We start from the raw sequence: 40,938 nt of genomic DNA on the forward strand, positions 1-40,938 counted from the left end.
CCGGCACACCCGACCGTAGTGAGCACAGCCCGCCCGTCAGGCCGGCGCTCGTCGCACCTCAACCACCGGGCGGGCACTCGTCGCCCAGCCGCCGCTGGTTGAGGTGCGAGGCCGCCCMCGGCCGAGCCTCGAAACCAGCGGCACCGGCACACCCSACCCTGCCGACCACAGCCCGCCCGTCAGGCCCGGAGGTCTCGAGGCTCCTCGCTGGCGCTCGTCGCAACCTCAACCATGGGCAGTCGCACGCAGGGAACGCAGGGCTTGCCGCCAGGCGGGGGCAGGACCTACGCAAGGCAACTGCGGCGCGGCAGCGCGGCGCCCGCGGCGAAGCCGCGTCGAGGGCAAGTGCGGGCCGAGCTTGCGAGGCCTGCGCGCAGCCCTCGACAGGCGACGCGCTCGCGCGAAACTAGTCGAGCTCGCCGGTGAGGATCAGCGTCAGCTTGTCGGCGGACATGTCGCTGTCGATGTCGGCGGGCTTGATCCGGGCGATGCCGAGGTCGAGGGCGAGGAGCTGGGCGGCGGCCTTCTTGCCCTTGGGGAAGTAGACGGTGGTGGCGGGCACGGTGCCGTACCAGTTGTCGGCGGCGGCCAGCTGCCAGCCGGCCTCCTTGACCCGCTCCCCGACGCGGCCGGCGAGGCCGGTGATGCGGGTGTTGTTGAAGACGACGACGGAGTGCTCGCCGCGGACGACGGGCTTGGGCTTGGGCTTCTCCTTGACCGGCGTCTCCGACTCCTCGGCGGTGGGGTCGTCGGAGGCGTCATCGGTGTCGTCGGACGCGGTCCCGGTCGGGGTCGCGGCGGCCTTGGTGGCGGAGATGTCGCGCTCGACCGGTTCGTCGCCGCGGGTCGCCACGAAGGCGACGGCGGCGAGCAGCACGGCGACGACACTCAGCAGGACGACGGGCGAGGGCAGGACGGCGCCTCGGTCGGTGCGGGTGCGAGCAGGCCAGGTGGGGAAGGTCATGGCCGCCTCTCTCCTCGGGTCAGATCTCGAAGCCGAGGCGCCGCGCGGAGCGCTGGCGCTGGCGCTGGGAGCGCAGTCGGCGCAGGCGCCGGACCAGCAGCGGGTCGTGGGCGAGGGCCTCGGGACGGTCGATCAGGGCGTTCAGGACCTGGTAGTAGCGCGTGGCGCTCATGTCGAACTGCTCGCGCACCGCGTTCTCCTTGGCGCCGGCGTACTTCCACCACTGGCGCTCGAACTCGAGGATCGCGCGGTCCCGGTCGCTGAGGTCGGCCGGAACGACCGGGGTGGCGTCCTGGTGGCTTCGCTCGGCGCTCATGAGGTCTCCTCGACGCTCGGGTGTGGGTTCGGCAGGTCTACGGGGCTCACTCTAGCCCCCGAATCACAACGATGTCATTCGACCGCGCCGACGGCCCCGGGACCGGGGCGGGGCCGGTCTAGGCTGCGGCCATGAGCGCCACGACCCCGATCGGCTGGGGCGTGCTCGCGCCCGGCGGGATCTCCGGGCAGTTCGCGACCGACCTGGCCCTGGTGCCGGACGCCCGGCTGGTCCACGTCGGCTCGCGCACGCCGGAGCGGGCGGCGGCCTTCGCCCAGCGCCACGGCGCCGAGCGGTACGGAGACTACGACGCCGTGCTCGCCGACCCGGAGGTGGACGTCGTCTACATCGGCTCGCCGCACGTCGCGCACGCCGCGCAGGTCGAGCTGGCGCTGGCTGCCGGCAAGCACGTGCTGTGCGAGAAGCCGCTCACGCTGACCCGCGCCGGCGCGGAGCGGCTGTTCGCGCTGGCCCGGGAGCAGGACCGCTTCCTGATGGAGGCGATGTGGAGCGCGTGCCACCCCGTGTGGCGCGACCTGGCCCGCCGGCTGCCGGCCGGCGAGCTCGGCACCCCGCGCCACCTGTCGGCGGAGTTCCACTTCACCGCACCGGCCGACCCGACGCACCGGCTGCTCGACCCGGCGCTCGGTGGCGGGGCGATGCACGACATCGGGATCTACCCGCTCACCTTCGCCCACCTGATGCTCGGCGAGGCGGTCGAGCTGCAGGCGGTCGGCACCGTCGCCGGCGGGCACGTGGACCTCGACGTCGCGATCGCCGGGCGCTACCCCGGTGACACGCTCGCCACCCTGACCGCCGGGCTCAGCTCGCACGCCGCCAACGGCGCCCGGATCACCACCGACGCCGGCTGGGTCGAGATCACCGGCGACTTCCACGCACCGTCCGGGTTCACCTTCAACGCCATCGAGCGCCGCCACCAGCCGGTACGACGGGTGGTGCACGAGCCGCCGGAGCCGGTCATCGGCGCCGGCTACGGCAACGAGGCCGCCCACGTGCAGCAGTGCCTGCGCGAGGGGCTCACCGCGTCGCCGTGGGTGCCGCCCGCGCAGACGTTGACCATCCTCGGGCAGGTGGAGGACGTCCGCGCCCAGGTCGGTGCGGCGCCCCACCCCGCCTGACCTCCGGCTCCTGACACCGGCGCTGAGCCGTCGCGCGCCTAGGCTCCGGCCCCGCCGGCCTGCAGGTAGCGCACGACGGCCAGCACCCGGCGGTGCGACTGGTCGTCGTCGGGCGAGAGCCCGAGCTTGGCGAAGATCCGCTGGGTGTGCTTCTCCACCGCGGCCAGCGAGACGACCAGCGCCTCGGCGACCGAGGCGTTGGAGCGGCCCTCGGCCATCAGCGCCAGCACCTCCTGCTCGCGCGGGGTGAGCTCGGCCAGCGGGTCCCGGCGCCGGGTCATCAGCTGGCGCACGACCATCGGGTCGAGCACGGTGCCGCCCCCGGCGACGGTCACCAGCGCCTCGAGGAAGTCCGCGACGTCGCTGACCCGGTCCTTGAGCAGGTAGCCGACGCCGCCCTCCCCCGCTGCCAGCAGCTCGTCGGCGTAGGACGCGACGACGTACTGCGACAGGACGAGCACCCGTGCACCGGGCCAGGTCCGGCGGACCTCGACTGCGGCGCGCAGGCCCTCGTCGGTGTGGCTGGGCGGCATCCGGACGTCGACGATGGCGAGGTCGGGCCGGTGCTCGAGGACGGCGGCGACCAACGCCGGCCCGTCCCCGACGGCGGCGACGACCTCGTGCCCGGCCTCCGCGAGGAGCAGCTGGAGGCCCTCCCTCAGGAGCACCGAGTCGTCGGCGACCACGATCCGCATCAGGCCATCCTCACGGCACCGGGATCTCGGCGTGCACCCGGGTCGGGCCGCCCTCCGGCGAGGAGACCACGAGGTCGCCGTCGACGCCGTCGAGGCGCTCCTGCAGCCCGCGCAGGCCGTGGCCGGGCACCTGGACGGCACCGCCGCGACCGTCGTCGACGACGGTGACCTGCAGCCGGCCGTCGGCGACGGCGAGGACGACCTCGGCGCGCGTGGCCCCGCTGTGCTTGACGACGTTCGTCAGCGCCTCGGCGACGACGAAGTAGGACGCGGTCTCGACGGCGAGCGGGAGGCCGCGGGGCACGTCGGCGAGGACCTTCACCGGCACCGGCTGCCCGTCGGCCATCTCGGCGACGGCGGCGGCCAGGCCGCGGTCGACCAGGAGCGGCGGGGCGATCCCGCGGGACAGGGCGCGGAGCTCCTCCACGGCGGCGCGGGTCTGGGCGACGGCCTCGTCGAGGGTGCGGGCGGCGGTCTCGGGGTCCTGGCCGAGCTGGACGCGGGCGCGGCCCAGGTCCATGCCGAGGCGGATCAGGCGCTGCTGCGGCCCGTCGTGGATGTCGCGCTCGAGCCGGCGCAGGGACTCGGCCTCGGCGCGGTGGGCGGACTCGCGGCTCTGCTCGACCCGGGCGACGCGGCCCTGGAGCTCGGCGCGGCTGGTGAGCAGCACGGAGGCGAGGCTGCCGTGGAGCAGCGCCGCGAAGCGGGTGGCGAGCGGCAGGGTCAGCAGGGCGAGCACGCCGATGGCGGTGTTCACGGCGATGTCGGCGCCCCGGCCGTCGCCGAGGCCCATCAGCTCGGCCAGCCCGCGCGGGTCGCCGCCGTCGGGCAGGAAGCGCTCCCAGAACCAGTAGGTCGCGCCGTTGAGCACCGCGGCCCACCAGGCCAGCACGATCGAGAACGCGATCGTGCCGGTGAGCAGCCCGACCACCGACCAGACGACGTCGAGCCACGACTGCGGGTCGCGCAGCGCGGTGAGCGAGCGGGCCCAGAAGCCGTCACCGGGCCGGGGCTGCAGGTACGTCGGCGACGGCACCGGCTCACCCCGCAGCACCTGCAGCCGGATCCGCTCGAGCACGGCGAAGCCGCGGGCGACCAGGGCCGCGGCGACCAGGATGAGGATGCCGCCGACCACCACGACCAGGCCGACACCGGTGGCGACCAGGGTGACCACGACGACCATCGCCACCAGGGCGACCGGGAACGCGACGAGCGCGTAGGCCGACTCGTGCAGGGTGCGGGCGACCAGGCCGCGGCGGCGCCGGCCCGGCGCTGCGGCCGGGGGGTGCGGGTCGGGCCCGGTGGTCGGTGTCATCAGCTCGCTCGTGGGGTGCTCGCCCGGCCGGCCTGCGGGCTGGTCGGTCGGCTGGTCGGTCGGCTCGTGGGTCGGCTCGTGCATCGCCTGGGTCTCGGTCATGCCACCAGCGTCGTCCGCGGGCGGCCTCCCCGGAATCCTGCCAGCCGGACACCTGGTGTCGGGCCAGCCCGACACCCGCACCCCGTGCGGACCACCCCGATAGGGTTGCCGCGTGGCCCACGACCTGGTGATCGTTGCCAACCGGCTCCCCGTCGACCGCGTCAGGACTCCGGACGGGAGGGCCTCCTGGCGGCGCTCTCCCGGCGGCCTGGTGTCGGCCATCTCGCCGGTCATGCGCGCCCACGACGGCGTGTGGGTCGGCTGGCCCGGTGGCACGGAGCAACGGCTCAAGCCGTTCAAGGACGACGGGCTGTCGCTCGTACCGCTCGCGATGTCGGCCGAGGAGATCGAGGAGCACTACGAGGGGTTCTCCAACGCCACGCTGTGGCCGCTCTACCACGACGTCGTCGCGAAGCCGGAGTTCCACCGCGAGTGGTGGGACACCTACGTCAAGGTGAACCGGCGCTTCGCCGAGAAGGCCGCGGACCTGGCCGCGAAGGGCGCGACCGTGTGGGTCCACGACTACCAGCTGCAGCTGGTGCCGCAGATGCTGCGTGAGCTGCGCCCGGACCTGCGGATCGGGTTCTACCTGCACATCCCGTTCCCGCCCGCGGAGCTCTTCCAGCAGCTGCCGTGGCGCCGCCAGATCCTCGAGGGCCTGCTCGGCGCGGACCTGGTCGGCTTCCAGCTCCCGGGCGCGGCGCAGAACTTCGTGCGGCTGGTCCGCCAGCGGGTCGGCCACAAGACGCACCGCGACCTCGTCTACCTGCCCGACGGCCGAACGGTCCGGGCCGCGGCCTTCCCGATCTCCATCGACGCCGCCGGCTTCGACGACCTCGCCCGCTCCGACAGCGTCACCGAGCGCGCGAAGGCGATCCGCGAGGCGCTCGGCAGCCCGAAGAAGATCTTCCTCGGCATCGACCGGCTCGACTACACCAAGGGCATCTACGCCCGGTTGCGCGCGTTCGGCGAGCTGATCAGCGACGGCAAGCTCGAGGTCGACGACGCCGTCTTCGTCCAGGTCGCCGTGCCGTCGCGGGAGCGGGTCGAGCACTACCGGCAGCTGCGCGACGACATCGAGCGCCTGGTCGGCCGGCTCAACGGCGACCTCGGGCGGATCGGCCGTCCGGCGATCAGCTACCTCCACACGTCCTACCCCCGCGAGGAGATGGCCGCGCTCTACCGCGCCGCCGACGTGATGGTCGTGACGCCGTACCGCGACGGCATGAACCTCGTCGCCAAGGAGTACGTCGCCTGCCGGGTCGAGGACGACGGCGCGCTGGTGCTCTCCGAGTTCGCCGGGGCCGCCGACGAGCTGCGCCAGGCGTGGCTGGTCAACCCCTACGACATGAACGGGATGAAGGCGGCCCTGCTCGAGGCCTACGAGGCGGAGCCGAAGGAGCTCACCCGCCGGATGAGGGCGATGCGCCGCCAGATCCGCCAGCACGACGTGAAGGCGTGGGCCGACAGCTTCATGACCGAGCTGGAGGACAAGGGCCGGGCGCACACCAAGGTGCTGCGACCGGCCGACCGCAGCTGACCGGGAGCTGACCGGGCGCTGACCGGGAGCTGACCGGGCGCTGACCGGGAGCCGACCGGGGGGCTGACCGGCCCGCCGGACCGTCCACGGAGACGGGCCGCACGACCGCCCGCCGCGCGGTAGCGTTCGCCCATGGATCTGGTGCCCCTGCGCTCGCTGCCCGGCGCTGGCCTGCTCCCCGGACCCGACCAGGTCGTTGCAGCAGCGAGCAACGTCGCCCACAAGGTGCTCTACGGCGGCGTCGCCGACCTCCGGCCGATGCCCCGCACGCTCATCGACGACGGGACGCTGCGGGAGGTCTACCACTACCGCCCGGCCGGCCACGTCCAGGAGAAGGGCGACCCGGTCCTGCTGGTCACCCCGCTCGCGGCGCCGTCGGCCTGCTACGACCTGCGCCGCGGCTGCTCCCTGGTCGAGCACTTCGTGACCGAGGGGCGCCCCACCTACCTCGTGGAGTACGGCGAGGTGTCCTTCCGCGACCGCAACCTCGGCATGGAGCACTGGGTCGACGAGGTGCTGCCGACCGCGATCCGCTCGGTGTCCGAGCACGCCGGCGGTCGTCCCGTCCACGTCATCGGCTGGAGCCTCGGCGGGATCTTCTCGCTGCTGGCGCTGGCCGACCAGCGCTCGGGTGACCTGCCGGTCGCCTCGCTGACCGTGGTCGGCTCCCCCATCGACGTCACCCAGGTGCCGATGCTCGCGCCCTTCCGGCCGCTGCTGAACCTCACGGCCGGCCGCGGGCCGATCACCAAGGGCTACCAGGTGCTCGGCGGCGCACCGAAGCCGCTGGTGAAGTGGGCCTTCCAGCTGACGGCCTTCCAGAAGCTGGTGACCAAGCCGATCGCGCTCGCGACCCACGTCGACGACCGGGAGTTCCTCGCGCAGGTCGAGGCGGTCGACAACTTCACCGCCAACATGATCGCCTACCCCGGCCGGACCTTCGGCCAGCTCTACCACCGCTTCGCGAAGGGCAACCAGCTCGCGAGCGGCACCTTCGACCTCGACGACCGCACCATCGACCTGGCCGACATCCGGGTGCCCGTGCTGGTGTTCGGCGGTGCCACCGACGGGATCGCGCCGGTGCCGGCGGTCCGCGCCGTCGTACCCCTGCTCGAGAACGCGCGCGAGGTGCGCTTCGAGGTCGTGCCCGGTGGCCACCTCGGCATGCTGACCGGCCGCGCGGCGCGCACCACCACGTGGCTGGCGATGGACGAGTGGATCAACCGCTGGTCGACGGACGCCGAGGACGACACCGAGCCAGGTGAGCCGTCCGTGCCGATCGGCACCAACCGCAAGCGCCGCACGAGCTCGTCGGCATCGCGGTCCCTGGCCAGGTGAGCGCCGGGCACCATCCGGCCCCGGGCGGCCGCGGCCTCCGCGTCGGGTACGGCGCCGGCTCGGTCGCGACCGGCGCCTTCGGCACCGTCCCGGGCCTGATGCTGCTGCCCTTCCTCACCGACACCCTCGCCGTGCCGGCCCTGGCCGCCGGCGCCATCGTCTTCCTGCCGAAGGCGTGGGACGTGGTGCTGAACCCGGTCGCTGGGCGGATCAGCGACCGCACGGTCGACCCCCGCGGCCCGCGGCGGCCGTGGCTGCTGCGCGCCGGCGTGCTGCTCGCCGCCTGCTTCGCCCTGCTCTTCGCCGCGCCCGACCTGGGCTCGCGCACCGCCGACGCGGCGTGGGTGCTGGTCGCGTTCCTGGCGTGCGCGACGGCGTACGCCTTCTTCCAGGTGCCCTACGTCGCGATGCCCGCGGAGATCACCGACTCCTACGAGGAGCGGACCCGGCTGATGACGTGGCGCGTCGCGATCCTCGCGTTCACCATCCTGCTCGCCGGCGCCAGCGCCCCCGCGATCCGCGACGCGGTCGGCGGCCGCGACGGCTACCGCGTGATGGGCGTGGCGATGGCCCTGCTGATCCTCACCGGCGCGCTGCTCGCCTACCGCGGCACGCGGGCCGCGCCCGTGGGCGCGGTGGAGGCCGGCGCCGGGACCCTGCGCGACCAGCTGCGCCTGGTCGCGGGCGCCCGCGACTTCCGGCTGCTGCTGACCACCTTCGTGCTGCAGGCACTCGCCACCGGCTGCATGCTCGCCGGGGTCGACTACGTCGCCGGCGACGTCCTCGAGCGCGACGGCGCCGCCACCATCCTCTTCGTCTGCTTCGTCGGCCCCGCCCTCCTGCTCACCCCGGCATGGGCTGCGGTCGGGCAGCGGATCGGGAAGAAGACCGGCTACCTGGTCGCCTCGCTCGTGCTGGCGGCCGGGGCAGCGGCGGTGCTGCCGGCCACGGACGGCCCGACCGCCCTCGTCTTCGTCGCGGTCGGCCTCGTGGGCGTCGGGTACGCCGGCATCCAGGTGTTCCCGCTGGCGATGCTGCCCGACGTGGCGGCCGTCGACGCGCGCGACACGGGGTCGTCGCGGATCGGCGTCTACACCGGCGTCTGGACCGCCGGCGAGACCCTCGGCCTGGCCCTCGGGCCCGGCCTGTTCGCGGTGGTCCTCGCGATCGGCGGCTACCGTTCCAGCGACGCCGGTGGCGCGCTGCAGCCCGACTCCGCGGTCACCGCGATCGCCCTCGGCTTCTCGATCCTGCCCGCGGCCCTCGTGCTGGTGAGCCTGTGGTGGCTGCGGGGCTACACGCTCGACGAGACGGAGGTGGACCGCGTTGGCGCCTGACGACCTGCGCGCCCGGCTGGCCGCGCTGCAGGCCGACGACCTGCCCGTGCACGGCGGCCGCACCCTGGCCTACGTGTACGACGCCGGGCTGGCCGAGGTGGACGCGCTGGCCCGCGAGGCGGTCGCCGCCTTCGCCGGCAGCAACGGCCTCGACCCGACCGCGTTCCCCAGCCTGCTGGCGATGGAGAACGACCTGGTGGCGTTCGCCCGCCCGCTGGTCGACGGCCCGGACACGATGGTCGGAACGCTGACCTCCGGCGGCACCGAGTCGTGCCTGCTCGCCGTGCAGGGCGCCCGGGACGCCCGGCCCGACGTCACCAGCCCGACGATGGTCGTGCCCGAGACGGTGCACGCCGCCTTCCACAAGGCCGCGCACTACTTCGGGGTGCGGGCGGTCGTCGTGCCGGTCGGCCCGGACCACCGCGCGGACGCCCGGGCCATGGCCGAGGCGATCGACGACAGCACCGTGCTCGTGGTGGCCAGCGCGCCGTCGTACGCGCACGGGGTGGTGGACCCCGTCGCCGAGATCGCTGCCGCCGCCCGCGGCGTCCGCTGCCACGTCGACGCCTGCATCGGCGGCTGGGTGCTGCCGTGGGCGGCGCGGCTGGGCCGCCCGGTGCCGCGGTGGACCTTCGCCGTCGAGGGCGTCACGTCGATCTCGACCGACCTGCACAAGTACGCCTACGCACCCAAGGGCGCGTCGCTGCTGCTGCACCGCACGCCCGAGCTGCGCCGGCCGCAGTACTTCGCGCACGCCGGGTGGCCGGGCTACACGATGCTCAACGCCACGCTGCAGTCGACGCGCTCGGGCGGCCCGGTCGCCGGCGCGTGGGTGACGGTGCGGGCGATCGGCGACGACGGCTACCTCGACCTGACCCGCCGCGCGCTCGAGGCGACCGACCGGATCTGCGCGGGCATCGAGGCCACCGAGGGGCTCAGCCTGGTCGCTACCCCCGACTCGACCCTGGTCGCCGCCGTCGCGGACGGGCCGCTCGACGTGTTCACGGTCTGCGACGAGATGGCGCAGCGCGGGTGGTTCGTGCAGCCGCAGCTGTCCTACGACGGCCAGCCGGCCTCGCTCCACCTCGCGGTCAGCGCTTCGACCGACCCGGCGGGCTTCCTCGACGCCCTCGCAGGGTCGGTGGCCGCGGCGCTCGTCGCCGGGCCGGTGCCGGTCGACGAGGGCGTGGTCGCGCTGCTGCAGACGCTCGACCCGGCGACCCTGGGCGACGCCGAGTTCGACCTGCTGCTGGCGGCCGGCGGGCTCGCCGGCGAGGGCGGCGAGCTCGGCCTGCCGGAGCGGATGGCACCCGTCAACGCGCTCCTCGACGTCGCGCCCCCGCGACTGCGCGAGGCGGTGCTCGTCGCATTCCTCGATCGGCTGGCCCGACCGGCGGAGCTGCCCACAGGGCTGCCCACGGAGCTGCCCACAGGGCCGGCGGGCGGCGTACCCGGTGTCCCGACCGGCCATGCCCCGTTCGCGGGCGGCGGGTAGTCCCAAAGGACTAGCGGACCTCGGCCGGGCACCCGATCCCGGGACCGGTCCCGGTTCCGTAGATTTCTCATCACCGACGCGGACCCCAAGTCCACTGGAGGGAGCCCCACCGGGTCCGGCACCCCATTGCCGGGAGTGCCCCCGGAGGACCAGGACGGCTCGGGTTCCGCGTCGGAGCTACCCCGCGACACCGGGTGGCGTCCCTGGGAGGGAGAGGGACGGCACCACACGGTGGAGCGGACCGCCGGCGCGAAGGGAGAGCGCGACCGGCGGCGAGAACAGCACCCCGGCCGGGACCCGAGGATGGTGGGTCTGGGGGGACCACGCGCCCGCGGGCGCACTAGGGTTCCGGCCGTGGGTGCTCTCTCCGGACTCGTCGAGAAGGGCCTGATGGCCGCCGACTGGGCCGCGGCGCTGGCGCCGGTCGAGGACCGCGTCGAGGCGCTGGGTCGCTTCCTGCGCGAGGAGGTCGCCGCCGGCCGGGCCTGGCAGCCCACCGGTGACCGGATCTTCCGCGCCTTCCAGCGCCCCCTCGCCGACGTGCGCGTGCTCGTCGTCGGCCAGGACCCCTACCCGAACCCGGCCCACCCGATCGGCCTCTGCTTCGCCGTCGAGCGCAGCGTGCGGCCGTTGCCGCCGAGCCTGCGCAACATCTACCAGGAGCTCGCCGACGACGTCGGCGTCGTCCCGCCCGCCCACGGCGACCTCGGAGCGTGGACCGACCAGGGCGTCATGCTGCTCAACCGGGTGCTGACCGTGCGCCCCGGCGAGCCCGGCTCGCACCGCGGCCAGGGCTGGGAGCACGTCACCGCGTGCGCGATCCAGGCCCTCGTCCGTCGCGCCGAGGCCGGTGCCCCGGTCGCGGCGATCCTGTGGGGCAAGGACGCGCAGACCCTCAAGCCGCACCTGGGCCCCATCCCCTGGGTCGAGTCCGTGCACCCCTCCCCGCTCTCGGCCCACCGCGGGTTCTTCGGCTCCCGCCCGTTCAGCCGGGTCAACCAACTGCTCGTCGACCTCGGCGCCGAGCCGGTGGACTGGACCCTGCCGGACTGAGGGCGGGCTGAGGGCCGGGCTGACCCTGGGGTCTGGCTGGGGTCGCCGGGGCTGCAGGAATCCCCGGCTGAGCGGGGATTCCCGCGCTTGATGACGGTTGCAACGGCCAGCAAGCGCGAGAAGACGTCATCAAGCTCCGTCGTACGACGCCAGCCGGGTCGGGTGGCCCGGCTCACCCTTGCCAGCGACGTGCGTCCGGAATAAAGTTGAAGTCTCAACTAGTTGGGACGGACATGAGCACTGACACCACCACCCCCGGCACCCCGGCCGACCGGATGCCCGCCCTCTACATCGGGCACGGCGCGCCGCCGCTGCTCGACGACCCGGTGTGGTCGGGCCAGCTGCGCACCTGGGCCCGGGACCTGCCGCGCCCGAAGGCGATCCTCATCGTCAGCGCGCACTGGGAGTCCGCTCCCCTGTCGCTCAGCGCGAGCCACGCGCCGCTCGTCTACGACTTCGGCGGCTTCGCGCCGAAGTACTACCAGATGACCTACGAGACGCCCGACGCCTCCGACCTGGCCCGCCGGATCGCCGCGACCATGCCGCGCACCGAGCCGGTCCACCAGCACCGCTCGCGCGGGCTCGACCACGGCGCGTGGGTGCCGCTGAGGATCATGTACCCCCAGGGCGACATCCCGGTGCTGCAGATGTCGATGCCGACCCACGACCCGGGCCGGCTGATGGAGATCGGCCGCCGCCTGCGCCCGTTGCGCGACGAGGGCGTGCTGATCGTCGGCTCCGGCTTCCTCACCCACGGCCTGCCCTTCCTCCGGGAGTTCCGCATCGAGGCCGCCGCCCCCGGCTGGTCGAAGGACTTCGACGCCTGGGCCGGCGAGGCGCTCGCCCGCGGCGACGTCGACGAGCTGGCGTCGTACCGCGACAAGGCGCCGGGCATGCCCTACGCGCACCCCACCGTCGAGCACTACAGCCCGCTCTTCGTCACCCTCGGCGCCGCGACCGACCCCGCCACGCCGGGCGAGCAGGTTATCCGCGACGAGTTCTGGATGGGCCTGTCCAAGCGGTCGCTGCAGGTCGCCTGACCCGGCTCGACGACACCTGCAGGAATCCCCGCCCAGGCGGGGATTCCTGCGCTTGTCGACGTTTGCAACGGCCGACAACCGCGAGAAGACGTCAGCAACCTCCCCCGCCGTCGGTACGACGACGGCTCAGCCGCGCTGCAGGCGTGCCCGCAGCCGGGCGACCTCGGCCTCGAGCTCGAGCACCTTGGCGATCCCGGCGAGGTTGAGGCCCTCGGCGAGCAGGTCGCGGATGCGGTGCAGGGTCTCGATGTCGGCCGGGCTGTAGAGCCGGGTGCCGCCGGCGCTGCGCTCGGGGCACAGCAGCCCGCGCCGCTCGTAGACCCGGATGTTCTGCACCTGCAGCGAGGTCATGTCGGCAGCGACCGAGATGGCGTAGACGCCCCGCGTGCGCGCCCTGGCCGACCCGCGCGCCATTGCGACTTGATCCACGGGAACAGATTATCTATAACGTTCGTTACAGGTCAATGAAGCGGCCGGCACCGTGCCGGCGAACCTCGAGAGGAGACATGTCATGTTGCTGCGCACCACCGACCCGTTCCGCGACTTCGACCGGCTGACCAGCCAGCTCCTGGGTTCGGCCCTGGGCACCACGAACCGGCCGGCCGTGATGCCGATGGACGCCTGGCGGCAGGGTGACGAGTTCGTGCTCGAGTTCGACCTGCCCGGCGTGAGCCGGGAGAGCATCGACATCGACGTCGAGCGGAACGTGCTGACGATCAAGGCCGAGCGCGTCATGGGCAACGGCGACTGGCAGCGGCTCGCGTCCGAGCGCGTCCACGGCCAGTTCTCGCGCCAGCTCGTCCTCGGCGACAACCTCGACCTCGAGCGGATCGACGCCAGCTACGACAACGGCGTGCTCCGCATGGTCATCCCGGTCGCCGAGCGCGCGAAGTCGCGCAAGATCGAGATCAGCGGTGGCCAGGCCAACGAGCAGCGGACCGAGGCCATCGAGGCCTGACGGCCCCTCGTCCCCGGGGCGGCACCCCGGGGCCTCCTGGTGGGTGGGAGACAGGGACGGCCGGCGCGGTCACCGCGCCGGCCGTCCCGTGCCAGTTCCCTCCCCGGCCCTGCGTGCGCAGGGCGGCGGGCCGCGTCAGCGCACCCGCAGCTTCTTCATCAGCTTCAGCGACGACAGCATCTGCTTGACGTAGGCGTCGTAGTCCTGGCCCGGGCGGGCGCCCATGACCTGCTTCTTCAGCACCGCGACGTTCTTGGCGTCGGTGTACTTCAGCAGGCCCTGGTCTCCGTGGCGGGCGCCGACGCCGGAGTTCTTCACCCCACCCGACGGCGAGCCCTTGGAGGCGTACGCGGTCGCGAGCGCGTCGTTGATGTTGACGTTGCCCGACTCGATCCGCGCGGCCACCGCCTGGGCGCGCTTGAGGTCGCCGCTCCAGACCGAGGCGTTGAGGCCGTAGTCGGTGTCGTTGGCGAGGTGGATCGCCTCGTCGACCGTGCGGTAGCGGTGCAGCGCCACCACGGGGCCGAAGGTCTCCGTGACGCCGCAGACCATGTCCGTGGTGACGCCCTCGAGCACGGTCGGCTCGAAGAACGCCGGCCCGACGTCGGGGCGCGCCCGGCCGCCGGTGAGCACCGTGGCGCCCTTGGCGACGGCGTCCTCGACGTGCGAGGCGACCCGCTCCTTGTGGTCCGGGGAGACCAGCGAGCCGAGCTCCGGGCCGAAGTCGTACGCCGCCCCCATGGTCAGCGTCGAGGCGCGCTCGACGAACGCGGCCTTCAGCTCGTCGTACCGGCTGTCGGGGAGGTAGATCCGCTCGATGTGCATGCAGATCTGGCCGGTGTTGCCGAAGACGCCGAACGACGCCGACTCCACCCACTCCTCGACGTCGACGTCGTCGAGCACGATCATCGGGTTCTTGCCGCCGAGCTCGAGGCAGCAGCCGATGAGGTTGCGGCCGGCGCGCTCACCGATGACGCGACCGGTCGCGGTCGAGCCGGTGAACATGATGTAGTCCGCGTTGTCGATCAGCGTCGGGCCCACGTCGGGGCCCTCGCCGCAGACGACCTGGAACAGGCCCTTGGGCAGGCCCGCCTCCTCGAGCAGCGAGATGCCGTAGAGCGGCGAGAGCGCCGTCTTGTTGTCCGGCTTCACCACGACCGCGTTGCCGGCCATCAGCGCCGGGATCGCGTCCGACAGGCCCGTCGCGAACGGGAAGTTCCACGGGGCGATGATCCCGACGACGCCCTTGGGGACGCGGACCTCGGTCGAGGAGGACACGAACGGCACCGGGCCGCCGTGCCTCCTCGGCGCGAGCAGCTTCGCCGCCCGCTTGAGGTAGTAGCTGATGATCATCGGCGGGTCGCAGGTCTCCTCGATGGCCATCCGCCGGTTCTTGCCGCTCTCGGCCTGGATCAGGTCGGCAGTGGTGTGGGCGTTGTCGACCAGCAGCGTGTGCGCGCGGTCGAACACCTCGAGCCGCTTCTCCACCGGCCACCGCGCCCACAGGCGCTGCGCCTCGCGGGCCTCCTCGAAGGCGGCCTCGATGTCCTCGGGGGACGACTGCGGCAGCTCGACGAGGACGTCACCGGTGTAGACCTCGGTGAGCTTCCACGTGTTGCCGGTGGAGCCGCGGACCCGGCCCACGAGGCGCTGCAGCAGGTCCTCGGTGATGCTCGCCGGACGGCGTACGTCGGCCCCCGTGCCGAGGACGCGGCGCTCGTCGCCGGTCACCAGTCCGCCCCGCCCAGGATGAGCTCGGCGGCCTTCTCGCCGATCATGTAGCACGGCGCGTTGGTGTTGCCGCCGGTGATGCTCGGCATGATCGAGGCGTCCGCGACGCGCAGGCCCTCGATGCCGCGCACCTTGAGGTCCGGCCCGACGACCGCACGGTCGTCCACGCCCATCCGGCAGGTGCCGACGCCGTGGTAGACCGACGTCGAGCGCTCCTTGAGCGCGATCCGCAGCTCCTTGCCGTTCGGGATCGACGGACCGGGGTGGATCTCGGCCTTCACCGAGCCACCGAAGGCGGCCGACGCCATGATCTCGCGGATCATCTCGGTGCCCTGGGCGAGGACCTCGACGTCGTCGGGGTGCTGGAAGAAGCCGTAGTCGATGAGCGGCGCGGCCATCGGGTCGGCGGACGCGAGGCGGATCGTGCCGCGGCTCTTGGGGTAGATCAGCGTCGAGAAGACGGTCAGGCCCGGGCGCGGGTCGGGCATGTGCCGGATCGGCTCGTCCTGGTTGGGGCTCGGATAGGTCCACGGCAGCGCGTGCAGCTGGATGTCCGGGACGTCGGCGGCGAGGCTGGAGCGGACGAAGCCGACCGACTCGAAGACCGAGTTGTCGAGGAAGGACTTGCGACCGGCGAGGTTGCGGGCCGTCCCCTTCGCGAAGGTCCACGGGTTGCCCTTGCGGGTGATGGTCGGGATGTGGAACGACAGCGGGTGGAACAGGTGGTCGTGCAGGTTGTCACCGACCGGCAGGTCCGCGACCACGTCGATGCCGAGCGAGGACAGGTGGTCCGCGGGGCCGACACCGGAGAGCATCAGCAGCTGCGGGCTGTTGATGAAGCCGGCAGAGAGGACGACCTCCTTGCCTGCCTTGATGAAGCGGTGGGTGCCGCCCTTGCGGCCCTGGTCGACGACCTCGACGCCGGTGGCGCGACCGTCCCTGATGACGACCCTGGTCACGTGGACCTCGGTCTGGAACTCCAGGGTGCGCGGCGCGAGGTGGTGCACGTAGCCGCGGGTCGAGGAGTAGCGCAGGCCGTCGGCAGCGTTCTGCTGCATCCGGGCGATGCCCTCCTGCTCGGCGGCGTTGTAGTCGTCGAGGACCTTCACACCGAGGGTGTCGGCGGTCGCCTGGATGAACTGCAGGGTGGCTTCCTGCGGCGTCTTGTTGCGGGTGATCTTGATCGGGCCGCCGGCGCCGCGGAACTCGTTCTCGCCGTCCTCGAAGTCCTCGTAGCGCTTGAACGCGGCGTTGACGGAGTCGGCGTCCCAGCCGGTGTTGCCCTCGGCGGCCCACGAGTCGTAGTTGGCGCGGTTGCCGCGCACGTAGACCATGCCGTTGACCGACGACGAGCCGCCGCCGATCTTGCCGCGCGGAGCCGGCATCCGGCGGCCGTCGAGGCCGGGCTGCGGCACGGAGCGGTAGCCCCAGTCGAAGAGCCGCTCCAGCTTCGGCTCGGAGTGCATCGGGCCGATCATCCCGGGCACCTTCGCCATGTAGCCGTGCAGGCCCTTGTCGTCGGACGGACCGGCCTCGAGCAGGATCACGCTCGCCCCGGACTGCGCGAGGCGACCCGCCACGATCGCCCCCGAGCTGCCCGACCCGACGACGACGTAGTCGGCTTCACTGCTGTACGACGGGCGCTTGGCCATGGGGGCATCCATCCTTCGATCTGTGACGTGCGTCATTGGCGACGGCTCACTGTAACGCGTTCTAGTTCTTTCACGAAAGGGTTTCACATTTCGTGATCTCCGGCGCTGGCGGGAGGATGGACCCGTGCGGATCCTGTCCATCCAGTCCTCGGTCGCCTACGGCCACGTCGGCAACTCGGCCGCCGTGTTCCCCCTCCAGCGCCTCGGGCACGAGGTGTGGCCGGTGTTCACCGTCCACTTCTCCAACCACACCGGGTACGGCGCCTGGCGTGGCCCGCTGCTCGACCCGGCCGACGTCGCCGACGTGATCACGGGCATCGAGGAGCGCGGCGTGCTCCCCGGCTGCGACGCGGTGCTCTCCGGCTACCAGGGCTCCCCCGCGGTCGCCGGCGTGATCGTCGACGCCGTGCAGCGGGTCAAGGCCGCGAACCCGGCGGCGTCGTACACCTGCGACCCGGTGATGGGCAACGCGAAGTCCGGCTGCTTCGTGAACCCGGAGATCCCGCCGATCATCCGCGAGAAGGTCGTGCCGGTCGCCGACATCCTCACCCCGAACCAGTTCGAGCTCGGTTTCATCACCGGCCGCGACACCCTCGGCTCCCCCGCCCCGATCGAGGCGGTGCTCGAGGCCGCCGACGAGGTCCGTGCGATGGGCCCCGCCACGATCCTGGTGACCTCGGTCGAGCGTGCCGACGCCCCCGCGGACGTCATCGAGATGGTCGCCGTCACCGGCGAGGGCGCGTGGATCGTGCAGACCCCGCGGCTGCCGATGAAGGCCAACGGCTCCGGCGACATCACCGCTGCCCTGTTCACCGCCCACCTGCACAGCACCGGCTCCCCCGCCACCGCGCTGAGCCGCACCGTCGCATCCGTGTACGACGTGCTCGCCGCGACCCTGGAGTCCGGCGCGCGCGAGCTGCGGCTCATCGACGCCCAGGAGGCGATCGCCCACCCGCAGGAGCGGTTCGAGGCCCGCCGCCTGCGCTGACTAGGATTGGCGCGCGCTCCGAGGAGTGCACGCCGCGTTAGCTCAGTTGGCAGAGCGTCGCCCTTGTAATGCGAATGTCGTCGGTTCGATTCCGACACGCGGCTCCACGCCCGTCCGGCCTCCCGCTGTCAGGCAGCAGCCGCCGGGACGCCCGGCTTGCGCCGGGTGAGCAGCACGCCGACGACGCACAGCGCGCCGCCGAGGAAGGCCAGTGGGGGCGGGACCTCGTCGAGCAGGGCCCACGCCATGACCGCGGCGATGACCGGCACCAGGAAGGTGGTCAGCGACTGTTTGCCGGCGTCGGTGTGGCGCAGCGCGAAGGCCCAGGTGCTGAAGGCGACGGCGGTCGGGAAGACGCCCAGGTAGGCGATGAGCAGCAGGGTCTCGGTGCTGCCCGTGCTCAGGACGTCGCCGAGGTCGCCGAGCCACGGCAGGCAGACCAGCGCGCCGAACCAGCAGGCGTAGCAGGTGACCTCGAGGCCGGAGAGCCGGCGCAGCAGGACCTTCTGGCAGACCACGCCGACGGCGTACGTCGCGGCGGCGAGCAGGGCCAGCAGCACGCCCGCCAGGTCGGAGCCACCGTCGCCGCGCATGGCGCTGCCGATGATGACCACGCCGCCGAAGGCGACCGCCATCCCCAGCAGCAGCCAGCCGGTCAGCCGCTCGCCGAGGAAGAGGCCGGCGAGCAGGGCGATGAGGATCGGGCCGACCTGCACCACCATCGCGGCGGTGGCGGCGTCGATGCGTCGCTCGGCGTCGTTGAGGGCGAGGTTGTAGACGCCGAACCACGCGACGCCGCAGCAGGTCAGGAGCACCAGCTCGGTGCGGGTGAACCGGTGGCGCGGCGCCCGCACCAGGAGCGCCGACAGCACGACGGCGGCGATGAGCAACCGGCCCAGGGACAGCGCGCCGGGGGTGACCTCGTGGCCGAGGTGCCGGATCGCGACGAAGGCCGAGGCCCAGAAGACCAGGGTGACGCCGAGCGCGGCGACCGGCTGCCAGGCCGGCGGGCCGGTGACCTCGGTGCCGTCGCTGCCGTCGGGTGCGGTGTCGGTGGCAGGCGAGGTCACCTGACGAATCTAGGGGGCACCACCACGTCGCAGCACCCGGTTTTCGGCCACCCTTCGTCGACATGCGGTCATCCGCGACTCCAGCCGCGACGCACCGATGAGTGTCGGGCGGCTGACTAGTCTCAGGTGCGTGGACCTCCCCGTGATGCCGCCCGTGCAGCCGATGCTCGCCAAGTCCGTGTCGGGCGTGCCCGACCCGGCGAAGGTGGACCCGCAGGGGCTGAGCTTCGAGCCGAAGTGGGACGGCTTCCGCTGCATCCTGTTCCGCGACGGCGACGAGGTGGAGCTGGCGAGCCGCAACACCAAGCCGCTGACCCGCTACTTCCCCGAGCTCGTCGAGGCCGCCCGGGCCGAGCTGCCCGAGCGGTGCGTGCTGGACGGCGAGATCTTCGTGGCGCTCGACGGCGAGGACGGCAAGGGCCGCCTCCAGTTCGAGGTCCTGCAGGAGCGCATCCACCCGGCCGCGTCGCGGATCACGATGCTGTCGGAGACGACGCCGGCGGACTTCGTCGCCTTCGACCTGCTGGCGCTGGGCGACGAGTCGTACGTCGACCGACCGTTCGCCGAGCGGCGCGCGGCCCTCGAGCAGGCGCTGGCCCACCTCGGCGCGACGGGCGGGCGCTGCCACCTGACCCGCACCAGCACCGACCCGGCCGTCGCCGAGGAGTGGTTCCACCAGTTCGAGGGCGCCGGCCTCGACGGCGTCGTCGCGAAGCCGATGAGTGCGCCGTACGCGCAGAACGCCCGCACGATGCTGAAGATCAAGCACGAGCGCACCGCCGACGTGGTGCTCGCCGGCTACCGCGAGCACAAGACGAGCACGCCCGAGAACCCGTTGATCGGCAGCCTCCTGCTGGGGCTCTACCAGGACGGCGAGCTGCAGCACGTGGGGGTGAGCGCGAGCTTCACCGCGAAGCGGCGCGCCGAGCTGTGGCAGGAGCTGCAGCCGCTGGTCTGCCCGATCGAGGAGCACCCGTGGGGGCGGTGGCAGGAGTTCCTCGTCGCCAACCCGGGCCGCCAGCCCGGCACGCAGAGCCGCTGGAGCCAGGGCAAGGACCTCTCCTTCACCCCGCTGCGCCCCGAGCGGGTGATCGAGGTGAAGTACGACGCCATGGAGGGCCCGCGCTTCCGGCACACCGCGCACTTCAAGCGCTGGCGGGACGACCGTGACCCGGAGTCCTGCGGTTACGAGCAGCTCGAGCAGCCGGTGCGCTACGACCTGGCCGACGTGCTGGGCGGCTGATCCTCGACCCGCGCCCGGCGGCGCGGCAGGATGGTGGCATGACCACCGAGCCCGCTCCGCGCGAGGAGCCGTACGACGTCGTCCTGCTGGTCGAGCAGGCGCTGACTGCCGCGGACGCCGAACAGGTCCGGAGCCTCCACGTCGAGCTGGACGACGACCCGACCATCGAGGTCGTCTACCACGTGCTGCTGCCGATGGCCGACGCCGCCGCAGCCGTCGAGGCCTCCCTCGGGGTGATCGGCGGGGCCGACCTGATCGCTCCCCCGATCACGCCCTCGCCGGACGAGATCGACCACCTGCGCGAGGAGTACCGCGAGCAGGCCGACCGCGACCTCGCCACCACCGCCGACGTCCTCGCAGCGACCGGCGCGCACGTGGCGAGCCGCTGCATCGTGACCGACCCGCCCGTGGACGCGCTGATCCGCAAGGTCCGGGAGGTCGACGGGCGCGAGGCGATCATCCTCACCCGCCCGCACCTGGTGGCCGAGTTCTTCCACGTCGACTGGACCTCGCGGGCGCGCCGCAAGCTCGGCGTCCCGGTGCTGCACCTGCTCGAGCACGAGGCACCCGCGGCCCAGGCGGGCGGCGGGGAGGGCGTCACCGGCGCCTGAGGGCCTGTGACCCGCGCCGCCGGCCGGGCCACGTAACGGCAGCCGGCGCGCGGTCGTTGACCCGGCATGGTCACCGCACGCGAGCTCCGGAGCAAGGTCGTCGACACGATCGACGGGGCGCCGCTGGAGCCGCTGCGCATCGAGCTCGTCATCGAGCTGTGCCGCTGGACGCTCGCCGAGGTCCCGGCCCTGGGCCTCCCCCACCTCGGCCGCACCACCCGCACCGCGCTCCAGCTGCTGCTCGCCGAGGCCGTGCCCGAGCTGCCCGCCGGCGCGCGCGACGAGCTGGCCCGCTCCTGCGAGGTCGTCGCGGTGCGCGGCGCCGGCCACCCCGGCTGACACCCTCGGTCAGGTGCCCTCGATGCGGTTGCCGTCCTCGTCCCAGTGCTCGGCGACCTTCTTGCTGGGCTGCACCCGCGGCGGCTCGCCCGGCATCTTCGGGTAGTCGGGCGGGAAGTTGAGCTCGCCCTCGCCGTCGGCGGCCTGCTGCTCCCACAGGTCCAGCAGCGGCTGGAGCGAGAAGGCCTCCTCGTCGATGCCCGCCCACGGGTCGCCGTCGGCGACCCGGTCGGGAACCGTGAAGAGGTTGAACTCGCGCGGGTCGGTGACGCCGGCGATCTCGTCCCACGTCATCGGCGTGGACACCGGGGCGCCGGGCAGCGGGCGCAGGGAGTACGCCGAGGCGATGGTCCGGTCGCGGTTGTTCTGGTTGTAGTCGACGAAGATCCGCTCGCCCCGCTCCTCCTTCCACCAGGCCGTGGTGACCTGGTCGTCGCGGCGGGCGAGCTCGCGGCCGAACGCGATCGCGGCGTGCCGCACGTCGGTGAACTCCCAGCGCGGCTCGATGCGCACGTAGATGTGGACGCCGCGGTTGCCGGAGGTCTTCGGGTAGCCGCGCAGGCCCAGCTCCTCGAGCAGCTCGCGGGCGACCCCGGCGACGCGGACGGCGTCGCCGAAGGTCGTGCCCGGCTGCGGGTCGAGGTCGATGCGCAGCTCGTCGGGGTGGTCGACGTCGTCGCGTCGTACCGGCCACGGGTGGAAGGTCAGCGTCCCCATCTGCGCGCACCAGACCGGGACCGCGATCTCGGTCGGGCAGATCTCCTCGGCGGCGCGGCCGGAGGGGAAGGTGATCTCGACCGACTCGAGGTAGTCGGGAGCCCCCTTGGGGACGCGCTTCTGGTAGAAGGCCTCGGCGTCGTTGTCACGCGGGCCGGTGGCCAGCCGGAAGCCCTCCCGGACCCCCGACGGCCACCGCTCCAGCGCGGTGGGCCGGTCACGCAGCGCCCGCATCAGGCCGTCACCGACGGCGACGACGTACTCCGCCACCATCAGCTTGGTGACCTCGGGCGTGCGCCCGGTCGCCTCGTAGATCACCCGGTCCGGGCTGGACACCCGGACCTCGCGGTCGCCGGCCTGCACCATCGCCGCAGCGGTCTTCGCCATGCCGCGAGCCTACGGGCTGGTGACGGGGCCGGGATGAGACGTGACCGGCGCGTCAGCCGGTCACGGCACGCAGCTCGATGGGCACCTCCGGCACCGTGAGGCTGCCGACGACCTCACGACGGGCCAGGTCGACGACGTGGACCTGCTTCGTGGCGGGCTCGGTGACGTACGCGGTCCCGCCCACGACCTCGAGCAGCGGGCGGGCCTCCCGCCAGTCGAGAGGCTCCTGCCACGCGGCGGTCACCGGGAGCGACGAGCTGACCCGGGCAGTGCGGACGTCGACGACGTGCAGCCGGCCGTCGGTGCCGAGCACCAGGCCGTCGCCGTCGGGAGTGCGACCGAGCGAGCGGAAGCTGTAGCTGGCCGGGAGGTCGACCAGGCGCAGGCCCGCAGTGCGCGTGTCGACCACGGACACCCTCGTCGGGCGCTCGAGCTCGGCGTCGCGGTCGACCTTGTAGTCCCCCAGGACGTAGCGCGAGTCGTCGTGCCCGGCCTGGTTGCCGATCCGGCCGTAGGCGTCGGGAGCGTCGACCTTGGTGATCTCGCGGCCGTCGACGAGCAGCACGCCGTCCTCGCACCCGATGACAGCGACCTCGCCGGCGAACGCCTCGCCGTGCACGCCGGGGCAGTCGTCGGAGGCCGCCAGCCGGTTGCCGGCGGCGGTGACGACCTCCACGCCGTTGCGGGAGTCGGCATCACCGACGGTGCGGATGAGGTTGCCGTGCCCGTCCTGGACGGCGACGCCGTGGTGAGCGTCGACGGACTCCCACGTGTCGAGCCGCGGACCGGCCCCGCCGTCGCCCTCGAGGTCCGCCAGGTCGGCGGGGTCGAAGGCGGTGATGTCGCCCGTCGCGTCGTCGAACACCGTGGTCCGGCCGTGGTGGGCGACGACGTGGCCGGGCTCCTCGGCCTTGATGGTGAAGCCGGTGAGCCGGGGCTCGCCCAACCAGGAGTGGCCGTGGTCGCCGTGCGCATCGGTCCACGCGCCGGTGTCGAGCGCGGTGAAGCCGCCGGAGCCGGAGACCAGCACGTGCCGGTCGTCGCCAGCGTGGTTCAGCCGGAGGAACCCGTCGACGTGCTCGTCGAGCAGCACCTCCCCCGAGCCGGCGTCGAGGACGAGCACTCCGCCGTCGTACGACATCGCGAGGCGGGGGCTCGGTGCGCCGACCTCGGTGGCGGACGGCGGGCTGCCCGCCGCGGCCGGTGCAGGCGACGACTCCTCCGCGCCGCAGGCGACGAGGGCGGAGGAGGCGAGCAGGGACAGGGCGAGTGGAGCGATGCGTGCGATCTTCATGAGAATGATTCTCATTCGCAATAGCCGCCACGTCAAGCCGGACTCACCGCACTGCCGGCAGGTGCGCAGAAACGAAACGGCCCGGGCACCCGCAGTGCGGGTGTCCGGGCCGTGCGACGAGCGGCGCCGCGGGAGCTGATCCCAGGCGGACTCAGTCGGCGCTGTGCGCGCCGTCGACGGGCTCCAGCGTCAGCGAGATGGAGTTGATGCAGTAGCGGTCGCCGGTCGGGGTGCCGAAGCCGTCCGGGAAGACGTGGCCCAGGTGCGAGCCGCAATTGGCGCACCGCACCTCGGTGCGGACCATGCCGTGCGAGCGGTCCTCGATGTACTCGATGGTGTCGCTGATCGGCTGGTAGAAGCTCGGCCACCCGCACCCGGAGTGGAACTTCGTGTCGGACTCGAACAGCTTGGCCTGGCAGGCCTTGCACCGGTAGACGCCCGTGGTCTCGGTGTCGGTGTACTCGCCGGTGAACGCGCGCTCGGTACCGGCCTCGCGGAGCACGTGGTACTCCTCGGGAGTCAGCGTCGCGCGCCACTCCTCGTCCGTCTTGTCGACCTCGTATGCCATGTCATCGAGCGTACTCAGCCACGCACGCGGACCTCGCGGGCGCCACCGCGGCGTCCCTCAGGCGACGACCCCGGCGACCGGCAGCCCGGCGGAGCGCCAGGCCGCGAAGCCGCCGACGACGTCGGTCGCCCGGTGGATGCCGAGGGCCTGCAGGGCGTCGGCCGCCAGCGAGGAGGTGTAGCCCTCCTGGCAGAGCACGATCACCCGCAGGTCGTACGACGCCTCGCGGACCCGCGCGTCGCTGCGCGGGTCGAAGCGCCACTCGAGCACGTTGCGCTCGACCACGAGCACGGGCAGCGTCGCCGCGACCTCACCCTCGGCGGCCCGCTGGGCGGCCGGGCGGATGTCGACGAGGACGGCGTCCTCGTCGGTGATCAGCTCCTGGAAGGCAGCCCGGACGCTGATCCGGTCGAGGCGGGAGCGGGCGTCGGCGAGCAGGGCGTCGACGCCGTCGTACCGCGGGGCCGGGCGTCCCGGGCCCGGCCCGTCAGCACCGCGGCGCTGGTTGCGCTGCATGTCCGCCACGGTAGCCAGCAGGGCGGTCACCACTCCTCCCCCGCGCGCTCGACGCCGAGCGCCTCGAGGCGGTCGCCCCGGAAGCGGAACCGGGTCATCGAGGACAGCCGCGGCGAGTAGGCGTGCAGCGAGAGGGCCGGCCGGTCGGTCTCGTTGCGGACGTCGTGGGCGTAGCCGGCGCCGAAGGCCTTGCCGTCACCGACAGAGAGGTCGACGAGCTGGAGGCCGCCGTCGAAGGTGTGCTCGGTGAGCCGGCCCTCCAGGACGGTGAAGGCGCCGGAGGAGGAGCCGTGGTCGTGCCAGTCGGTGGCGGCTCCGGGCGGCCACGAGATCAGCCAGAGCTCGTAGGCGCCGGTGGCGAGGACACGGGTCCACGTCCGCTCGTGCGGGTCGCGCTCGAGCAGGTGGGGCAGGTCGGGGTCGGCGGCGTGGCCGCGGACGACCTCGAGCAGGGGCAGGACGGCGAGCTGGGTCATCGGAGTTCCCTTCCGGGGAGGCGGGTCGGCGCAGCGCCGGCGGCGCGAGGGGCCGCAGCAGCGCTGGACCGACAGGTGGTTCGGAGCTGGATCAGGAGCTGGACCGGAGCTGGACCAGCGGCTGGGGAAGGTGCGGGCGGGATCAGCAGCAGCGACGACACAGCCCGCCGGCGCGCCACGTGGCGCGGGAGGCGAGCGGGGAACCGGACATGGCTCAATAGTGCATTAACTCAATAGAGTTTGCAAACTTCGCGCGTGGGCCGGCGCGTCGGTCGGCCGATCCGCCCCGCCGGCGGGTGCGAGGGGTCGACGGCAGGGCGCAGCGCCGGACGGTAGACGCCCGGGGAAAGGAAGGCTCGATGCCCCTGGTGGGGCGCCGGATCAGGGCAGGCGGTCGAGCAGGTCGGCGAGGTCGATCCGCCGGCCGGTGTAGAAGGGGACCTCCTCGCGCACGTGGCGGCGGGTCTCCGAGCCGCGCAGGTGCCGCATGAGGTCGACGATCCGGGTCAGGTCGTCGGCCTCGAAGGCCAGCATCCACTCGTAGTCGCCGAGCGCGAAGCTCGGCACGGTGTTGGCCCGGACGTCGGGGTAGCCGCGGGCCATCTGGCCGTGCTCGGCGAGCAGGCGACGACGCTCGGAGTCCTCGAGGAGGTACCACTCGTAGGAGCGGACGAAGGGGTAGACCGCGACGTAGTCGTGCACGCGCTCGTCGGCGAGGAACGCCGGCAGGTGGCTGCGGTTGAACTCGGCCGGGCGGTGCAGGGCCATCTGCGACCACACCGGCGCGAGACGCGCACCGAAGGCGGTCCGGCGCAACCGGTGGTAGGCGTCCTGCAGCTGGTCACTGGTCTCGGCGTGCCACCAGACCATGATGTCGGCGTCGGCGCGGAGCCCGGCGACGTCGTACACGCCGCGGACGACGACGTCGGAGGCGGCCAGGTCGGCGACCAGGGCCTCGAGCTCGGCGAGCTCGTTCTTGCGGACCACCTCGTCGTTGCCCAGCGGCTGCTCGAGCTTGAAGACCGACCACATGGTGAAGCGGATGGTCTCGTTGAGCTCGTTGATCTTCGCCGCGTTCGACTTGATGTGCGCCTGGGGGTCCGACATGCCTCCATTGTGCCGCGCCGCCCCGCGGCGCCCGACGTCAGTCCCGGCCGTAACCGGCCTCGCGGGCCTTGACGATCGCGTCGGCCCGGCCGGTGGCGTGCAGCTTGGCGTAGATCGCGGACACGGCGTTGCGCACGGTCTTGTTCGAGACGTAGAGCTCGGCGGCGATCTCGTCGTTCGTCCGGCCGGCGGCGATGAGGTGCAGGACGTCGCGCTCGCGCTCGGTCAGGCCCGGGAAGGGCTCGTCGGCGGCGACCGCGGGGGCGGCGGCGGCCCCGGCGAAGAACGCCGCGACCCGCGCCGCCAGGCTGGCGCCGAAGACCATCCCGCCCGCCGCGGCGGAGCGGATCGCGGCCTGCACCTCCTCGGCGCCGGCCCCCTTGAGCAGGTAGCCGCAGGCACCCGCCCGCACTGCGGCGAGGATGGTGTCGTCGTCCTCGTTCATCGTCAGCATCACCACGCGCAGCGAGGGGTCACGGCCGGTGAGGAAGCGGGTCGCCTCGATGCCGTCCAGCCCGGGCATCTGGATGTCCATCACGACGAGGTCCGGCGTGGTCTCCTGCACCACGTGCAGCGCCGCACGGCCGTCGGCCGCCGTGCCGACGACCTCCAGCCCGTCGAGCGCGCCGAGCAGGGCGACGAGCCCGTCGCGGACGATCTGGTGGTCGTCGACCACGACGACGCGGACCGGGGCGGTCGGGGTGGGCGGTGCGGTGCTCATGCGGGGGTCCTCAGCGGGAGTCGGGCCGAGACGACCGTGCCGCCGTCGGGGGGGCTGGTGATGGTGGTGCTGCCGCCGAGCTCGGCGGCCCGCTCGCGCAGGCTGGACAGGCCGACGCCGGCGGTGCGGTCGGGCGCGATGCCGACCCCGTCGTCGGCGACCTCGACCAGGAGGTCGTCCCCGGTGACGTCGAGGCGGAGTCGGACGCCGGAGGCCTGCGCGTGCCTCGCGACGTTGGTGAGCGCCTCGCCGGCAATGCGGTACGCCGCCACCTCGACCGCCGCCGGCAGGCGTCCGGCGAGGTCGGCCGCGGTGATGGCGAGCGGGAGGTCGAGGGTCTCGGCCTGCTGGCGCAGCGCCCCGACCAGCCCCCGGTCGTCGAGGGCGGGCGGGCGCAGGTCGTGCACGAGGCGTCGTACGTCGGCGACGACGTCCTGCACCTGGGCGCTGACCTTCTCGATCTGCTCCCGTGCGGCCTGCGGGTCACGGTCGACGGTCATCCGCGCGGCCTCGAGCTGGAAGACGATGCCCGACAGGGCGGGCCCGAAGCCGTCGTGGAGGTCGCGGCGGATCCGGCGTCGCTCCTCCTCGCGTGCGGTGACGAGGCGCTCGCGGCTGCGCTGCACCTCCTCGGCGAGCTGGCTGGCGCGCGCGGCGGTCGCGGCCTGCCGGACCAGGTCGCCGAGCAGCTGCTGGTCACGCGGGGTGAGCTGGCTGCGCAGGCCGCGCGCCGGCAGCACCAGGCTGCCGATGGTGGCCTCGCGGTAGGTGATCGGCAGCGTGCGCACGTGCCCGGGGCGGTCCCCGACGGTGGTGACCAGCCGCTCGCCGTGGGTGCGCTCGACCTCCATGCTGACGAACGGCACACCGAACGCGGTCGCGACCGCCTGCGCGACGGCAGCCAGCTGCTCACCGGTGTCGTCGGTGGTCTCCAGCGTCGAGGCGAGGCCCGCGACGACGTCGTACCGGTTGGTGCGCTCGCCGAGCAGCAGTCGCCGCACGAGCGCGGACAGGCGCTGACGCAGCGGGCCGTAGAGCAGCACCGCGACCGCGAGCACGACGGCCACGACCTGCGCCCGGCTGAGGTCGTCGTCGAGGGCGAGGGTGAGCAGGCCGAGCACCGCGACGTCGGCCAGCACCAGGACGGCGAGGACCGCGCCCAGCACGGCCGTACGGGCGAGCAGCTCCTGGATCGGCGCGAGCGCCGGGCGGACGATCGCGACCGTCATCGCCGCCGGCGGCACCACCGTCGCGGTGAATGCGCCGAGGTGGTCGCCCGCAGGGAGCGGGAACACCGCGCCGAGGAGCAGGACGCCGACGATCACCAGCACGCTCCACAGCAGCCAGCGCAACCGGTCACGCTCCAGCCCGGCGGAGCGGCGGTAGCGGACCACGACGGTGAGCAGGGAGAAGAAGAACGCGGCCACACCGAGGGCGATGCCGAGGGAGACGACCTGCGGACCGTGCCCGGCGAGGACGCCGAGCGAGGTGGGGTCCTGGTCGATCCCCGGCGGCAGGCCCTCGATGCGCTGCTCCCCCTCGGCCGGGGCGACGAGGACGGCGAGGCCGCTGAGCACGAGCATGCCGACCGCCACCCACGACGCCGGCGTCCAGCGGCCGGGGAGGAAGCGGCCGGTCGGGAAGACCAGCAGCAGGCCGGCGATGACGGCGGTGAGGTAGGCGCCGAAGCGGTTGAGGAACCACAGCGCGAAAGTCATGCCGGGCCACGCGTCGTCCTCGGTGAGGCCGGCGCGGATGTAGCTCTGCGCGAACCCGTCAAGGGACCAGAACAGCCCGTAGGCGGCGAGCACCCAGCCGAAGCGCTGGGTGTGGTCGCGGAGGAGGACGACAGCGGCGAGGACGCCGAGGACGGCGCCGTTGACGATCCACGGCCAGCCCGCGCCGTCGGAGGCGACGTCAATGCCCGGGCCGGACGCCGGCGCGGTCAGGTCCAGCCAGGCGCCGGCCGGCAGGAGCAGCACGCACAGCAGCGGCACCGCCAGCACGGTGGCCAGCCGGGCACCGCGGGGGCGGGGGTCGCTCTGCACCGGCACATTGTGCAGCCGGTCCGGCCCCCTCCGTGGCGGAATGGGAGCCGGACCGGCTGCGGTCGCGATCGGCACGGGTTCCTCGGGTGCCGGGTCAGGCGCGGCCGCGGAAGGCCTTGTCGCCGGCGAGGAAGCCCAGGGCGATGACGACCATGCCGACCGGGCCGGTCATGCCCGCCATGTACTGCAGCGGGGAGAGCCCGATGAGCAGGGTCAGGCCGCCGCCGACGAGGCCGACGAGGCCGAGCCACCGCGGCAGGCCGCCCTCGCGGGCGACGCCGAACAGGCACAGGCCCGACAGGCCGAGCAGGCCCCAGCACCACGGCACGGTGCCGATCCAGTGGTTGAAGAAGGTGGCGCTCTCCGGGACGACCATGTCCGAGCCGGCCGCGAAGATGAACTCCGTGTCGAGGCCGGAGCCGACGACGAGCATCACCGCGGTGATCACGACGCCGGTGAAGGCGACGGTCGGCAGCACGCTGTCGCGACCGGCCGTGGCCTTGAGCCGGCGGTGCAGCCCGGCCGCGAAGGGCACCATCAGCACGGCGCTCAGCATCGTGAAGGTGTGGAACGCCAGCATCTGCGGGACGAGGTCGCCGAGCTTGTCGGACACGGCCTGGGCGTCCCCCTGGATGTCGGGGTCGTAGACGGCGTTGACCATCGACGAGGTCACCATCATGCCGATCCCGGCGACACCGGCCAGCAGGCCGGACAGCGCCCACCGGGTCGGCGGGTAGGTCGTCGGCTCGTCGTGCTGGCCCTGGCGCTGGTCCTGGGTCGGGTCGAGGGCGGGGGCGGGGCGGTGGGTCTGCGTTGTCATGCCCTGACCGTGCCGGGCCGCGTGTCCCACCCGACAGGGACAACCCGGCACGCCTCCCGGGACACCCGCCCCTCGTCGTACCCCGCGACGACGAGGTGCGTGCCTGTGCACCGCGAGGTGTGAAGGTTGGCGGCACGACGTGGCTGGGTCCCGACCCCGAGGTGCGACGGTTCGGGGCACGAGGTGTGCCGGATCGTCGCCCGACGTGCCTGCGGCCGGCACACCCTCACACCTCGCGGCGCAAAGCCTCACACCTCGCGGCGCAAAGCCTCACACCTCGGCGGGGTCAGGTGAGGAGCGAGGCGGTGGCGGTACGGGCGGAGGCGATGGTGGCGGGGATGCCGACGCCGTCGTAGGCGGCACCGCAGACGGCGAGGCCGGGGACGGGGGCGACGGCGGCGCGGATCCGGGCGACGCGCTCGGTGTGGCCGACCCAGTACTGCGGGAGGCCGCCGCCCCAGCGCTGCACGACGGCGTCGACGGGCTCGGCACGCAGGCCGGTGGCCTCGGCGAGGTCCGCCAGGGACGCGCGCACCAGCTCCTCGTCGGGGACCTGGAGGGTCGCCTCCTCGCCGTACCGGCCGAGCGAGGTGCGCAGCACGAGCAGGCCGTCGCCGGCGTCGCGGACCCAGTCCCACTTGGCGAAGGAGAAGGTCGACGCCTTCACCCGACGGCCGTCGACGGGCGGGACGAGGAAGCCGGAGGCACCGACGTCGAGCGCCTCGGCGACGCCGGGGTCGTCGGCGCGGAAGGCGAAGGTCACCAGCGCGACCGAGGCGTAGGCGACCTCGGCGAGCTCGGTCGCGGCGACGGGCGCGACGTCGGCGAGCAGGCGGGCGGCGGGCGCGGCCGGGGTGGCGACGACGAGCAGGTCGGCGGTCTCCTCGCCGGTCGGCGTGGTGACCCCGAACCCCCCGCCCGTACGACGACAACCGGTCACGGGCGCGTCGTAGCGGACCTCGACGCCGGGTCGGTCAGCCAGGTCGGCCGCGAGCGCGGCGGGCAGCCGCCACATGCCACCCTCCACGGCGGCGAAGACGGGCGGGGCGTCCCCCGGCGGCTGCGGCAGCGTGAAGTCGTCGCGGGCCAGGAGGTCGGCGAGCTGCGGCACGGCGGAGCGCACGGAGATCCGGCGGGCCTGCCCGGCGTACACGCCGCCGAGGAGCGGTTCGACCAGCCGGTCGACCACCTCGTCGCCGAAGCGGCTCGCCACCAGGTCGCCGACGGAGGCGTCCCCCTCGGCGTGCCGGACCACCTGCTGGCGGGCGCGGGCCATCCCCTCGGGCGAGAGGATGCCGGTCGCCTCGAGCTGGTCGAGGTCGAGCGGCGCACCCATCAGGCTGCGCGGCAGCGGGCGCAGGGCGCCGCGGGTCCACACCCGCGAGCTCGCCCGGGTGGGGTGCACGAGCGGCAGGCCGAGGTCGCCGGCGAGCGCCGAGCCCTCGGGCCGGCGGTGCAGCATCGCCTCGGCGCCGACGTCGACCTGCACCCCCGCGACGCGGTCGCCGCGGAGCTTGCCGCCGGGCCGGTCGGTGCCCTCGAGGAGCAGGACCGACGCACCGGCGTCGGCGAGGTCCCGGGCGGCCACGAGCCCGGCGATCCCGGCCCCGACGACGATCGCGCTGCGCACGGCACCAGTCTCCCAGAGCCACCTCCAGCGCCCGCCGCCAGCCGTCGGGAACCGCTCGGCCCGGTGCCGCGTCGCATCCGCATGAACCCGACGCGCCACCGCCCTAGCAGCCGCCCCAGCAGCCGCCCCACCAGCCGGTCCCGCAGCCGCACCCGCACCCCTGCCCTGCTCGCGGCCCTCGTCGCACTCGTCGCCGTGCTCCTCGCCGGGTGTGCCGGCTCCGGCTCGGACTCCTCGTCGGGCGCGGACGTGGCGATGTCCGAGGCCGCACCGGCGGACATCGGCGACGAGGGACGCGCGGCCGGGGCGGAGGCCGAGGCGGCCGACGCCGCCCAGGGTGACGACGCCGCCGGTGTCGCCCGGGTGGTCGACCCCGGCCGGGACGCCGCCCGCGTCTCGCCGGGGGCGGCGGTCATCCGCACCGGCACCATCGGCCTCGAGTCCGAGGACGTGGGCAAGGCCCGCTTCGACGTCCGCAAGGTGGTCGACAAGTACCGCGGCACGATCACCGACCAGGAGACCTCGACCGCCGAGGAGGGCCGGCTGGGCACCGCCCGGCTGGTGGCGCGGGTCCCGAGCGACAGCTTCGACGACGCGACCCGCGAGCTGGAGGAGGTCGCCACGCTGCTCGGCTCGACGACGTCCGGGGAGGACGTGAGCACCGAGGTGGTCGACGTGGCCGCACGGGTCCGCGCCCAGCGGGCCAGCGTCGCCCGGGTGCAGGCGCTGCTCGCCCAGGCGAAGGACATCCAGCAGGTGATCTCGGTCGAGCGCGAGCTGGCGACACGGCAGGCCGACCTCGACTCCCTGGTGGCGCGGCAGGAGTACCTCGCCGACCAGACGTCGTTCTCGACGATCACCGTCACGATCGAGCAGCCGGACGGTGACCGCGCGGACGAGGAGGACGAGGCGGACGGCTTTGTCGAGGGCCTGGCCGCCGGCTGGGACAGCTTCATCGGCGGACTCGTCGCGATCCTGACCGTGGTCGGCTTCCTGCTGCCGTGGCTGGGCCTGCTCGCCCTGGTCGTGGTGCCGTTGTGGCTCCTGGTCCGGCGCCGCGGCGCACGCCGGTCCGCACCCCCCGCCCCGGCCGGCCCCTGATCCCCACGACGGGGGCCGAGCCGGGGCGACGGGAGGGTCAGGCGAGCAGCTTCTCGACGACCGGTCGGCTGCGCGCCAGCCAGTCGGCGTAGGCCGCCGGGTCGTCGTGCTGCTTGTCGAGGACGTAGAGCGGGCTGCCCGGCACGACGCCGCCGAGGTGGCTGAGCAGCGGCACCAGCCCGTGCTCGGGGGCGAGCGTGTGGCCCGGTCCCCCGCCGAGCATCAGCGGGACCGTCACCCCGGTGAGCTCGCCGGCGCCGAACCGGTCGAGGAAGAGCTTCAGCAGCCCCGTGTACGTCGCCTTGTAGGTCGGCGACGCGACGACGACCAGATCGGCCGCAGCCACCTGGGCCACCGCCTCGGCGACCTCGGCGTCGGTCCAGTCGAAGAGCCGGGCGCCGACCGTGGCCAGGTCGACCACGAGGTCGGGCTCGCGGCCGACCAGCTCGCGGTGCAGCAGCAGCGCGGCGTCCAGGGTGCGGCTGGCCGGCTTCGGGTTGCCGACGACGACCACCGTGCGCGGGGAGCTCCCGCCCGACACCGCGCTCACCGTCCCACCGACGCGAAGGGGACCGCCGAGCCGTACTGCCGCTGCGGACCGTCGTGCTTCCACAGGCCGCGCTCGGCGAGGATCGGCAGGACACCCTCGCCGAACCAGTAGGCGCCCTCGAGGTGCGGGTACGCCGAGAGCACGAACTCGTCGAGGCCGAGCTCGGCGTACTCCTGGATCCGGTCGGCGACCTCCTCGTGGCTGCCGACGAGCGCGGTCCCGGCGCCACCGCGGACCAGGCCGACGCCGGCCCAGACGTTCGGGTAGACCTCGAGGTCGTCGGTGCGGCCGTCGTGCAGGTCGAGCATCCGGCGCTGGCCCTCGGACTCGCTGCGGCGCAGGCCCTCCTGGACCTTGCGCACGGTCTCGGGGTCGATCTCGCTGAGCAGGCGGTCCGCCTCGGCCCACGCCTCCTCGGCGGTGTCGCGGGTGATCACGTGCATCCGGATGCCGAAGCGGAYCGGCCGGTGGTCGGGGCCCCGCCCCTCGGCGGCCGCGAGCTCGCGGATCCACGCGATCTTCTCCGCCACGGCCTGCGGCGGCTCGCCCCAGGTGAGGTAGACGTCGGCGTGCTCGGCGGCGACCTTCCCGGCCGCCGGCGAGGAGCCACCGAAGTAGATCTCCGGGAGCTTCGCGGGCAGGAAGCCCAGCCGCGCCGCGTCGACCGAGAGGTGCTTCCCCTCGTAGTCGACGGTCTCGCCGGCCCAGAGCCGGCGCACGATGTCGAGGAACTCCCCGCAGCGCTCGTAGCGCGCGTCCTTGTCGTGGTAGTCGCCGAACATCCGCTGCTCGTGGCTCTCCCCGCCGGTGACGACGTTGAGCAGCAGGCGGCCGTCGGTGAGGTTCTGGAAGGTGGTCGCCATCTGGGCGGCGAGGTACGGCGCGACGAGGCCGGGTCGGAAGGCGACGAGGAACTTCAGCCGCGCGCTGGTCTGGGCCAGCATCGCGGTGGTCACCCACGCGTCCTCGCACCAGGCCCCGGTCGGGGTCAGCGCGGCCTCGAAGCCGTTGTCCTCGGCCGCCCGCGCGACCTGGGTGAGGTAGGAGACGTCGGCCGGGCGCCCGGACTGGCCGGGGTTGCGGCCGTCGCCGCCGTTGGTGGGGAGGAACCAGTGGAACTTCAGTGACATGAGGGGGCTTTCCTTGGACAGGCGCGAGGGTGGATCAGATCTGGCCGTGGTTGGGGGGTGGGGTGCCGTCGATGGCGTGGCGGCCGAGGTGGTGCACCTTCCACGCGGCCGGGTCGTGCAGGGTGTGGGTGCGGGCGTTGCGCCAGTGGCGGTCGAGGTCGAGGGTCCTGAGCGCCGACCGGGTGCCGGCCACCTCGAAGAGGCGGCTGGCCGCCTCCAGCGAGGCCGCCGTGGTGGCGGCCCGCGCCGCGGACACCGCGAGGCTGGCCTCGGCCGCGGTCTCCGCGGTGAGGTCGGCCCGGGCGCGGTCGACGGCCCGGCCGGCCTCGGCGAGCAGCGCCTCGGCGCCGCGCACCTGCAGCTCGACCTCGCCGAACGCCTGGACGACCAGCGGGTCGTCGGCGGCGCTGTCGGTGTCGTAGAGCGCGAGCGCGTCCGGGTAGGGCCGGCTCCTCGTGGTCACGAACGCGGCGGCGTCGCGGATCGCGGCGCGGGCGATGCCGGCGTCGATCGCGGCGTGCAGGAGCTGGGCGAACGAGCCGTAGGCCTGGGGTCGCTCGAACGTCAGGTGGTACGGCGTCACGCGGTCCGCCGCGACCCGGACGTCCTCGAGCCGGACGGTCCCGCTCGCGGTCGTGCGCTGCCCCAGCCCGTCCCAGTCGTCGATGACCGTGACGCCCTCGGCGTGGCGGCCGACCCACGCGACGGCGAGCGGGCCGCCCTCGTCGAGGTGGGCCAGGACCGGGATCCAGTGCGCGAGGTAGGCGCCGGTGGCGTAGCCCTTCTCGCCGTCGAGCACCCAGTCACCCGGGCGCTCGGGGTCGGGACGCAGCGTCGTGGCGTGGTCGCGTACGTGCTTGCTCCGGACCTCGGACTGCGCGTTGCCGAAGCGCTTGCCGGCGACGACCTCACCGAGCAGGAACCGCTTCTGCTCCTCGGTCCCCTGCTCGACCAGCGCGTTGACGTAGACGAAGTGGCTGTGCGGGATCTGGGCCACGTTGGGGTCGCCGGTGGCGAGCAGCCGCACGACCTCGGCCAGCACGGTGGCGCCGAGCCCGGGGCCGCCGTGCTCGACGGGGACGGTGAGGGCCAGCAGGCCGGCGGCTGAAAGGGCATCGACCTCCGCGACCGGGAGGATCCGCTCCTGGTCGCGCCGGGCCGAGCCCTCGGCGAGCCGGACGGCCAGGTCGGCCGCCGCGGCGATCGCCGAGTCGGCGGTGTGGGTGGCCGGGTCGACGTACGCCGGGGCGACGGCGTCGACGGGCGCGATGGACGTGAGCGACATCAGACCCGCTCCAGCTCCGCGGCCTCGAGCTCGCGGACCAGCGGGAGCACCTCGCGGCCGAAGTACTCGACGTCCTCGAGGTAGTGCAGGAAGCCGAGCAGGAAGAGGTTCACGCCGCGCTTCTTGTACTCGATCATCCGGGTGGCGATCTGCTCGGGCGTGCCGATCAGGCCGGTGCGGAAGCCGTCGTTGTACTGGACCAGGTCGGCGAACTCGGAGTCCTGCCACATGCCCTTCTTGTCACCGGTGCTCTGGCCGGCCTGCTTGACGGCGGCGCCGAAGCCCTCGACGGCCTCGCGGTCGGCCTTGTCGATGATCTCGCGCAGCACGTCGCGGGCCTCGGCCTCGGTGTCGCGGCCGATGAAGAAGCCGTTGACGCCGAACTTCACCTTGCGGCCGTGCACGGTGGCCACGTCGCTGACGTCACGGACCTGCTCCGCGATGCCGTCGGGGGTGTTGCCGTTGGCGAAGTACCAGTCGGTCACGCGGCCGCCCATGCCGCGGGCGTCGGTGGAGTTGCCGCCCATGAAGATCTCGGGGTGCGGGCGGTCCGGCGAGCTCAGCGGCTTCGGCTTGAGGTCGAAGTCGTGGAGGCGGTAGAAGTCGCCGTTGAGCTCGGCGTGGTCCGAGGTCCAGATCTCGCGGACGTAGCGGATGAACTCCTCGGCGCGGCGGTAGCGCTCGCCCAGCTTGGTGAACTCGTCCTTGAACCAGCCGCTGACGACGTTGATCGCGGCGCGGCCGCCGGAGATCTGGTCGGCGGTGGCGATGAGCTTGGCGAGCACGCCCGGCTGCCACAGGCCCGGGTGGACCGCGGAGATCACCTTGAGCCGCTCGGTCGCGAGCAGCAGCGCGAGGCTGAAGCTGGTCGACTCGTGCTGGTACGCCGCGCCGTACGACGCGATGTAGCGCACCTGGGACAGGGCGTACTCGAAGCCGTTGTTCTCGGCCAGGCGGGCGAGCTCGACGTTGTAGTCGTAGCCCCAGTCCGTGCGCTGCTCGATCTTGCTGACCACCAGGCCCCCGCTGACGTTGGGGACCCAGTAGGCGAACTTGAGCGGCTGGGCGAAGGCTTCGGGGTCGAAGATCTGGTCGTTCATGGCGGTACCTCTGGTCTCGGAGGAACTAAGTCGAGTAGTTCGCTAGACATTACCGGAGAAGGAGTGGAACAGGCATCGGAACGGGGCCGCCGGCTCCGTGGAACCGGCGACCCCGCGACAGGCAGGGCCTTGCACCCTGCGTCCGGACCGTCAGGCCGGGCTCGGCACCGGGGCCTCGGCCGCAGCCGCAGCCGCAGCCGCGTCGACGGCGGCGCCCGCCGGGGTCCGGCCGATGGCCCAGGCGTACGGCGGCGGCGTGCCGTTGACGAGGTGGCCGCCGACCACCCGCGCCTTGAGGATGCGCGGGTTGTGCGAGGACACCGTGCGCGCGTTGCGCCAGTGCCGGTCGAGGCCCTTGCTGATCGCCGTGCCCGACGCGCCGAGGGTGTCGAACAGGTTGGTCGTCAGCCCGAGCACGAGATCGGTCACGACGACCTGCGCCGCCGACGACTCGACCTCGGCCCGCTCGTTGGCAGCCGCCACCTGCTCGGGCGCGCTCGCCGCGACCGGCGCCAGGTCGGCGACGGCCTGGATGGTCTCCGCGACCCGAAGCGTGGCCGCCTCGGCGGCGTACACCGCGGCGGACGCCTCACCGATCCGGGCCAGCACCTGCGCGTCGTCGCGCACCCGCGCCGCGTTGGCGTGGGAGTAGTTGCGCTCGCGGCGCTGCACGTGGTCGACGAAGTCGGCCACCGCCGCCCGTCCGATGCCGGCGAGGACCGCCAGCAGGTTCAGCTGGTAGAGCGCCGTCTGGTACGGGAAGCGCTCCCCGAAGGGCAGCACGTTCGCGGCAGGGACGACCGCGCCGTCGAAGGTGGTCGTGCCGCTGCCGGTCCCCCGCTGGCCGAAGCCGTCCCAGTCGTCGGTGACGGTGACCTGAGGGTCGCGGGTGTCGACGATCGCGATCGCGAAGTCGTCGTCGTGGCCCTCGCGGACCCGCCGGACGTAGACGTCGGCCCACTCGGCGTAGATCGTGCCGGTCGTGTAGAACTTGCTGCCCGTCAGCCGGTAGCTGCCGTCGGACTGCGCGGTCAGGACGGTGTGCTGGGTGTCGATCGCCGTCGCGCCCACCTCGGACCAGGCGTTGCCGGCGATCTCGCCGGCGGCGAAGCGGTCGAACCACTCCCGCTGGTCGCGGCCCTGCGCGTGCTGCCACAGCCGGTCCTCGACCAGGGCGGCGTGCCCGCGCAGGGCCTGCGGCAGGTTGCTGTCCGCGGCCGCGAGGTCGATCCAGAGCTGCGTGAGTGCTGGAATCGAGACCCCGCGGCCGCCGTACCCGGTCGGGACGCGCAGCGCCCCGAAGCCGCTCTCCTTGAGGCGGCGGACCTCCTGGTCGGGCAGGACGTCGTCGAGCTCGCGCTGCAGCGAGCCGGCGCCGATCTCGGCGAGCAGCGGCTGGTACGCCGCCCGGAGCTCCTCGAGCCGGGCGCGGTCGTCACTGGTGCTCATCGCGGCCTCCTCACGTGTACCAGGTCGGCTCGGGCAGCTCGCCGAGCAGCGCGTAGCGCCCGACCTCGGCCCGCTTGTGGGCGACCGGGTCGTGGAGGCTGTGGGTGCGGATGTTGCGCCAGAAGATGTCGAGGCCGACCGAGCTCGCGGTCGCGCGGGCGCCGGTGACGTCGTAGACGCGGGTGCCGATCTCGAGGCCGGTGTCGATCGCGACCTGCTTGGCGGCCGCGATGAGCACGGCCACCTCGCCGCGCTCCTCGGGCGTGACCGTGTCGGCGTGGGCGTTGATCGCCTCGATGAGCGTGGCCGCGCGCTCGGTGAGCGCCTCGGCGGCCCACAGCTTCGAGCGCAGCTCGCCGTAGGTCTCGAGGATGTAGAACTCCTGGGTCGCGGTCTCCTTGAGGTCCGGCGTGTAGGGCCAGGGCCGGGTCTTCTCGCGGGTGTAGGTCGCCGCGGTGGCGAGCGCCCCCTCGGCGATGCCGAGGTAGATGTTGGCGAAGATGATCTGGATCAGCGGCACGTTGAGGGTGTTGTAGACACGCGGCTGGAACTCCCAGCCGTTCGCGGTCCGCACGTAGCCGGCCGCGGCTTCCCACGGCACGCGGACGCCGTCGATGACGACGCCGCCGCTCTCGGTCAGCCGCTGGCCGAGGCTGTCCCAGTCCCCCTTGAACCGGATCGCGGGCTGCTGGGTGGGCACGATCGCGAAGACGTGCTTGTCGGTGCCGTCGAGCACACCTTCGAGCACGGTGACGTCGGAGACCCGACCGCCGGTGGAGAAGGACTTCTCGCCACGGAAGACGATCTCGTCGCCCTCGTCGGTGATCACCAGGTCGGCGTCGCGCGGGTTGACCGCACCACCGAAGAACCACTGCTCCTTCGTCGCCTGCTCCTCGACGGCGGCGACCTGCTCCGGCGTGCCGACCAGCCGCACGGCCCAGAACCACAGCAGGTGGTAGCCGAGCAGCTGTCCGATCGACCCGTCGCCGGCGCTGACCGCGCGGATCACGCGCAGCGCCGTGGTCCAGTCCTGGCCGGCCCCGCCGTGCTCCACCGGTCCGAGCAGGGTGACCAGGCCCGAGTCCTTGAGCAGCTGCACCTCCGCGGTCGGTACGGCGAGGGCGCGGTCGCGCTGCACGGCGTCGGCGGCGAGCGTGGTGGCCACCTGGCGCGCCCGCTCGACCCAGCCCTCGGGCGTCGTCGGTCGGTCGGTCCAGCCTCCGGGGGCGGCGCCGGCAGTGGCGCCGGTCGGGGAGGTGAGGTCGGCAGTCATGAGGGCGTGTCTCCTCGTGTCGAGACGGTCGGCACGGCCGGGTCCGTCGTGTTAACGTTTGTCTACAGACTTACTTGACTTACTTCCGGGAACAACCCCCTCGACCCACGGCGTCGCCGATGGACGTGAAAGGCAGCACCCATGCGGATCGAACAGCTCGAGTACCTCGCGGCGGTGACGCAGCACGGTTCGCTGCGGCGGGCCAGCGAGAAGCTGCACCTCTCCCAGCCGGCGCTCAGCGAGGCCATCACCAAGCTCGAGCGGGAGCTGCGGGTCACCCTGCTCGACCGCCGGCGCTCCGGTGCCCGGATCAGCCGCGACGGCCGGGAGCTGCTCCCCTACATGACCGAGGTGCTCGCGGCCGTCGACCGGCTGCGCGCCGCCGCCGGTGACCAGCGCACCGACACCCGCGTGATCCGGGTCGGCACGGTGCACGCCGCGACCTCGACCCTGCTGGTGCCGGCGGTGCGGGCCTTCCAGGAGCGGCACCCGGGGACCACCGTCGAGGTGCTCACCCTGCAGCAGGCGCAGATCGACGAGCAGCTGGCCGAGGGCACCCTCGACCTCGGCCTGGTCAACGTGCTCGACGGCGACGACCCGCCGATCGGACTCGACGGCGTCGACCTCCTGCACGGCCGGCCGGTCGCCGTGCTGCCGGCGGGGCACGCCCTCCTCGCCCGCCCGCAGGTCACCCTCGACGAGCTGCGCAACGAGCGCTTCGTGATGATGCGCGCCGGCTACGTCATGCACCGCTACGTGCACCGCGCGTTCGGCCCGGACGTGCCGCCGGCGGCGCACAGCACCGACGGCGCGGAGATGGGCAAGGCGCTGGTCGCCGAGGGCGTCGGCGTCACCGTGCTCCCGGACTACTCCGTCATCGGCTGCCCGCTCCAGCGCGTCGGGATGATCGAGCCCCGCCCGATCGCCGGGAACCAGACGACGGTCACCCTCCAGCTGCGCCAGCGCCGGTCGCTGCAGCAGCCGCTGCCCGTGCGCGAGCTGCAGAACGCCCTGGCGACCCGGGCCGCGGAGTACCGCGCGTCCTCGAGGGCCGAGGCGAAGGCCGGCGCCGCCTCCTGACGCCCTGCACGGGGCTGCGGGGCGGGTCGGCCATGATGGCGACATGACCGCGACCCGCATCGCCGTGCTCATCGACGCCGACAACACCTCGCCCCGGCACGCCGAGGCACTGCTGGAGGAGATCGCCAAGTACGGCGTCGCGACGGTCAAGCGCGCCTACGGCGACTGGACCACCTCGCAGCTCGGCGGCTGGAAGGGCGAGCTCAACCACCACGCCATCGTGCCGGTCCAGCAGTTCGCCTACACGACCGGCAAGAACTCCACCGACTCCGCACTGATCATCGACGCGATGGACCTGCTCTACAGCGGGAACCTGGACGCGTTCGCCCTGGTGTCGAGCGACAGCGACTTCACCCGGCTGGCCACCCGCATCCGCGAGTCCGGCCTCACCGTCTACGGCCTGGGCCTGCGCAAGACCCCGCAGTCGCTCGTGGCGGCCTGCGACACCTTCATCTACCTCGAGGTGCTCGGCAAGGACTCCCCTCCCGACGACGCTGACGACGCCGACGACGCCGACGACGCCGTGGACGCCGAGGCCGCCGAGGACCCGCCGCTGCCGAACCTGCAGAGCCTGCTGGTGCGCGGCGTCAACAACGCCTCCGGCGACGACGGCTGGGTCGACCTGGGCGCGCTGGGCAACTACCTCCGCACGGCCAGCCCGTCCTTCGACCCCCGCCACTACGGCTTCCCCCGCCTGCTCCCCCTCGTGGAGTCCCAGCCCTACCTGACCACCGAGAGCACCGGCACCGGCGTCCGCGTC

The 40,938-nt window shown here is 73.3% G+C and carries 39 protein-coding genes and 1 tRNA gene; 16 read left to right on the forward strand and 24 right to left on the reverse strand.

The genetic code is table 11. The features are described from left to right. Positions 1 to 406 precede the first annotated feature (406 nt). Together L615_RS14795 and L615_RS14800 are read right to left on the reverse strand one after the other, a co-directional pair. Positions 407 to 964, reverse strand: a complete 558-nt coding sequence (locus tag L615_RS14795) for a LytR C-terminal domain-containing protein (RefSeq protein ID WP_145725572.1) — start codon at positions 962 to 964, stop codon at positions 407 to 409. 19 nt (positions 965 to 983) lie between these two features. After that, the gene (locus tag L615_RS14800) at positions 984 to 1,280 is read right to left on the reverse strand and encodes a DUF3263 domain-containing protein (RefSeq protein ID WP_028656717.1); all 297 of its coding nucleotides are present in this window, start codon (positions 1,278 to 1,280) and stop codon (positions 984 to 986) included. 131 nt (positions 1,281 to 1,411) lie between these two features. Between L615_RS14800 and L615_RS14805 the strand changes: the two genes are divergently transcribed. Beyond that, complete coding sequence (locus tag L615_RS14805) at positions 1,412 to 2,419, forward strand: Gfo/Idh/MocA family protein (protein ID WP_145725573.1); 1,008 nt, start codon at positions 1,412 to 1,414, stop codon at positions 2,417 to 2,419. A gap of 38 nt (positions 2,420 to 2,457) precedes the next feature. On the opposite strand, the gene L615_RS14810 is transcribed toward L615_RS14805, so the two are convergent. Then, entirely contained in the window at positions 2,458 to 3,114 is a 657-nt protein-coding gene (locus L615_RS14810) for a response regulator transcription factor (RefSeq protein ID WP_028656719.1), read from the reverse strand. 10 nt (positions 3,115 to 3,124) lie between these two features. Continuing rightward, on the reverse strand, positions 3,125 to 4,531 hold the full coding sequence (locus L615_RS14815) for a sensor domain-containing protein (RefSeq protein WP_222430565.1): 1,407 nt from the start codon (positions 4,529 to 4,531) through the stop codon (positions 3,125 to 3,127). Between the two features lie 112 nt (positions 4,532 to 4,643). Between L615_RS14815 and L615_RS14820 the strand changes: the two genes are divergently transcribed. The 6 genes from L615_RS14820 (at position 4,644) to L615_RS14845 (ending at position 12,334) form a co-directional block, all read left to right on the forward strand. Further along, entirely contained in the window at positions 4,644 to 6,071 is a 1,428-nt protein-coding gene (locus L615_RS14820; RefSeq protein WP_028656721.1) for a trehalose-6-phosphate synthase, read from the forward strand. A gap of 132 nt (positions 6,072 to 6,203) precedes the next feature. Further along, positions 6,204 to 7,409 (forward strand): alpha/beta fold hydrolase, encoded by a 1,206-nt coding sequence (locus tag L615_RS14825; protein WP_084255442.1) that lies wholly within the window; start codon positions 6,204 to 6,206, stop codon positions 7,407 to 7,409. Next, positions 7,406 to 8,746 carry an MFS transporter gene (locus L615_RS14830; RefSeq protein ID WP_145725574.1) on the forward strand — a complete coding sequence of 447 codons (1,341 nt, stop codon included), beginning with the start codon at positions 7,406 to 7,408 and terminating at the stop codon, positions 8,744 to 8,746. Before L615_RS14825 ends, L615_RS14830 begins: the two co-directional genes overlap by 4 nt. After that, the gene (locus tag L615_RS14835; RefSeq protein WP_145725575.1) at positions 8,736 to 10,241 is read left to right on the forward strand and encodes an aminotransferase class V-fold PLP-dependent enzyme; all 1,506 of its coding nucleotides are present in this window, start codon (positions 8,736 to 8,738) and stop codon (positions 10,239 to 10,241) included. The genes L615_RS14830 and L615_RS14835 overlap by 11 nt, the downstream gene beginning before the upstream one ends. Positions 10,242 to 10,631: 390 nt before the next feature. Then, positions 10,632 to 11,294 (forward strand): uracil-DNA glycosylase, encoded by a 663-nt coding sequence (locus L615_RS14840; RefSeq protein WP_222430567.1) that lies wholly within the window; start codon positions 10,632 to 10,634, stop codon positions 11,292 to 11,294. Between the two features lie 233 nt (positions 11,295 to 11,527). Then, positions 11,528 to 12,334: a dioxygenase gene (locus tag L615_RS14845; protein ID WP_261376716.1), complete on the forward strand. Its 807-nt coding sequence runs from the start codon at positions 11,528 to 11,530 to the stop codon at positions 12,332 to 12,334. Between the two features lie 126 nt (positions 12,335 to 12,460). On the opposite strand, the gene L615_RS14850 is transcribed toward L615_RS14845, so the two are convergent. Beyond that, positions 12,461 to 12,763 (reverse strand): MerR family transcriptional regulator, encoded by a 303-nt coding sequence (locus L615_RS14850; RefSeq protein WP_232221833.1) that lies wholly within the window; start codon positions 12,761 to 12,763, stop codon positions 12,461 to 12,463. 82 nt (positions 12,764 to 12,845) lie between these two features. Between L615_RS14850 and L615_RS14855 the strand changes: the two genes are divergently transcribed. Further along, the gene (locus tag L615_RS14855) at positions 12,846 to 13,292 is read left to right on the forward strand and encodes an Hsp20/alpha crystallin family protein (protein ID WP_145725577.1); all 447 of its coding nucleotides are present in this window, start codon (positions 12,846 to 12,848) and stop codon (positions 13,290 to 13,292) included. Between the two features lie 135 nt (positions 13,293 to 13,427). Here L615_RS14855 and L615_RS14860 read toward each other — a convergent pair whose 3' ends face one another. Beyond that, positions 13,428 to 15,023: a succinic semialdehyde dehydrogenase gene (locus L615_RS14860; protein ID WP_145725578.1), complete on the reverse strand. Its 1,596-nt coding sequence runs from the start codon at positions 15,021 to 15,023 to the stop codon at positions 13,428 to 13,430. Beyond that, positions 15,020 to 16,675: a GMC family oxidoreductase gene (locus L615_RS14865; RefSeq protein ID WP_145725579.1), complete on the reverse strand. Its 1,656-nt coding sequence runs from the start codon at positions 16,673 to 16,675 to the stop codon at positions 15,020 to 15,022. Before L615_RS14865 ends, L615_RS14860 begins: the two co-directional genes overlap by 4 nt. 124 nt (positions 16,676 to 16,799) lie before the next feature. On the opposite strand from L615_RS14865, the gene pdxY reads away from it, so the two are divergent. After that, positions 16,800 to 17,663, forward strand: a complete 864-nt coding sequence (pdxY, locus tag L615_RS14870) for a pyridoxal kinase PdxY (RefSeq protein WP_145725580.1) — start codon at positions 16,800 to 16,802, stop codon at positions 17,661 to 17,663. A gap of 31 nt (positions 17,664 to 17,694) precedes the next feature. After that, a tRNA-Thr gene (locus tag L615_RS14875) sits at positions 17,695 to 17,770 on the forward strand. 21 nt (positions 17,771 to 17,791) lie between these two features. Here L615_RS14875 and L615_RS14880 read toward each other — a convergent pair. Next, positions 17,792 to 18,733: a DMT family transporter gene (locus tag L615_RS14880; RefSeq protein ID WP_145725581.1), complete on the reverse strand. Its 942-nt coding sequence runs from the start codon at positions 18,731 to 18,733 to the stop codon at positions 17,792 to 17,794. 130 nt (positions 18,734 to 18,863) lie between these two features. Here L615_RS14880 and L615_RS14885 point away from each other — a divergent pair, with 130 nt between their 5' ends. The 3 genes from L615_RS14885 (at position 18,864) to L615_RS14895 (ending at position 20,926) form a co-directional block, all read left to right on the forward strand. Next, a complete protein-coding gene (locus L615_RS14885) occupies positions 18,864 to 19,976 on the forward strand; it encodes an ATP-dependent DNA ligase (protein WP_186449881.1) in 1,113 nt (370 codons plus the stop codon). 38 nt (positions 19,977 to 20,014) lie between these two features. After that, positions 20,015 to 20,587 carry a hypothetical protein gene (locus L615_RS14890; protein WP_028656730.1) on the forward strand — a complete coding sequence of 191 codons (573 nt, stop codon included), beginning with the start codon at positions 20,015 to 20,017 and terminating at the stop codon, positions 20,585 to 20,587. A gap of 66 nt (positions 20,588 to 20,653) precedes the next feature. After that, positions 20,654 to 20,926 (forward strand): hypothetical protein, encoded by a 273-nt coding sequence (locus L615_RS14895; RefSeq protein WP_028656731.1) that lies wholly within the window; start codon positions 20,654 to 20,656, stop codon positions 20,924 to 20,926. Between the two features lie 9 nt (positions 20,927 to 20,935). On the opposite strand, the gene L615_RS14900 is transcribed toward L615_RS14895, so the two are convergent. The 10 genes from L615_RS14900 to L615_RS14945 form a co-directional block, all read right to left on the reverse strand. Further along, complete coding sequence (locus tag L615_RS14900; RefSeq protein WP_145725582.1) at positions 20,936 to 22,030, reverse strand: DNA polymerase domain-containing protein; 1,095 nt, start codon at positions 22,028 to 22,030, stop codon at positions 20,936 to 20,938. Positions 22,031 to 22,082: 52 nt separating this feature from the next. Further along, positions 22,083 to 23,324, reverse strand: a complete 1,242-nt coding sequence (gene aztD, locus L615_RS14905; RefSeq protein WP_145725583.1) for a zinc metallochaperone AztD — start codon at positions 23,322 to 23,324, stop codon at positions 22,083 to 22,085. Positions 23,325 to 23,475: 151 nt separating this feature from the next. Then, positions 23,476 to 23,892, reverse strand: a complete 417-nt coding sequence (msrB, locus tag L615_RS14910) for a peptide-methionine (R)-S-oxide reductase MsrB (RefSeq protein WP_028657077.1) — start codon at positions 23,890 to 23,892, stop codon at positions 23,476 to 23,478. A 57-nt stretch (positions 23,893 to 23,949) separates the two neighbouring features. Beyond that, complete coding sequence (locus L615_RS14915; RefSeq protein ID WP_145725584.1) at positions 23,950 to 24,408, reverse strand: rhodanese-like domain-containing protein; 459 nt, start codon at positions 24,406 to 24,408, stop codon at positions 23,950 to 23,952. 26 nt (positions 24,409 to 24,434) lie between these two features. Then, the gene (locus tag L615_RS14920; RefSeq protein WP_145725585.1) at positions 24,435 to 24,884 is read right to left on the reverse strand and encodes a cupin domain-containing protein; all 450 of its coding nucleotides are present in this window, start codon (positions 24,882 to 24,884) and stop codon (positions 24,435 to 24,437) included. 381 nt (positions 24,885 to 25,265) lie between these two features. Then, positions 25,266 to 25,991 carry a hydrogen peroxide-dependent heme synthase gene (hemQ, locus tag L615_RS14925; RefSeq protein ID WP_028657080.1) on the reverse strand — a complete coding sequence of 242 codons (726 nt, stop codon included), beginning with the start codon at positions 25,989 to 25,991 and terminating at the stop codon, positions 25,266 to 25,268. 37 nt (positions 25,992 to 26,028) lie between these two features. After that, on the reverse strand, positions 26,029 to 26,712 hold the full coding sequence (locus L615_RS14930; RefSeq protein WP_145725586.1) for a response regulator transcription factor: 684 nt from the start codon (positions 26,710 to 26,712) through the stop codon (positions 26,029 to 26,031). Next, positions 26,709 to 28,760 (reverse strand): sensor histidine kinase, encoded by a 2,052-nt coding sequence (locus L615_RS23400; RefSeq protein ID WP_186449882.1) that lies wholly within the window; start codon positions 28,758 to 28,760, stop codon positions 26,709 to 26,711. The genes L615_RS14930 and L615_RS23400 overlap by 4 nt, the downstream gene beginning before the upstream one ends. 94 nt (positions 28,761 to 28,854) lie before the next feature. After that, the gene (locus L615_RS14940; RefSeq protein WP_145725587.1) at positions 28,855 to 29,580 is read right to left on the reverse strand and encodes a hypothetical protein; all 726 of its coding nucleotides are present in this window, start codon (positions 29,578 to 29,580) and stop codon (positions 28,855 to 28,857) included. A 286-nt stretch (positions 29,581 to 29,866) separates the two neighbouring features. Continuing rightward, positions 29,867 to 31,210: an NAD(P)/FAD-dependent oxidoreductase gene (locus tag L615_RS14945; protein ID WP_145725588.1), complete on the reverse strand. Its 1,344-nt coding sequence runs from the start codon at positions 31,208 to 31,210 to the stop codon at positions 29,867 to 29,869. A gap of 81 nt (positions 31,211 to 31,291) precedes the next feature. Between L615_RS14945 and L615_RS14950 the strand changes: the two genes are divergently transcribed. Continuing rightward, positions 31,292 to 32,311 carry a DUF4349 domain-containing protein gene (locus L615_RS14950; protein ID WP_145725589.1) on the forward strand — a complete coding sequence of 340 codons (1,020 nt, stop codon included), beginning with the start codon at positions 31,292 to 31,294 and terminating at the stop codon, positions 32,309 to 32,311. 37 nt (positions 32,312 to 32,348) lie between these two features. Here L615_RS14950 and L615_RS14955 read toward each other — a convergent pair whose 3' ends face one another. The 6 genes from L615_RS14955 to L615_RS14980 form a co-directional block, all read right to left on the reverse strand. Beyond that, positions 32,349 to 32,861 carry an NAD(P)H-dependent oxidoreductase gene (locus tag L615_RS14955; RefSeq protein ID WP_222430566.1) on the reverse strand — a complete coding sequence of 171 codons (513 nt, stop codon included), beginning with the start codon at positions 32,859 to 32,861 and terminating at the stop codon, positions 32,349 to 32,351. Next, complete coding sequence (locus L615_RS14960; protein ID WP_145725590.1) at positions 32,858 to 33,991, reverse strand: LLM class flavin-dependent oxidoreductase; 1,134 nt, start codon at positions 33,989 to 33,991, stop codon at positions 32,858 to 32,860. The genes L615_RS14955 and L615_RS14960 overlap by 4 nt, the downstream gene beginning before the upstream one ends. Before the next feature lie 34 nt (positions 33,992 to 34,025). Beyond that, a complete protein-coding gene (locus L615_RS14965; protein ID WP_051486244.1) occupies positions 34,026 to 35,276 on the reverse strand; it encodes an SfnB family sulfur acquisition oxidoreductase in 1,251 nt (416 codons plus the stop codon). Further along, on the reverse strand, positions 35,276 to 36,376 hold the full coding sequence (gene sfnG / locus L615_RS14970) for a dimethylsulfone monooxygenase SfnG (RefSeq protein WP_145725591.1): 1,101 nt from the start codon (positions 36,374 to 36,376) through the stop codon (positions 35,276 to 35,278). The genes L615_RS14965 and sfnG overlap by 1 nt, the downstream gene beginning before the upstream one ends. A 150-nt stretch (positions 36,377 to 36,526) precedes the next feature. After that, entirely contained in the window at positions 36,527 to 37,825 is a 1,299-nt protein-coding gene (locus tag L615_RS14975; protein WP_145725592.1) for an acyl-CoA dehydrogenase family protein, read from the reverse strand. A 10-nt stretch (positions 37,826 to 37,835) separates the two neighbouring features. Continuing rightward, a complete protein-coding gene (locus tag L615_RS14980; RefSeq protein WP_145725593.1) occupies positions 37,836 to 39,098 on the reverse strand; it encodes an acyl-CoA dehydrogenase family protein in 1,263 nt (420 codons plus the stop codon). A gap of 141 nt (positions 39,099 to 39,239) precedes the next feature. Here L615_RS14980 and L615_RS14985 point away from each other — a divergent pair, with 141 nt between their 5' ends. After that, entirely contained in the window at positions 39,240 to 40,178 is a 939-nt protein-coding gene (locus L615_RS14985) for a LysR family transcriptional regulator (protein WP_145725594.1), read from the forward strand. Positions 40,179 to 40,221: 43 nt separating this feature from the next. Next, positions 40,222 to 40,938, forward strand: a 717-nt coding sequence (locus L615_RS14990) for an NYN domain-containing protein (protein WP_145725633.1), incomplete at its 3' end; no start/stop codon positions are given.

Source organism: Nocardioides sp. J9 (assembly GCF_007829375.1).
Lineage (GTDB): Bacteria > Actinomycetota > Actinomycetes > Propionibacteriales > Nocardioidaceae > Nocardioides.

Bases quoted from the DNA above. Each gene is read 5' to 3' on its own strand.
- L615_RS14840 (WP_222430567.1), top strand. From the start codon at position 10,632: ATGGCCGCCGACTGGGCCGCGGCGCTGGCGCCGGTCGAGGACCGCGTC.
- L615_RS14865 (WP_145725579.1), bottom strand. From the start codon at position 16,675: ATGGCCAAGCGCCCGTCGTACAGCAGTGAAGCCGACTACGTCGTCGTC.
- hemQ (WP_028657080.1), bottom strand. From the start codon at position 25,991: ATGTCGGACCCCCAGGCGCACATCAAGTCGAACGCGGCGAAGATCAAC.
- L615_RS14845 (WP_261376716.1), top strand. From the start codon at position 11,528: ATGAGCACTGACACCACCACCCCCGGCACCCCGGCCGACCGGATGCCC.
- L615_RS14915 (WP_145725584.1), bottom strand. From the start codon at position 24,408: ATGCAGCGCAACCAGCGCCGCGGTGCTGACGGGCCGGGCCCGGGACGC.
- L615_RS14965 (WP_051486244.1), bottom strand. From the start codon at position 35,276: ATGTCGCTCACGTCCATCGCGCCCGTCGACGCCGTCGCCCCGGCGTAC.
- L615_RS14985 (WP_145725594.1), top strand. From the start codon at position 39,240: ATGCGGATCGAACAGCTCGAGTACCTCGCGGCGGTGACGCAGCACGGT.
- L615_RS14895 (WP_028656731.1), top strand. From the start codon at position 20,654: ATGGTCACCGCACGCGAGCTCCGGAGCAAGGTCGTCGACACGATCGAC.
- L615_RS14855 (WP_145725577.1), top strand. From the start codon at position 12,846: ATGTTGCTGCGCACCACCGACCCGTTCCGCGACTTCGACCGGCTGACC.
- L615_RS14800 (WP_028656717.1), bottom strand. From the start codon at position 1,280: ATGAGCGCCGAGCGAAGCCACCAGGACGCCACCCCGGTCGTTCCGGCC.
- L615_RS14980 (WP_145725593.1), bottom strand. From the start codon at position 39,098: ATGACTGCCGACCTCACCTCCCCGACCGGCGCCACTGCCGGCGCCGCC.
- L615_RS14940 (WP_145725587.1), bottom strand. From the start codon at position 29,580: ATGACAACGCAGACCCACCGCCCCGCCCCCGCCCTCGACCCGACCCAG.
- L615_RS14975 (WP_145725592.1), bottom strand. From the start codon at position 37,825: ATGAGCACCAGTGACGACCGCGCCCGGCTCGAGGAGCTCCGGGCGGCG.
- L615_RS14900 (WP_145725582.1), bottom strand. From the start codon at position 22,030: ATGGCGAAGACCGCTGCGGCGATGGTGCAGGCCGGCGACCGCGAGGTC.
- L615_RS14815 (WP_222430565.1), bottom strand. From the start codon at position 4,531: ATGACCGAGACCCAGGCGATGCACGAGCCGACCCACGAGCCGACCGAC.
- L615_RS14920 (WP_145725585.1), bottom strand. From the start codon at position 24,884: ATGACCCAGCTCGCCGTCCTGCCCCTGCTCGAGGTCGTCCGCGGCCAC.
- L615_RS14805 (WP_145725573.1), top strand. From the start codon at position 1,412: ATGAGCGCCACGACCCCGATCGGCTGGGGCGTGCTCGCGCCCGGCGGG.
- msrB (WP_028657077.1), bottom strand. From the start codon at position 23,892: ATGGCATACGAGGTCGACAAGACGGACGAGGAGTGGCGCGCGACGCTG.
- L615_RS14810 (WP_028656719.1), bottom strand. From the start codon at position 3,114: ATGCGGATCGTGGTCGCCGACGACTCGGTGCTCCTGAGGGAGGGCCTC.
- L615_RS14825 (WP_084255442.1), top strand. From the start codon at position 6,204: ATGGATCTGGTGCCCCTGCGCTCGCTGCCCGGCGCTGGCCTGCTCCCC.
- L615_RS14950 (WP_145725589.1), top strand. From the start codon at position 31,292: ATGAACCCGACGCGCCACCGCCCTAGCAGCCGCCCCAGCAGCCGCCCC.
- L615_RS14890 (WP_028656730.1), top strand. From the start codon at position 20,015: ATGACCACCGAGCCCGCTCCGCGCGAGGAGCCGTACGACGTCGTCCTG.
- L615_RS14795 (WP_145725572.1), bottom strand. From the start codon at position 964: ATGACCTTCCCCACCTGGCCTGCTCGCACCCGCACCGACCGAGGCGCC.
- sfnG (WP_145725591.1), bottom strand. From the start codon at position 36,376: ATGAACGACCAGATCTTCGACCCCGAAGCCTTCGCCCAGCCGCTCAAG.
- L615_RS14930 (WP_145725586.1), bottom strand. From the start codon at position 26,712: ATGAGCACCGCACCGCCCACCCCGACCGCCCCGGTCCGCGTCGTCGTG.
- aztD (WP_145725583.1), bottom strand. From the start codon at position 23,324: ATGAAGATCGCACGCATCGCTCCACTCGCCCTGTCCCTGCTCGCCTCC.